Genomic DNA, 57671 nt, shown 5'->3' with positions numbered 1-57671 from the left:
TTGAAGATGCTAAAGTGACTGAGATTTTAACGCGTTTAGGTTTCGAAATTGCCTTTGTAAATGATGTTTGGACCGTAGTGGTACCAGCATATCGTTTTGATATTAAAGTTGAAGTCGACTTAATTGAAGAAGTTGCGCGTATTTTTGGTTACAACAATATTCCAAATGTGTCGCCTAAAGCAACGTTGGCGATGCGCGAACAAAAAGAAAAGTTCATTCCGTTGAAACGTTTACGCAACGTTATGGTTAATCGTGGATATCAAGAAGCAATAACTTATAGTTTTGTTGACCCAAAAGTTCAAGCGCTTATTCACCCTGAACAAGCGGTGATGACTTTACCGCATCCAATTTCTTCTGAAATGTCGGTGATGCGTTTAAGTATGTGGACAGGCTTATTGCAATCGGTTATTTACAACCAGAACCGCCAGCAATCTCGCATCCGTTTATTTGAAACAGGTTTACGTTTTGTTCCAGATGAAGCCGCAGAAAACGGTGTTCGCCAAGAACAAATGTTTGCAGGTGTTGTGACCGGCCAGCGTAATGAAGAACATTGGGATATGGAAAAGTCTGCAAGTGATTTTTTTGATATTAAATCAGACGTAGAAGCCTTAATGGCTCTTACTGGCGATGCTTCGTTATATCAGTTTTCAAAAGATGAAATAGTCGCACTTCATCCTGGCCAAACCGCCGCAATCCATAAGAATGGTGTGCTGGTGGGACATGTTGGTACCTTACATCCTGAATTAGAAAGAAAATTAGGACTAAACGGTCGTACATTTATTTTTGAGCTATTATTGTCTGAAATTTCAACACAACAAATCCCTGAAGCTGGTGATATATCTCGCTTTCCTGCCAATAGACGTGACATAGCAGTGATCGTTGAAGAGCAAATTAATGCAAATAATGTCTTACAACTTATTGAAAAGGTTGGCGGAAATTATTTAGTTGATCTAAACTTGTTTGACGTATACCGAGGAAATGGTATTGAAGAAGGGTTTAAGAGCTTAGCGATAGCGATGACTTTACAGGATTGTGATAAAACCCTCGAAGAAAAAGACATTAATGAAGTCGTTGAACGTGTCGTAGACACATTAGAAACTGAGCTAAATGCATCACTGAGGAATTAGGTAATGGCGCTTACTAAAGCAGAAGTAGCAGAACATTTATTCGAGAAAGTTGGGCTGAGCAAACGCGACGCAAAAGATATGGTTGAGGTGTTTTTTGAAGAAATACGCGAAACGTTAGAAAGTGGCGAACAAGTTAAGCTTTCTGGTTTTGGTAACTTCGATCTTCGTGTTAAAAGCGAACGCCCAGGTCGTAACCCTAAAACGGGTGAAGATATTCCAATTTCTGCTCGTAAAGTTGTTACTTTCCGTCCTGGACAAAAATTAAAGAGTCGCGTTGAAAACGGTAACGGCTAATTAATAACGTATAAAGTTAGAGCATGCTTTTCTATGTATTCAATAATAGATGAGATGATGTTTATAGAAGGTTGCTACGGCAACCTTTTTTTATGCTTGCGAGAGAGCTGGGATAGATAAAATAGAGCCAAGCAAGGGTGGCAAGGGTAGTCTTTATTGATATCGTTTAGTTACGGTATCAATGTGTCTCTATGCGTGATCTAGAGTAGCGCTTAACTATCTTGCTTTAGTGTGAACTTTTTTGATGATTTAGTGACATCTTTTTACCTAGTAACTTAAGCAAAGAAACAATTATTTCCTTCGCTATTAAACCAACAATAGCGATGACCGCTCCAGTACTTAGTGCATTTATCTCAAGTGGGATAGTCAGTGAAAAATCAGTTAAGGTATCTTTAATAATGACTTTATCGCCATAAACAATAAAGTTATAAATCCGTTCAATATAAACGTCGCTAGTTATCACACTAAGTTGTGACTGCAAATACTCAACCCGTATGACCAATTGGTTAATAATTTCGGCTGTATTGACTATTGATGGCTCAGAATTAGCTTGATACTTCGTTATCATCGCTGATAAATTACCTTGGTAGTGCAGATCTGCAATGTTTTGAAATTCTACTAGGTGCAGTTTTGCTTCAGATAAGTGTCCGGACAGGCGATGTTTATATTGAATGATAAATGCCGGTAATTGCACACCTACTATAAATGTTACAGTGAAGAAACAGCGGTCAATAATATTATTAATCACTCTAAACATAGCTAACTTATCGCTTAAATATATATTCACAAAAAATAACATTAGCATATATTTGTTTATATTTTAAAATTTTTATGGTTTAAAAATTGCATATTTATAAAATAGATTATGCATTTGATATGAATGCAATAAAGAGTCAAATTTTTGATGGTGGTATCAATAGTGAAAATTAATATAGATAACAACGAACAAGAAAATTTAATATTGCAACACTCTCATTTGGGAAGAAATATAATGGTTAAAAATTTAAGTAAGCTGCGGAAAACTTTTGCCGTTGGCGGTATCTTTATTGCTTCAAGTCTTTTTTCATACAGTGTTAATGCTTTAGAAGTAGCAGGTAACATTCACAAAGGTCAAGACGCTAACAGCCAAGGTTATAGTTTTTCTTTAGCAGACAGCTTTACTAAAGGTGGAAATTTCTATTGGACTGCTTCTTATAATAACTTAGAAAAAGTAAAATATGATTTACCTTTCACCATAACCGACGAACGTTTTTTTAAAGTTAATACCATTGATGGGCTTGTTAGTTATCGTCATAAGATACAAAGTTATAATGCTTTTTTCAAAAAATTAACGATTGAATATCAACTGGGCGCTTCACTAGCGCTCACTGAAAATAAACTTACCTATACCGACCCAAACAGTTCAGATACAGTGGAAATATACCCTTCGCAAGAAAATGATATAAACATGGTACTAGGCGTTGTTGCCTATTATAAGTTTAATAAAAATACTGCATTAAACCTAGGTGTTAAACATCAACCTAATTTTTCTGAATTTGGTGCTATAACATCTGTTTATGTTGGTCTAAGTTATCGTTTTGGACGAGGCTTAGATTATTAAGTTGGATAGAAAAAGTTGTCTAGCCTAGCATTTAAGGTCTTTGTTGATGAAATTTGCTAAAGTTTAAAGAAGAAATTAATAATGATCACCATTAAATAGGTGGTCTTGTTAATTTCAAGACGTAATAACTTACACCTGTAAGTTTAAAATATATTGCTATTGGTGGGGATGTTTATGCCATTAAGAATTCATTCAGTCGTTTTTCCTCTCGTATTAACACTTATGAGCAGTTTTCCTGTTTATGCGGTTGTACCACAATGCCCTCCGCCAACTCCTTTACTCGATGCTGATGGTGATGGTTACGACGATACTATGGTTATTGGCGGCGCTTATGATTTATTTCCAACTGACCCAACCGAGTGGTATGACACAGACTTAGACGGTATTGGTAATAATGCTGATCCTGATGATGACGGTGATGGTGTACCCGACGGTTTTGATTTTAACCGTGATGGTGACCCTGTACTGAACGCATACGATCCTTTTATCGAAAATTCTTTTGAATGGCTTGATACCGACGGTGATTGCTCTGGCAATACGGTTGATCTTGATGATGATGGTGATGGCGTTGTTGATGTTGTTGATATATATCCCCTTAATCCACTTGAATGGGACGATACCGACAGTGATACTATAGGCAACAATACCGATACTGATGATGATGGTGACGGTATCATTGACCGCTATGATGCTTTTCCGCTTGATGCCTCTGAACAACTTGATACTGATTCTGACGGTATAGGTAATAACACTGATACCGATGACGATGGCGATACTATTCTAGACGTTGATGATGCTTTTCCACTTGATAGCTCAGAGCAAAGAGATCTTGATAATGACGGTATAGGTGATAATGCTGATAACGATAGTGATGGTGACAGTTACGCAAATGGTATTGATGTATGGCCCAATGATGCGTCAAGATGGTTTGATACCGATGGTGATGGTATCGATAATAATATTGATACCGATGATGACACCCACGATGGTACCGGTGTTGGTGATGGTTTCCTTGATATAAATGATGATTTTCCGCTAAATGCGAGTGAATGGTTAGATACTGACAGTGACGGTGTTGGCGATAATGGTGATACAGATATTGATGGCGATGGCCATTTAAATGTAAACGATGCTTTTCCGCTTGATAGCACTGAATTTATTGATACTGATGGTGACGGTACAGGCAATAATGCCGATACAGACGACGATGGTGATGGTGTTTTAGACAGCAGTGACCCTTTTCCGCTTAATGTTAATGAGTCAGTAGATACAGATTTTGATGGTATAGGTAATAACTCTGATGCCGACGATGATAATGACGGCGTTTTAGATGACATTAACGGCAATGGTATTATCGATGGTTTAGATGATGTCTTTCCATTAGACCCTAGTGAATATATTGATACTGACGGTGATGGAACAGGTAATGTTGCTGATACCGATGATGATGGCGACAATGTAGCTGATGGCGTCGATAGATTTCCATTAGATGCAAGTGAGTGGCTTGATACTGATGGAGACGGCGTTGGTAATAATACTGATACAGATGATGATAACGATGGAATATTAGATGTAAATGAAACACCGGCAAACTCACTGTTACCCTTAGCAACCACAGATACCGATGGTGATGGCGTTGCTGATAATACCGATCTTGATGATGACACGCACGATTTTACCGGTGTCGGTGATGGTATTCCTGATGCGATAGATCTTTTTCCTTTCGATGCAACTGAATGGAATGATTTAGATGGCGATTTTATCGGCGATAATAGCGATCCAGATATTGATGGCGATGGTATTGCCAATGCGGTTGATCCCGGACCAACCGATCCGTTAGCAAGAACAGATACGGATGGTGACGGTTTAGCTAATGAAACTAATGATAATGATGACGACAATGATGGTGTTGCAGATAACATCGATTTATTTCCGTTAAATTCGGCTGAAAGCATAGATACTGACGGCGATGGTATTGGTAACAACGCTGATCCAGATGATGATGGTGACGGTTTTGCTGATAATGCTGATGCCTTTCCATTAGATGTAAGCGAATATTTAGATACCGACGGTGATGGCACAGGTAATAATGTTGATATCAATGATGATGGTGATAGTGAACCAGATGCTAACGACCCTTTTCCTTTAGATCCTAACGAGTGGCAAGATACCGACGGAGATCTTGTTGGTAACAATAGCGACAGTGACGATGACAACGATGGTTTAGTTGATAGCCTAGATGCTTTTCCATTAGATGTTAATGAAAGGCTTGATACCGATAATGACGGCATAGGTAATAATGCAGATACCGATGACGATAATGACAGTTATCTTGATAGTAATGATTTATATCCATTAGATGCAACTGAATGGCAAGACTCGGATGGAGATGGCCTAGGCGATAACGCTGATGCCGATGATGACAACGATAGTATTCTTGATACTGATGATGCTTTTCCGTTTGATCCAGGAGAAATATTTGACACTGATGGCGATGGTATTGGTGATGTACTTGATACTGACGACGATAATGATGGTGTGCTAGATAACGTTGATTTATTTCCCTTTGACCCGAATGAATCACGTGACAGTGATAATGACGGTATTGGAAATAATAGCGATAGTGACGATGATAATGACGGTGTGCTTGATATCGACGATGCTTTCCCACTCGATCCGATAGAAAGTGTTGATACCGATGGTGATGGTATTGGCAATGTTAACGATATCGATGATGATAACGACGGTGTCTTTGATTATCTCGACCAGTTACCGCTAAACCCGACAGAGTCACTAGATTTTGATTTTGATGGTTTAGGTAATAATGCCGATCCTGATGACGATAATGACGGCATGAGTGATGTCTTTGAGCTTCAATATGGTTTTAACCCATTTAACGATGCTGATGCACTAATTGATACAGATTCAGACGGCACGGTAAATGTTGATGAAGAGCGTAACAACACCAATCCATTAATTGACGATTATGCGCCATTGATAACGGTCCCACAAGCAGTTCACCTTGATGCTGATCATACCTTTACTGCGCTAACACAAACACAATTGGTACAGTTAACCGACGTTTATGTTGAAGATGGTCGTGATGGCGCTAACTGTTGTGCATTAACACCGGTGGGTTTTGAGCGCGGACAAAAATATATTACCTCAGGGTTGTACAATATTATATGGCGAGCGGTTGACGAGGCTGGTAATGTTTCAACCACCCCACAAGTGCTTAATGTTTATCCGTTAGTGAACTTTAGTGCGACGCAAACAATAGGTGAGGGTGCTACGGCTCGGGTTGAAGTTGTCTTGTCAGGCAAAGCGCCGGCTTATCCCATTGAATTACCTTTTGCTATTTCTGGTAATGTAGATGCCCTTGATTATAAGATAACAGACAATAAAATTGTTATTACCGAGGGCACGTCAGGCTTTATTGATATTTTGATTAATAAAGACTTTCAAGCAGAAAGTGATGAACAGCTTGTGCTGAGTTTTGGCAATGAAATAAATACCGGTGTCAATAATAGCCACACCATAGTTATTACTGAAAATAATATAGTACCGACAACACAATTGCGTATGACTCAGCAAAATATAGCGGTTTCTAGTATCAGTAAAGACCAAGGTGAAGTGACCATAGAGCTACAGATAAATGATGATAATCCAAATGATTCACACATTATTCATTGGTTACTGCCTGAGTATATCAATGCCGAAATAAGTGCCAGTCAATTAAAGGTCTATTTGCAACCTGACAACTTTGTTTTACCTGAAGAAATAAGAGGATTAATTACGGTAGAAGTGAGTGTTACTGATAATGGCAGTGGCGAATTGTCACAAACTCATCGCCTTAGTATTCCGGTTAATAGCATTTTAGCTCGACTTGATGGTAGTGATACAGACAGTGATGGTATCGCAGATAATATTGAAGGTTATGCTGATGACGATAACGATGGTGTTCCGGCATTTTTAGATAACAATGATATTGCTTATTTGCAGCCATTACATGTTAATGCCGGTAAAACTAAGTTAATGGAAACTGAGCCAGGCTTAAGATTACGCTTAGGTAAATATGCGTTACAGCAGTTTTCAGATGGCGTGCAAATGACACAACAAGAGATGGATGCAACCGGTTTAGTCGCAACGGACACTTATAACCATCGTAGTGATTACTTTGACTTTGAAATTCATCAGGTGACTCCGTTTGGTGCCTCTGCTGCTGTGGTTATTCCGTTAAATGATGGTATTCCACAAAATGCGCTTTACCGGAAATTTAATCGTGACAGTGGTTGGCAAAACTTTGTTGAAAACAGCAAAAATACCTTAGCGTCTAGTCCAGCAGATAACGATGTATGTCCACCGCCACAGAGTGCTTTATACCAGACAGGTTTAACTGAAGGGCATCAATGTGTACGCTTATTGATTGAAGATGGCGGTGCAAACGATGCGGATGGTTTGGTTAACGGTATTATCGACGACCCAGGTGGTGTTGCCGTTGTGCCTAATGCTGAAGTTGCCAAGAAAACCGATCCTGAGCAATCAAGTAGTGGCAGTATTTACTGGTTATTATTACTGGTATTAGTGAGCTTACGATTGAAAAAGTTAAGTAAGTAAGTCATAACGCGACTTTGACAAACAAGTGAACATTTATGTTTGTTCGCCCGCTATTTTCCTATAAAATAGCGGGCAAATTTCCTCTTTCAATAATAAGTAGTTTTATGTTTGAACTTAAATACCATACGCCAAAAGAATGGGCGCAAGTTGCTCTTGCTGATTTCAATGCCTTTTTACTTGATCATGCAACGGCAGAAAAAAAAGCGTCAGGTATGGCGATGTCAATGATTTCTCATTATCCCGATAGAAAAAATATGGTTAAAGCTATGGCTGACTTAGCGATAGAAGAGCTCATTCATTTTAAACAAGTGTTAAAATTAATTAATGCGCGTGGCATTCAGCTCGGCGCTGACACCAAAGACCCTTATATTACCCAAATTCGTAAAGCCTTTCGTAATGGTGCAGAAGTGTTTTTTATGGACCGATTAATCGTTGCTGGTGTGATTGAGGCGCGAGGATACGAACGTTTTTCGCTTATTGCCCAAGCATTGCCTGAAGGGAAAGACAAAGTCTTATATGACGCGATTGCAAAGTCAGAAGAAAAGCATAAAAATTTGTTTATCGAACTTGCTTATGAATATTTTGATAAAGACGAAGTCAATATACGTTTAGAAGAAGTACTGACATTAGAAGCTGAGATTTGTGCAAAACTTCCCTTTAGAGCGGCTCTGCATTAATTATTTAACGATAAATGGTTAACGGGTAAGCTGATGTCAAAAGTGTTTAACCAATATTTTAGTCGCTATGCTGAAAGTGAAGTTGCGGTACTAACTCAATATGAATCAGGGTTACCTGATGAGTTTACTGTTGACCATGTTGTGGTTATTCCTGCTTATCAAGAAAAAATCGCTTTTATTGAGCGCTTTTTAGCTTCACCACTTTCAAAATCTCCAGTACTTATGGTGCTGGTCATTAACGAACCTATTACCGAATCGATCGCCGAGTCTGTTACTGAATCTTTACGCGAAGATAATTCAGTGGCTAATTATAACGAGATAAATCAACAAAAAGCACTTTATCAATATGCACTTTCTTGTGGTGATAACTGCTGGCAATACGATAACCTAACCCTAATTAAGGTAGCACAAAGTCAAACATGGCTGCTAGTGGTTGACCGTTTTACCCGTGCTATCGATAAAGAGCAAGGCGTAGGGCTGGCACGTAAAATAGGCACTGATCTCAGTGCTTATTTAATTTCAGTAAACCGGATCAGACAAACGTGGATCTGTTCTAGTGATGCCGATGCTTACTTACCCGATGATTATTTTAACGCTTTACATACACGTGATAAAAATACCGTAGTTTGCTGTTTTAACTTTAAGCATAGCAGTGAAGATAAAAGTATTCATCAGGCTAATTTTCTTTATGAAAGCGCTTTACGCTATTATGTTGCGGGCTTACATTATGCCGATTCACCTTATGCCTTTTTTACTATTGGGAGTATTTTAGCGTTTAAAGCGGAAGTATATGTTCAGGCTCGTGGTTTTCCAAAGCGCAGTGCAGGAGAAGATTTTTATTTAATAAATAAATTAGCTAAGTTAGGTGCTGTTGAATTTATTGAAGAGGTAACAGTAAACCTTGATGCCAGAACGTCTCAACGTGTGCCGTTTGGTACTGGACCTGCAGTGCAAAAAATTCTTGATTTACAAGCAAGTCACCTCGATTATTGTTATTACCATCCTCAAGTATTTACATTGCTAAAAGCTGTATTGTCTGCTTTTGCAAATTTATGGCACTATCGCGGCGATTTAATCGCATGGTTAGAACCGTTATCTGAGCCGATAGTTACCGCATTAAATCAAATAGGTTTTGAAGCTTTTGTTGAAAAACAAATAAATAATAGTGAAAAGCAGTTTAATAAACAGCTAGTCGTTTGGTTTGATGCTTTTAAGACCCTGAAATTTATTCATAATATTCGTGAAAATCACTATCAAGATATCCCTTTAGCGCAGGCTTTATTAACCGCGCCATTTAGGCTTAAATAAAGAGCTGAAATTAATCAACCGTATATAGGTTACCCATTTCATTCGCTTATTTGAGTAGCGTATAAATGCTTCTAATAATAATGACAATAAAATAACGGCTTAGCGGCTTAATTACTTTTCAATTCAAAGAAAAATAGGGTATGTTTAAGTTAATAATAATTAATAAAATTTTAGCTCTGATATATGTATAACACTTATATAGCAAGACAAGCGATACTTGATAGAAACCATGTCACGATTGGTTATGAGCTGCTCTTTAGAGATAGCGCAGATAACAAATTTCCTGACATTGATTCAGATGTTGCTAGCTCAAAATTAATTATTCAAAATCACCTACAAGGTGACATTCGCTCTATCAGTATGGGAAAACTTGCTTTTATTAATTTTACTGAAAAATGTCTGATTAATAAATATCCGCTGATGTTTGATAAAAAATCTATTGTTATCGAACTTGTTGGCCATAAAGTACCAACGGAACGCTTGTTTAAAATTGTTAAGTTTTATTTTGATAAAGGTTATAAAGTTGCGTTAACTGAATATGATCTTGATGCAAAGTGGGATGTTTTATTTCCATATATATCAATTATTAAAATTGATACCGATAAAGTTAATCCGAAACGTCTGCATAAAGTTATCGAGCGTTTAAAAGATCACAACATTAAACTTGCCGCAGAAAAAGTTGAAACTAACTTTCAATTACAAGCTTTAGCAGAAGTAGGATTTGATTACTATCAAGGGTACTTTTATCACGAACCTGAGATAGTCGAGGGGCAAACACTTGCGCCAATCAAAACACAAATGCTGCATTTGATCAGTGAAACATTTCATTCACCATTAGATTTTGACAACATTGCCACGATTATCAGTCATGATGTTAACTTAACTGTTGGCTTGTTAAAAATGGTTAATAACGTAGCAACATCAACTCGTATTGAAATTACTTCATTAAAACAAGCCGCGGCCTATTTAGGTGAAGATAAACTTAAACAGTTTGTGACTATCCTCGCTTTATCTAAATTGACCACCGACAAGACCGATGAAATCTCTAAGCAGGCGCTCATTACTGCAAAATTAATGACGGCATTAGCCAAAGAAGGTGCCTTTAAAGAGATCAGTGATTTTGCTTTTATTACCGGCTTATTAAGTGCTATTGAAATTATTTTGCGTATGCCGATTAACGAAATCGTTAAAACAATGCCACTCGCCATTCCAATTGAAAACGCGCTAGTTGACCACTCAGGTTTACTCGGCGAATTACTTGATTTTACGGTTAAGTACATCAGGGGTAATGGTGAGAATATAAAGCAATTAATTGAAATGTATTCACTTGACGAAACGTATATTCAGCAAGAGTTTGTTGCCGCTTGTCAATGGTGTAAAGAACTCGGTATTTAAGTTATTTCAGCTCAGCGATTTGATAGATACCTTAAAAGCTTATGCCTGTTGCTTAAGCTTTTTTTTAGGCAGTTACTGCGCTGTTAAGGCGAGAATATTTTCTTGGGCTGAAACTAAGCTTTCACTGACTTTTTCTTTATGTTGAACGGCAACATCCAGAGGAACTGTGAGTAATTGATTATTACGTTCGCCAATCATAACGTTACTCTTTCCTGCTATTAGCGCTTGTACTGCAGCAACCCCCATTTTTGTTGCTAAAATTCGGTCTTTAGCTACCGGTGAACCACCTCGTTGAATATAGCCAAGTATACATGCAGTACAGTCAATGTTTGCGGTCTGTTTTAATTGCTTAGCGAGCTGCACAGCGCCACCGGGCCATAAGTTCTCAGCAATAACTATAATATAACTGGCATGCCTATTGTGCTGTGCTTGTTTGATTTCTTTAGCTAAATGACTGAGTTTTTCTTGCTCGTCGGCTTGAGAAAAATTCTCAAAAGATAATATTTGCTCAGCTGCACTGGCGATACCGACATTAAAAGTGATGTGTCCACTTCGCCTGCCCATGACTTCAACAATAAAAATGCGCTCAAAAGCTTCTGCCGTGTCACGTATTTTATCTATCGCTTCAATACCTGTATTGACTGCAGTAGAAAAGCCTATGGTGAAATCTGTACCATCAATATCATTATCTATGGTCCCTGGAATACCTATAATAGCTCCTGACCAATATTTACTTAACGCCAGTAAGCCGTTAAAAGAGCCATCGCCGCCAATAACGATTAAGGCGTCTATTTGTTCTTTTCTAAGGGTTGCCGCGGCTGATTTTAAACCTTGCTCAGTGAGCATGGCAGGGCAGCGAGCACTTTTTAAAATAGTTCCTCCTCGGTGGATAATGCCATTAACACTTGCAGGTGTTAGCAATGTCGAACTCGTTTCAATTAAACCGTTATAACCAGAAAAAAAACCAATCGTGGGCAATGCATAGTGATGCGCAGCAAGTACGACCGCACGTATCGCCGCATTCATGCCGGGAGCATCGCCACCACTGGTTAATACCGCAATATTTTTTATCGTCATAATAGTTTTTAACCTTATCTAGTAAAATCTATTCTAAGGAAGTTTTTTGCATCCGTCATTATTTACCTTGATTATCTTTTGCACATAAAAAAAGGTAGCTATTGAGCTACCTTTTTGGATCTAAACTTTTTTGCTTGCCAGCTTAAGGTAACTGCTTGAAGCTTTACCTTAATGGGTCATAGCAATTGATTAGCTGAGATGTTTTTTTGTTACTGTTAACACTTTCATCGTATTCGTTGCGCCAACCGTTTCCATCATATCACCGTGGGTGAATATCACTATGTCGTCAACTTTTAAGTCTGCTTTAGTTAAGACTTTATTGAGTACCGCATTAGATAATTCTTCATCAGGAAAATGTGTAGAGTCAAATTCAACAGGATAAACACCACGATAAATAGCAGTTTTATTTAATGTTTTCTGATGACGAGATAAAGAATAAATAGGCAAACCTGAAGTAATACGCGACATGATTTTGCTGGTATGTCCAGATTCAGTCAATGATATAATAGCTTTAACACCCACTAGGTGATTAGCTGCATACATGGCTGACATTGCGATTGTTTCTGAAATCTCAGAAAAAGTGAGTTCATTACGGTGGTTTGAAATGTTTACTGAACGATGCTCTTCAGCGCCAATACATACTGATGCCATCGCTTTTACTGTTTCTACCGGGTATTTACCTGCAGCAGTTTCAGCACTGAGCATGACTGCATCAGTACCATCAAGCACGGCATTTGCAACATCCATAACTTCAGCACGGGTCGGCATAGGGTTTTCAATCATGGTCTCCATCATCTGTGTTGCGGTAATAACAACACGGTTTAACTGACGACTACGAGCGATTATATGTTTTTGCTTACCTACTAATGCAGCATCGCCAATTTCAACACCTAAATCACCACGAGCAACCATGACAACGTCAGAGGCTAGAATAATTTCATCAAGCACTTTGTCATCATTTACTGCTTCTGCACGTTCAATTTTAGACACTAAGCGTGCATCACAACCAGCTTCTTGTGCTAATAAACGTGCTTCACGCATATCTGCAGCATCACGAGGAAAAGATACCGCTAAGAAGTCGACATTAATTTTTGCGGCTAATTTAATATCTTCTTTATCTTTAGCTGTTAATGCTGGTGCTGTTAAGCCACCGCCTTGACGATTAATACCTTTATTGTTTGATAAAGGTCCACCCACCGTTACTTCGGTGAAAACTGATTGCCCTTGTGTACTTAAAACTTTTAATTGCACACGACCATCGTCAAGTAAAAGAATATCGCCAGGGACGACATCTTGTGGTAATTTTTTGTAATCGATACCCACTTTCTCTTGGCAGCCTTCACCTTTTGGCAATTCTGCGTCAAGTTCGAATTTATCACCAATGGCTAATTTAATTGGACCATTTTTAAAAGTTGATACGCGTATTTTAGGGCCTTGTAAATCACCTAAGATACCAACATATATACCCAATTCTTTAGCTATTTCGCGAACATTGTTGGCACGGTCAATATGATCTTGTGGAATACCATGAGAGAAGTTTAAACGAACCACATTTACACCAGCGGCTAATACTTCTTTTAATACGGCTCTGTCGTCAGTGGCTGGCCCTAAGGTCGCTACAATTTTAGTTCTTCTAGGCATCTTAATCCTTATTATAATATTGTTTGATTTTGACGATAAACAAATCAGTGTTAGTCGCCATCGATAATGCTGTTTAGTCTTTGCGCTCGAAACGAGAGCTACGTAAACTGTCTTTAACTTTCTTTAAGTTTTCTCTAAATTTTGTACCACGTCTCAGGGTAAAGCCTGTTGCTAATACATCAATCAGTGCAAGTTGAGCGATACGTGATGACATAGGCATATATAAATCGGTGTCTTCAGCAACATCAACAGATAAAACGATATTACATTCTTTTGCCAGAGGACTACCCGCCGTTGTTATTCCGATAACAATGGCATCATTTTCTTTTGCTAAACTGGCGACTTCAACCAATGACTTGGTTCGCCCCGTATGAGAAATTACAACAACAACATCACCTTGGCGACTATTTATAGCACTCATACGTTGCATTAATATGTCATCGAAATAAACTACTGGCACATTAAAGCGAAAGAATTTATTTAAAGCATCATGAGCAACAACTGCGGAAGCGCCCAAGCCAAAAAATGATATTTTGTTCGCTTGTGTTAACACATCAACAGATCGGTTGATCACATTTGCATCTAAACTTTTACGGGCTAATTCAAGATTAGCCATGGTTGATTCAAAAATTTTATCTGTATATTCATCAGCCGTATCGTTTTCATCAACATGCCTATTAACATAAGGGGTACCGTTGGCTAAACTTTGGGCTAAATGAAGTTTAAAATCGGGATAACCTTTAGTATCTAAACGACGACAAAACCTATTAACAGTAGGCTCACTGATATTTGCTTGTTTAGCTAAGGCAGCGATACTGGCATGAATAACGGTACCCGGAGAAGACAATATTACCTCTGCCACCTTACGTTCAGATTTACTGAAAGTATCTAATTCGTCGGCGATCTTTTCTAATATATTCATGTCGGTCAATCCTACTTTTTACAATAATTGTAATTAATTTTCTGTCTAAATGACGAGAATAATGAAAATTTATTTCATAATTACAGCTAATATAAAACATATTGGCAATTTTTAGCAAACCTTTAATTAATGTTTCATACGAATAACCACTAACCAACAATGAACTTTGAGTAAAATTGCCGCGTAAAGCTTTTATTTATTCATAATACCTAAAATGTAATTTAATTACAAAAAGTTCTTTACTGATGCCAATATACCCGTTAAATTATGGATAAATGTAGTTTAGTTACAATATGTGCTAGGTTTATTGATGAGGTAATTTTAGTTATTATCAGTGTTCAATAAAGAAAGCCAAAAAAAGAGATATTGTTTATGAAAAGTTCTGATCTTCAGTCTGCCAGTGAAATTGTTATTTTTGGTGCACTTGGTGACTTGTCTCGTCGCAAATTATTACCCGCTTTATATCAATTAGACCAAGCCGGCTTATTAAATGTAGAAAGTCGAATTTTAGGTGTCGCCAGACAAGACCATTCGGTAGAAGAATTTACGGCTTTTGTTATTGAGAATCTTACTGAGTTTGTCAAAGAAGGCTTAAACGAAGAAGTACTTGCTCGTTTTATTAGCCGTATGGTTTATCAACAGTTAGATTTTAAAGACACTGTCTCTTATAGTAACTTAGCTGCAACGTTAAAAGGTGGCCATGATACACGTGTTTATTATTTTTCAACGCCTCCTGCTATTTATGGTGATATTACCGACGGTTTAAAGTCAGCTAAACTTATTACTGACGCTGACCGTGTTGTGATGGAAAAACCGATTGGCAACTGCCTTGCATCATCAAAAGTTATTAACGATCAAGTTTCTCGTTATTTCAATGAAAACCAAATTTATCGTATCGATCACTATTTAGGAAAAGAAACCGTACTGAATCTATTAGTACTGCGTTTTGCCAATTCACTTTTTACCAATAACTGGGACCGTAATAGTATTGACCATGTACAGATAACGGTTGCTGAAAGTGTAGGAATTGAAGGGAGATGGGGTTTTTATGACGACGCAGGGCAAATGCGCGACATGATACAAAACCATTTATTACAAATTTTATCACTCTTAGCGATGGAGCCTCCTGCTGATTTAAGTGCAGAAAGTATTCGTGTTGAAAAGTTAAAGGCAGTTAAAGCTCTCGCGCCCATTAATCGCTTGAATGTGAAAGAAAAAACAGTTCGCGGTCAGTACGCCGATGGTTACTTAAACGGTTTACCAGTGCCGGGTTACTTAAATGAAGAAGATGCCAATCAAAAAAGTGATACTGAAACTTTTGTTGCTATAAAAGCGGAAATTGATAATTGGCGTTGGGCTGGCGTGCCTTTTTACCTTCGTACGGGTAAAAGAATGCCTGCTAAGCACAGTGAGATAGTGGTGCAATTTAAACCTCAAGCGCATAATATCTTTAAAGATAGCCATGCTGATCTACCGGCAAATAAATTAACGATTCGTTTACAGCCTGACGAAGGCGTTGAATTACAGATGATGAATAAAATTCCAGGTATTGCTTCACAAATGCATATCCAAGAAAATAAGCTAGATTTGAGTTTTTCAGAAACTTATGAAAATCAGCGTGTTGTCGATGCATACGAACGATTGATGCTAGAAGTTATCAACGGTAATCAATCGTTATTTGTTAGTCGTGATGAAGTCGAAGCGGCTTGGACTTGGGCTGATAGTATTATCGAAGCCTGGAAGACAAGTAATGAAGCACCTAAAGCTTATCCTGCTGGAACTTGGGGACCCGTTGCCTCTCTTTCTATGATCGCTCGTGATGATCGCCAGTGGGTTGAATAAATAAATTTTAGAGATAACGTGAATTTCAGGAAATAACTATGTACCAATTAAACGATTTCGCTCAGCGAACAGATTTAGATAATGCCTTAGCCAATAATGTCGCTGAACTTTTATCAAACGCTTTGAGTCAGAAAGGTAAAGCAAGCTTGGCTGTTTCTGGCGGGTCTACACCCAAAGGTTTTTTTACGGCTTTATCGACTAAAGATATTGATTGGCAAAACGTAACCGTCACGTTAGCGGACGAACGTTGGGTTGAGTTTGAATCTGAGGCAAGTAATACACGTTTGGTACATGAAAACCTGTTAAAAAATAAAGCAGCCGCTGCACAATTTTTTCACCTTAAAAAAGAGGGTGAATGTGATCAATCAACTCTAATGCAATTAAATACTGATGCTAAAAGCCAGTTATTGCCTTTAGATGTGCTTATTCTTGGCATGGGTGAAGACGGTCATACGGCTTCTTTATTCCCTTGTAGCGAGCAAATATCATCAGCACTTGCGCTTGATAATACAGATGCCCTAATGAAGGTTGTCCCCAAAACAGCTCCTAACGACCGTATAACTTTTACTTATGCTCATTTAGCGCAGAGTAAAAATATTATTTTGCATGTTTGTGGTGCCGGGAAAAAGGTCGTTTTAGAAAAAGCACTTTCAAGTAACAATCAAACAGAAATGCCAATAAGGGCATTTTTACAAAACCCAGATATCAATACACAAGTGTATTGGGCGGAGTAACATATGACTATTAAAATGAATGAAAAAATCGTCGCTATTACCAATGAAATTATTGAGCGTAGTAAAGGCAGTAGAGCTAAATATTTAGCTAAGATAGAAGCTGAAAGCTCGCAAACAGTACATCGTGCCGGTTTGTCGTGTGGTAACTTAGCTCATGGTTTTGCTGCTTGTGGTAAAGAAGACAAGGCTTCATTACGTGGCATACATCACTCAGACATCGCTATTGTTTCAGCTTATAATGATATGTTATCTGCTCATCAGCCCTATGAAACTTATCCTGCAATTATTAAAGCAGCAGTGAGAGATGCGGGTGGTGTTGCACAATTTGCAGCCGGTGTACCTGCTATGTGTGACGGTGTTACTCAAGGCCAACCGGGTATGGATTTAAGCCTAATGAGCCGAGATGTTATTGCAATGTCTGCAGCGGTTGGCTTATCGCATAATATGTTTGATGGCGCATTAATGATGGGCATCTGTGATAAAATCGTACCGGGCTTGTTGATTGCCAGTATGACTTTTGGACATTTACCCACGGTATTTATTCCTGCGGGCCCTATGCCTTCAGGTTTACCAAACAAAGAAAAAGCACGTGTTCGCCAGCAATATGCTAAAGGTGAAGCTAACGAAGAAGAGCTTCTTGAAGCTGAATCTGCCTCTTATCACTCTGCGGGTACTTGTACTTTCTTTGGCACAGCCAACTCAAATCAATTGGTTGTTGAGGTCATGGGACTTCATTTACCTGGCGCTTCATTTATCGCACCGAATACGCAGCTTCGTGAAGAATTAACAAAAGCAGCGGCACGTCAAGCAACTCGTTTAACGCAACAGTCGGGCAACTATATGCCGATTGGCAGAATGGTTGATGAGCGTTCAATTGTTAATGCAATTGTTGCCTTACTTGCTACGGGCGGTTCAACGAACTTAACCATGCATATTATTGCGTTTGCTAAAGCAGCGGGTATTATCATTAACTTCCAAGACTTTAATGATTTGTCTGAAGCGGTGCCACTATTAACACGTATCTACCCGAACGGCGAAGCAGATATAAATCAATTTCAAGAAGCCGGTGGTATGGCACTACTCTTTAGAGAATTGATTGAAGGCGGTTTAGTTTTTGAAGATGTTGAAACTATCTGTGGCCGCGGTTTAACGCGCTACACTAAAAAACCTGTACTCGAAAGCGGTGAACTTAAGTGGGTTGACTGTGTTGAAAAATCTCTCGACGATAGTATTATTGCAACCGTTGCAAGCCCGTTCAAAGCTACTGGCGGTTTACGCGTTCTTAAGGGTAACCTAGGTGTCTCTGTCATTAAAACATCTTCATTGCGTGAAGGTAGTTTTGTTATTAAAGCACCTGCCGTCGTTTTTGAAGATCAACATGAATTACAAGCGGCATTTGATGCGGGTGAATTAGAAAAAGATTTTGTTGCTGTTGTTAGATTTCAGGGACCTAAAGCGCGCGGTATGCCTGAATTACATAAACTAACACCACCACTTGGCGTTCTTCAAGACAAAGGTTTTAAGGTCGCTATGGTAACTGATGGCCGTATGTCTGGCGCCTCAGGTAAAGTACCTGCTGCTATTCATTTATGCCCAGAAGCCCTAGATGGCGGTTTGATCGCGAAAGTGAAAACCGGTGATATGATTTTAGTTGACGGCGAAACTGGAGAATTAACCTTATTGGTTGACGAAGCAGAGCTTGCCCAACGTGACAACGCTATTTTTCAAGTCAATGGTCATCATCAAGGCATGGGCCGAGAGCTTTTTGGTTTTATGCGTCGTAATTTAAGTACCGCTGAAACCGGTGCTTGTTCATTATTTGATGAAACTGATATTGATGGTAAAGCTTCGTGAGTGAGTCAATACTTAACCTAGTCGCTGACATTGGCGGTACTAATATCAGGTTTGGCCTCGTTAATGACGATGGTCAAACCTCAGATATTAAAACTTATCAGTGCGACCAATATGATAGCTTAGCCGATGTTATTAGCGTTTATTTAGCGTTACATAACGCTGCAGGTAAAACAATCAATGCGTGTTTAGCCATTGCTTGTCCGGTTGAAACAGATCAAATTACCATGACTAACTTGCCATGGACATTTTCTCAATCATCCTTGAAAAAAGCATTGAATATTAGTCAGTTATTTTTAATAAATGACTATACCGCAATAGCCCATGCAGTACCTTTGCTAACACAAGCACAGAAAGTGCAAATTGGTGAAGGGGTCGCAATTGCTGACAAGCCTATTTCTATTTGTGGTCCTGGTACCGGACTAGGTGTTGCTAATTTAGTACCGACTACCGACGGTTGGTGTTGCTTAGGGGGAGAAGGAGGGCATGTCGACTTTGCTCCTGTCGATGCTGATGAAATTAAAATATTAAGTTATTTACTTGAAACTAAACAACATAGAATATCCTATGAGCAATTACTTTGTGGCAGAGGCTTAGAGCAAATTTATCAAGCCTTTTTGTCAATTGATAACTTACCCAAGAGTAATTTATCAGCTGAACAAATCTCCGCTAAAGCGATAGATGGCTCATGTCCAATATGTGAAAAAGCCTTACATCAATTTTGTAATACTTTAGGCAGCTTTGCCGGTAACTTAGCCTTAACGTTAGGTTGTTTTGGTGGTGTATATATTGCCGGTGGCATTGTGCCTCGTTTTATAGATTTCATCAAAAACAGCAATTTTAGGCAGCGTTTTGATACAAAAGGCCGACTATCTAGTTTTATTAATAATATTCCGACGTATGTGATCACCGAAAATCAACCCGGTTTGATAGGGGCGTCTGCCTATATTCGTCAACAATTATCTTCAATGAAAGGACACATCTAAATCATGACCATAACAAATAATTGGCAGTTATCGCCAAAAGAAATTTTCGCTATGGGGCCTATTGTGCCTGTTCTTGTTATTAAAGATGTTGAAGATGCCTTACCTATTGCTAAAGCCTTACTCGCTGCAGGCATAAAAGTATTAGAAGTAACTTTGCGCACACCAGCGGCACTTGATGTGATTAAAATTATCGCGCAAGAGTTACCTGAAGCTTGTGTTGGCGCAGGTACAGTAACAAATCGTGAAATGCTACAACGCTGTCAAGAAGCAGGGGCTAAGTTTGCAATAAGTCCTGGCTTAACAAAAGATTTATTAAAAGCGGGTAATGAAGGTAATATTGCTCTTATACCAGGAATTTCATCAATTTCAGAAATGATGGACGGAATTGACTTTGGCTATGATCATTTGAAGTTTTTCCCCGCAGAAGCTTCTGGTGGTGTCAAAGCGATCCAATCTATGGGCGGACCATTCCCTGACATTCGCTTTTGTCCAACAGGTGGTATCAATTTAAGTAATGTTAAGGACTACTTAGCCTTATCAAACGTTGCTTGTTGTGGTGGCTCTTGGTTGGTTACCGACGAAATAATTAAAAATAAAGATTGGGCTAAAATTACTGAATTAGCTAAACAAGCACTTGCTCATGTAAAATAGCGCGTAAAGTGAATACCAAAAAGGCTGAAGCGCTATCGATAGTGCTCCAGCCTTTTTTATATATAAGACTTCTTGTCCGCCTGACATCAATCCTCATATATCCTTTTATAAGCAAGTAAAGGCAGTCGATAGCTAAATAACATCTTTATAGGGGGGCTTACAAGTGAGAGCCGTAAATCGACTAGTTAAGGTTGTTCAAGTAAGGGGCTTTGACTAACATTTATCTCAATAAAAAAGCCAAATAAAGATATTTGGCTTTTTTTGATATAACTTTTATTCTAAAGATGATTAATTTTTATAAGCGCTGACGTAAGCCACTAAATCAAGTACCTTGTTTGAATAACCAATTTCATTGTCGTACCAAGAAACAATTTTTACAAACTTATCGGTTAGTGCTATACCCGCACCCGCATCAAAGACTGACGTACACGTTTCGCCAATGAAATCATTAGAAACTACTTGATCTTCGGTATAGCCTAATATGCCTTGCAAATCACCATGAGCTGCTGATTTCATCGCATCGCAAATTTCTTGATAGGTTGCGCTACTTTTTAAATTAACAGTCAGATCTACAACAGATACATTTGGTGTTGGTACACGAAAGGCCATACCAGTGAGTTTGCCATTTAATTCAGGGATAACTTTACCAACCGCTTTTGCAGCACCCGTAGATGAAGGGATTATATTTTGTCCTGCACCACGGCCACCACGCCAATCTTTAGCTGAAGGGCTATCAACAGTTTTTTGTGTTGCTGTAGTTGCATGAACCGTCGTCATTAAACCACTTTCAATTCCCCAATTATCATTAAGAACCTTAGCAATAGGTGCTAGGCAATTAGTAGTACATGAGGCGTTTGATACAATATCTTCGCCTTTATACTCATTGAGGTTTACACCACAGACAAACATTGGGGTGTCATCTTTTGAAGGGGCAGAAAGTACAACTTTTTTAGCTCCGGCGATCAAATGCTTTCGTGCTGTCTCATCAGTTAGAAATAAACCGGTTGATTCAACAACAACATCAACATCTATTTCATCCCATTTAAGTTCTTCGGGGTTACGGATAGCGCTAACGCGAATAACTTTATCATTAACAATCAACTGACCATCTTTAACTTCTACCGTACCGTTAAAACGACCATGCGTTGAGTCATACTTAAGCATGTAAGCCATGTAGTCAATGTCGATTAAATCATTAATACCGACAATTTCAATGTCGCTTCTCTGCGCAGCAGCTCTAAATACAAAACGACCGATACGGCCAAAACCATTGATGCCAACTTTAATAGTCATGTTAAAATTCCAAATGAAAATAATGTAGTAAAATTACATCATTTTGAGATTTATACAAGCGATACTTGTCGTATTTGGCCTTTAATTGATAAAAAAGACGTTTTATTACGAATTGGGTCGACTTTAATTGCTAGTGGCTTAGTTTTGTTCATGGTAGAATAAATGCCATTGTATTTCTCAGTATTTATGGACTTTCTACTATGACACAAGACAATAGTTTGTGTGACATCGGCTTTATTGGCCTTGGTGTAATGGGTAAAAATTTGGTGCTAAACTTAGCCGACAACGGTTACAGTATTGCTGCTTTTGATTTAGATAATGAAAAAGTGCTTGGCGTTATTGCCCAAGACAAATTGGAAAATGGTGAAAATAAGCAACGTGTTCACGGTTGCTCATCATATACAGAATTATTATCGCGATTAAAAACTCCCCATCTTATTGTACTTTCTGTACCTGCTGGTGCTCCTGTTGATCAAGTCTCTGAGAGTTTGATTGGCGCTGGTATTCAACCCGACGATATTATTATTGATACGGGTAATAGTCTGTGGGTTGATACCGTTGCTCGGGAGAAAAAGTATAAGAGTAATTTTATTTTATTTTCTTCCGCTGTCTCTGGCGGAGAAGTCGGCGCTAGATTTGGTCCTGCTTTAATGCCCAGTGGCTCTCCTTATGCATGGACTCGCATCAAACCTATCTGGGAAGCAATATCAGCTAAGGTTGACGCCGAAACAGGCAAACCTTTAGAGCGGACTAAGCCAGGAGAAACCATTAAAAAAGGCGAACCTTGTGCCGCCTATATTGGCCCAGCCGGTGCGGGTCATTATGTAAAAATGGTTCACAATGGTATTGAATATGCGGATATGCAGATTATCTGTGAGGCCTATCATACTTTACGTGCGGGTTTAAATTTATCAACAGATGAGATTGCTGATATTTTTGAACAATGGAACCAAGGTCCTCTAGACAGTTATTTAATGGAAATATCTGTCGAGGTACTTCGCCATAAGGTGACCGAAGATAACATCCCGCTAGTGGATTTGATTCTCGATAAAGCGGGGCAGAAAGGTACAGGTTTGTGGACTGCGATGAGCAGTTTAGAATTAGGTACACCCGCTCCCACTATTGCCCAAGCGGTATACGCACGTTCCATTTCTTCATTTAAAGATTTAAGAGTGCAGAGTTCAAGTCTGCTTAACGGCCCTGAAGCTAAGACCTTAAATGCACAAGAAAAAACAGCGTTTATTGCTCGTTTACATGATGCGATTTACTGTGCGAAAATTTGTGCTTACGCCCAAGGTTTTCAATTAATGAAGCAAGCGGAGCAAGAGCATGATTGGGAGCTAGATTTTGCCAGTATTGCAAAAATATGGCGAGCGGGTTGTATTATTCGTGCAGCATTTTTACAATCTATTACCGATGCTTTTAAACGTAATGCGAAGTTAGAAAATTTAATGCTAGATGCATTCTTTGTGGAGCAATTAAATGCTCATCAATTAAATTGGCGTAAAACTGTTGCAGAAACCGCTTTAATGGGAATTTCAACCAGTGCAATAAGTTCATCGTTGACCTATTATGATGCGATGCGTACCGCGGTTCTTCCTGCAAATTTATTACAGGCACAAAGAGATTTTTTTGGTGCACATACTTTTGAACGGGTTGATCAAGCGCCAGGAAAGAAATTTCATGTTGAATGGTCACACCCTGAGCGCGAAATGATCGAATTTGGTCATTCAAAATAAAAAGGTGAAAATATATGTCTAAAGACCCTTATCAAGATAAGTTAACACCCGAGGCTTTTCGAGTATGTCGCTTGGCTGCCACAGAGCAACCGTTCAGTGGCGAGTATAACGATCATTGGCTAGCCGGTGTTTATCATTGTGCCTGTTGTGAAAAGGAGCTCTTTTCTTCAACAGATAAATTTCAATCGGGTTGCGGTTGGCCAAGCTTTTCTGCCGCTATTAGCCCAAATGTCGCCTACATTGAAGATGACAGCCTTGGAATGATGCGTACAGAAATCACTTGCAGTACGTGTGACTCTCATCTGGGTCATGTATTTGATGACGGCCCACAACCCACCGGTAAACGCTATTGTGTTAATTCATTAAGTTTACAGTTTAGCGCATTTTAAAAAGACAAGGTTTAATCTCTTGATTAAACCTAAACCTTTGGTGACTCAAAGGTTCCTGCTTCAATTTTATCTAAGGTTATATTGGCAATTTTATCTAATAATGTTTTATTTAATTTATAACCTACAACATAATTATTTAAAGACTTTTCAGTCACTTCTTTATTTTCTGGCGAATGTAAACGTAAAATTCTTAACCAAAGATAAGCTTTTTTAACATCTTGCTTTTCTATAAATATCGTTGCTATTGACTGAAAGATTTCTGCATTTATTTTCTGATCTGGCTGGTATAATTGCAAAGCTCGATAAAGTAACGTTAAGGTCTTTTTAGGATCTGTTTTTGTATAATGCGTCGCTAAGTTATATTGCGACCTTGAATTTTCAAGGGCTTTTGTCCCTTCTTGTGCTAAAAATTTATTTAAAGATTCTTCGTTGATATATCTCGACCAGTGATAGTAGAGCAGGTGAGGGTGATCTGAGGTTATTGTTTCTTTTGATATCTCTTTGATACGATTCTGTGCTTGAATTGCGTTATCAACTCTCATCGTTTGTTTATGTTTTAATTTAATATGCTCAATTTTTGAGGCATGAACCATACATTGTGCGTAATCTTCGTAAGCAATGAGTTGGTGATATTTATGTAGATCTGAACTAGCCAATTTTTCCTCTAAATTAGAAAAACCCACCATAATACGTTCTCGTTTACACCATGAGTCTTCTTGAAATTCATTACAGATTTCAGAATTACTTTCACAAAGTTCAGCAAAGTTTGGCTTGCTATCACAAGCGGTTAATAAAAAAATTAGTGAGAAGTAGGCTATTATTGTCTTCATTTTTGTCCCATATTTGAGCGTGATATTATCTGTAACTAGTGGCGAAAGTTTTCAGGTTCGATTACAATAGTGCCGCAATTAATTATTATTGTTATTAGTGCTAATATTAATAATAACTCATCGTTCAATTGACTGAAATAAAAAGGTTTACGCAATGACTTCTCATCTTGAGGAACAATACCAAGCTAGCTGGCAAGAACGCCAAACATTTGCTGAAAATATGCAACCTATTATAGGGCAACTTTTCAGAAACAAAGGTCTCGAAGTATCTATTTATGGTCGTCCATTAGTTAATGCTTCTGCAATTGATATCATTAAAGCACATAAATCTGTTGCGCTACATGAAGACAGTAAATTACGTTTACGTGAAAGCTTTCCTTTTATTGATGCATTAAGACACATGGATTTAGCACCAGCACGTATTGATGTCGGTAAATTGGCCTACCGTTATTTATTTCTTGGTAAAGCTAATGGTCTGTCAATTGAGCAGTTTTTAGAAAAAGAATTAGTATCAATTAATAAAAATACTGACCCAAAAAAGTCTAAAGATGTTGTTCTTTATGGTTTTGGTCGTATCGGTCGCTTATTAGCGCGTCTGTTAATTGAACGCGCAGGACCCTGCTCAACATTAAATCTACGTGCTATTGTTATTCGCCCAAGTGGTAAAGGTGATTTAGCAAAACGTGCCAGCCTATTACGTCGTGATTCAGTGCATGGTGCTTTTAACGGTAGTATTACTATCGATGAAGAAAATAGTGTCATTAAAGCTAATGGCGCATTTATTCAAGTTATTTACGCAAAAAATCCTAGCGAAATCGACTATACCCAATATGGTATTAATGACGCTTTAGTTGTTGATAACACCGGTGTATGGAGTGACGAAGAAGGTCTAGGGCAACATTTGCAATCAAAAGGTGTTGCTAAGGTATTGTTAACAGCACCCGCTAAAGGTGATATTAAAAATATCGTTTATGGCGTGAATCAAGATATGATTTTAGCGGATGACAAAATTGTTTCTGCAGCGAGTTGTACCACTAACGCTATTACACCAGTGTTAAAAGCCATTAACGATGAGTTCGGTATTAAGAATGGCCACGTTGAAACGGTTCATTCATATACGAACGATCAAAATTTAATTGATAACTACCATCCAGCTCCTCGCCGCGGTCGTAGTGCACCATTAAATATGGTTATTAGCACAACGGGTGCTGCTAAAGCGGTTGCTAAAGCATTACCTGAATTGAAAGGTTTGTTAACGGGTAACGCGATTCGTGTACCAACACCAAACGTTTCAATGGCTATCATGAATTTGAATTTGAAAAAATCAACGGATAAAGAAGCGTTAAACGATTACTTACGTAATATTTCGTTAAATTCTAAGTTACAAAATCAAGTAGATTATACGGCTTCAACTGAAATCGTCTCTACTGACTTGGTTGGCTCTCGATACGCTGGAGTTGTTGACTCTCAAGCAACGATTGTTGATGGCGATCGCGCTGTATTGTATGTATGGTATGACAATGAATTTGGTTACAGCTGCCAGGTAGTTAGAGTAATGCTAGAAATGTCAGGTATTCAGGTACCAACATTACCCGTTAATTAGTCTATAAGTTGATAACATTGTTGGTGTGAGTTGATGCCAACAATTTATAGCGAAAAAAAAGCCGCACTTTATTTATATAGTGCGGCTTTTTAGTTTACACGGGAAAATTATTTTCCAGCATTAGCTATTATAGCTCTCGCCATTTCATCAGCTACTTTACCTGTTGGTAAGTTTTTCTCGTTCGCTGTTACAAAAACATTCATTAATGTGTGATAAATATTTTCGACCAAACTTGTCGCCTTATCAGCACAATAAGGTTCAGGATAAATTTCAAGGGCAACATTTATAATTCCCCCAGCGTTAATGACGTAGTCAGGCGCATACAAAATACCCTTGTCTAAAAGGACTTGGTCATGGCGACTTTCTGCAAGTTGGTTATTAGCACAGCCGGCAATGATCACCGCTTTAAGTTCTGCAATGCTATCGTCATTAATCGACGCGCCTAACGCACAAGGTGAAAATACTTCAACATCTTGTTTGTAAATATCGTCTAAGCTAACAACTGTCGCATCTAACTCGGCAACGGCTTTATCTAAAATTTCTTGGTTAATATCAGTGACGATTAATTTCGCACCCGCAGCATGAAGTCGCTCACAAAGTGAATAACCAACACTACCAAGCCCTTGAACAGCCACTTTAATACCGGTTAAATCATCAGATCCTAATTTAAACTTAACCGCTGCTTTAATACCTAAAAATGTACCTAGCGCAGTGAAGGGGCCTGGATTACCACTTTTTCCTTCAAGACCCGAAACATAGTCGGTAACTTGATTAACAATAGCCATATCACCAGTAGTAATATTTACATCTTCAGCGGTGTAATAACGGCCACCTAGATTATTAACGGCTTTGCCATAAGCTTTGAATAAATCGTCTGACTTTAAGTGTCTAGGGTTACCAATAATAACCCCTTTACCACCGCCAAGTTTTAACCCAGCCATAGCATTTTTGTAGGTCATGCCTTTTGATAAACGTAAAACATCTTTTAATGCTGCTTCATCATTTACATAATCCCAAAAACGACAGCCACCTGCTGCCGGTCCAAGTGCAGTACTGTGTACTGCTATGATAGCTTTTAAGCCTGTTGCATCATCGCTGCAATAAACAACTTGTTCATGATTGTCGAAATCTACTAAATCAAAAATTGCCACTTCTAAATCTCCACGTAAAAAGTTTTGTTAATATTCTTTTTACTTCTGTAATAAGAGTTGTATTGTTTCGATGCGCACAATACCACTTAGCCTAATGTTGCGCTAGCCGTCAGATCAAAATATAACGGTCACTATGTTAGGGTAAATGTATAGAATAAAGCACAAAATTTAATAATAGTGGCAAAAGGATAAGAAGAGTGGCTTATTTGGAGAGTAGGAATTAATAAACTAGTGATTAAAAGCGAAGCGAGTAGATTTTTTTATATTCTCAACAGCACAGGTCATACGCTGTCTTGGCATACCTGCTTCCATAAATACTGCGCCAGCACTGATAAAGTTAAATTTTCTAAAATATTCAACATCATCAAGTGGGCTATAAATAAATACTTCATCAAGTTTGAGATCTTTAGCAATAGCCAGTAAACCTTTGACAACATCTCTGTCGATGTTTCTTTTTCTAAAAGACATCAATACAGCGATGCGAGAAATCTCCCCCGTAGATAATATACGGCCCGTTGCAACGGGCTCTTGAGTAATATCATCACAAACTAAGACATGAAATGCATAGTGATCTTTTCGGTCAAACTCTATTTTTCGTGGAATACGCCATTCACAAATAAAAACTTTTTCGCGGACATCTCTTAATAGTGATGCCGCTTGTTCCCAATTTACTCTACTGACACTGAACGACATTATAACTATTCCACGTGTTGTTATTCAATATACCAAAAGCCCATATTTAGAACATTAGTCAATAATTGTTCATTTTTCAAATTTGTTAGTAAACTTTTTACTGTTTGAGTGGTCAAAGTTTGCTGTTTTGTTAGGTATGTCGCTAATGTGATTGTTTCTTTATCAATTAAAAAGCTTTCACCATTAATATATAAAAAGCTTGTTTCGTTGGGCGCTTGTTCTTGATGTTGAAAAGGAACAATTAAGCTTTTTATCCCGGAAACAGGCACTAAGGTATTTTCTGCTTCAGCCAGAATATCGGAAAGTTGTTCGCTGTCGATAGGCGTGACCGGCATTAATATTTCTAAGGCATGGTGGTTCTGTGTAAGATATTTGCCGATAAAAGGAGTAAATAACTTATCGTCATCAAGTTGTGCTTTCATGAACGCCTTTAACTTTTCGATATCCATTTGTTCAAGTTGTTCGGGATGACTGGTTAGTGAACGTTCATTATCAGGAAAACGTGCTTCTCCAAGGTTTTCATCTATTAATTTATCAGCAAAACCAGACCATAATTCCTGATTATTCGGTGCCTGAAAACCAATAGAAAAATTCATCGAGTTCTCTAATGACACGCCATTGTGTGGATGATTTGGTGGAATATAAAGTAAATCACCTGCTTCGGTTATTTCGTCGATAACAGCAACAAAACTAGAGACTTGTTTTAAATCAGGGTGAGGTAATAGCTGTTTTAGTGAACTATCAGGCGCACCAACTTGCCAGCGACGCTTTCCTTCACCTTGCACAATAAAGACATCGTACTGGTCTAAATGAGCACCAACACCGCCATTGGGTGTTGAAAAGCTAACCATTACATCATCAATACGCCATTGTGGAATAAAATTAACAGCTGCTAGCAATGATTGGGTATCGCGAGACCAATTATTTACCGCCTGCACCAGTAGCGTCCAGTTCTGTTCGCCAAACTTATCGAATGAATCAAAAGGACCTTGCTCTACTTGCCAGTCACCATTATTACAGGCAATAATACGCGATTCAATTTCGCTTTCCATCGCGAGGCCAGCAAGTTCGTTGGCATCAATTGGGTCGGTGAAGTCTTTGAACGCACCTTTTATTAATAACGGTTTTTTTTGCCAATATTCTTTTAAAAACTGCTCAGGCGTTAATTCGCCCCAATGGATTTTTTGCATTACGTGTTACTCTCTATTTTACTACTGTTAATTGGCGTGCATAAATGCACTAATACCTCAATAAATCAGGGCGTTGCTAAAAAGCCAAGACATATAGGTTTCCGTTCATCTTGAACATATACGTTCATTGGCATCCATGCCATCACGTCATACTATTGCGTTCATCCTGAACATATACGTTCATTGGCATCCATGCCATCACGTTATACCGTTCATCCTGAACATAAAAAGGAACCGCGAGGTTCCTTTTTATTAGCATACGTTTAGATAAAACTAGTCTAATTCGTTAATAAACTCTACTGCGCGACCTATGTAACTCGCGGGTGTCATTTCACATAACTGTGCTTTAGCCGCATCAGGTAATTCAAGCGTCATAATGAAAGCGCGCATTGAGTCGCCATTAACGCGTTTACCGCGAGTTAGCTCTTTTAATTTTTCGTATGGCTTTTCGATACCATAACGACGCATTACTGTTTGTACGGGTTCAGCTAAAACTTCCCAGTTGCTGTCTAATTCAGCAGCTAGATTTGCTTCATTTACTTGTAACTTACTAATACCTTTTAATGTAGCGCCGTAAGCTATCATCGCATGAGCAAAACCAACACCTAAGTTACGTAAAACCGTTGAATCAGTTAAGTCACGTTGCCAGCGAGAAATAGGTAATTTTTGCGCCAAGTGGGTAAATAATGCATTAGCAATGCCTAAGTTACCTTCAGAATTTTCAAAGTCAATTGGGTTAACTTTATGTGGCATTGTTGACGAACCAATTTCACCGGCAATGGTTTTTTGCTTAAAGTGACCCATCGCGATGTAACCCCAAATATCACGATCAAAATCGATTAAGATGGTGTTAAAGCGGGCAATGGCATCAAATAATTCGGCAATGTAATCATGTGGTTCAATTTGAGTCGTAAAGGGATTAAACGATAAACCTAATGAAGTAACAAATTCATTAGCAAATTCATGCCAATTAACTTCAGGGTAAGCTGATAGGTGTGCATTGTAATTGCCAACAGCACCATTAATCTTACCTAATAATTCAACATCAGCAATTTGGGCACGTTGACGTTTAAGACGAATATAAACGTTGGCCATTTCTTTACCCAAAGTACTTGGAGAAGCAGGTTGACCGTGAGTACGACACATCATTGGAATGGTTTTGTATTCAATTGCTAGTGCTTTAATTGCCGCTAATATTTTATCCATTTCTGGTAATAAAACGTCGGTACGACAGTCATTTAACATTAAACCGTGCGAAAGGTTGTTAATATCTTCAGATGTACAAGCAAAATGAATAAACTCAGTGACTGCGTTTAATTCAGCATGATCAGCAATTTTTTCTTTTAAGAAATACTCAACCGCTTTTACATCATGATTAGTGGTCGCTTCAATGTCTTTAATACGCTGTGCGTCTACTTCACTGAAGTTATCGACAATCGCATTTAATGTTGCCGTAGCGTCATTACTAAAAGCCGGAACTTCTGCAATTTCTGTCGTTGCTGCAAGTTTTTGTAACCAACGAACTTCAACGGTAACACGGTATTTTATTAAACCAAATTCACTGAATATAGGGCGTAATGACTTAACTTTGCTGCCATAACGACCATCTACTGGAGATATTGCACTTAACGCTGAAAGTTCCATAGGGTTTTCCTAATATTTAAAGTAAGGTTAAAAACTAATTTTGAATTTGTTTAACAAGCTTTGAGCAGCTGCTCGGCACATTCAACCAATTTTGAACGTGAAAATAAAATACTTCGGCGTTGTCCACCGACCTGTCGCCATAAAACACTTGAGCGAATACCGGCTAATAACAAGGCACGTATCTTATGTTGATTGACTGATTGCTTTAATATAGCGGGTTCGCCTGCTACCTGGATAGGTGTTCCGAGCGGGCTGATCAAATCGCTATAAATTGACGCTAAGCTCGAAACGAGTGTTTCACTGGTAATGCCATAATGTACTAATTGACGTTGGCTTTGGCTAATTCGTTCACCGAGCGCATTCATTTTATCGCTATATTTACTTAAACGACGCTCTAAACCCAGTAAGCTCACCACATAACGGGTGATTTCAGGATCTTTGTTAGTTGATTTATTGCCTAAATGGTTAACTAGTGTTGTTAATCCTATTTTTAAATGACTCATTTCACCACCGTAAACTTCCATGGTGTTTTTAGGCGATGTGATCATGACACTATTAAGTAATAAAGCGAGTTCGTCTTCGTCTATTTGCCCACTACGAGATGTTTTTTGTACCCAATAAGCGACTTGACAAACCGCGGCAAGTGTTAGGGTTTGTTCATTTATACTGTTCATAACTATTAACTGCTCAACTAATTTTCGTTATAACTTAACGGATAAGTGTGTTGATGATACCGCCGCCAAGACAAATATTATCTTGATAAAAAACTACAGATTGTCCCGGCGTTACTGAACTTTGTGCTTCATCAAACATGACTAAATATTCACCATCGCTCATCGGAGATAGATGACAAGGGACATCATCTTGGCGATAGCGGGTTTTAACGGTACATTTTATTGGCGTATCAAGAGGTTTACGATTCACTAAATGCAATTGATTACCGATTAAACCTTTAGAAAATAGACGAGGGTGGTTATGACCTTGACCAACAATTAAAACATTGCGCAATAAATCTTTTTCAACAACGTACCAAGGCTCTTCTCCGGCATTAGCTAAACCGCCTATGCGAAGGCCTTTGCGCTGACCTAGCGTGTGGTACATTAAACCGTCGTGCTCACCAATGACATCGCCTTCAGCGGATTCAATTTTTCCTGGCTGCGCGGGTAAATATTGACCTAAAAAATCTTTGAATTTACGCTCACCAATAAAACAAATACCCGTGCTGTCTTTTTTATTATGAGTGATTAAGTCAGCCTGTTCGGCAATGGCGCGTACTGCAGGCTTTTCGATATTACCCACAGGGAATAATGTCCGTCCCACTTGCTCATCGCTTAGCGTATATAAAAAGTAACTTTGATCTTTATTACTGTCTAACCCGCGTAACATAGCCCACTGACCATCAATAAACTCACGCTGAACATAGTGTCCGGTGGCAATATAGTCGGCATCTAAGTCTTCACAAGCAAACTCTAAGAAGGCCTTAAATTTGATTTCTTTGTTACACATAATATCAGGGTTCGGCGTGCGACCTGCTTTATATTCAGCTAAGAAATACTCAAAAACATTATCCCAGTATTCTGTTGCGAAATTAATGGTGTGTAACTTTATGCCGAGTTTGTCACAAACAAGTTGTGCATCTTCGAGGTCTTGTGCCGCTGCACAGTATTCATCGGTATCGTCTTCTTCCCAATTTTTCATGAACAGGCCTTCAACTTGATAACCTTGTTCAATCAATAAGTGTGCAGAAACAGAGGAGTCAACACCGCCAGACATACCAACAATTACTTTGGTGTCGTGTGGTGCTTTACTTATAGGCGCGGTGTTTTGGTTTTCAGCGCTCGATGATACTTGTGATGACATTAAAACTACAAATCTAGAGAAAAAGGCGAAAAATTATAGCATGTCAGGATTTAGGGGCATAGATTAAAGATTGGATTTTAATGAAGATAATGATATTTTTTTTCCATTTTTCAAAACAGCTAAGTAATCCTCAATACATTCCAAGACCAGCGTGCTGCGTAATTGTGCAGATTTTGCTTTTATTTCATCAAATGACAGCCAATGGGTGGCAATAATCTCATCATCTTGAGGGATACTTTGTAGAAATTCATCAAGTTCGATAACAAAACAAAATCGAAGGTAATAAAGATTAATATCCGGGCGATAAAAATAATAAATACCTGAAACGTAATTCGGCGAAAGTGTTAAGCCTGTTTCTTCAAGAACTTCTCGTTCAATGGCACTAATTAAGTTCTCATTCGCCTCTAAATGTCCAGCAGGTTGGTTAAAGACTTTTTTACCTTTTTCAATTTCTTCAACCAATAAAAACTTATTTTGATGAACAATAATAGCTGCCACGGTAGCATTGGGCTTAAATTGATCTTCGCCATGGTCATTACCGGCAGTGTTAACTGCTAGTGTCATATTCTTATTCACTTTTAAGTTGTTGGTAATGGCCATTTTCGATACCGTCAAGGCTGTATTGACCAATGCTGTAACGGATAAGTCGTAGCGTTGGAAAATTAATAGCCGCGGTCATTCTGCGGACCTGCCGGTTCTTTCCTTCGGTAATCGCGATACTGAGCCATGTCGTGGGAATATTCGCTCGCTCGCGTATCGGCGGATTACGTGGCCAAAGGTCTGGTTCATTGATCACTTTTACTTTCGCTGGTAACGTTTGGCCATCTTTTAGTTCTACACCCTTTCGAAGTTTTTGTAAATCAGCTTCCTGTGGTACACCCTCGACTTGTGCCCAATAGGTTTTTTCAGTTTTTTCGGTTGGGTTAGCCAGTTTGTGCTGCAATTTCCCGTCATTGGTCAGCAACAATAAGCCTTCACTGTCGCGGTCTAAACGCCCAGCCGCATAAACGTCTTTAACCGGAATAAAATCTTTTAAGGTTTTACGCTGCTGATCGTCAGTAAATTGTGACAGTACATCAAAGGGTTTATTGAAAAGTACTAACACTCGATCTGCTGGGGCAGGGCGAGGCTTAACATCTTTTAATGCGCGACTCTTTGATAATCGACGATTAGTTGAGTTTGACGCTTTTGTACGGTTAGTGAGGTTAGTCAAAGCTTATCCTTTTGAAATAATTTGATAGGGCGGTAAAGAATCAAGTAATTGCTTACCATAGCGCTTGGTCACTAAACGTTTATCCATTAAAGTAATGATACCGGTATCTTTCTCATTTCGCAGTAATCGTCCTGTCGCTTGAATCAGTTTTTTGGATGTTTCTGGTACTGAAATCGACATAAAAGGATTGCCGCCTTTAGCGGTAATGTATTCAGCTTGTGCTTCTTCAACGGGTGATGTTGGCACAGAGAAGGGTAATTTGGTAATAATCAAATTCGTTAAATATTTACCGGGTAAATCTAAACCCTCAGAAAAACTTTGTGTGCCAAAAATTATACTGGTTTTATCTTCATCACAGCGTTTTCTATGGGCCTCAATAATATGCTGACGTGACTGCTCACCCTGAACTAGAATCTCCATTTTGTGCTGCTCTCGTAAGGATTTAGCTACTTGTTCCATTTGCCAATACGAAGAAAATAGCACTAAGCAGGCTTTTTCTTGCTTAATTAACGCCGGTAACTCATTAATTAATTCATCGGTGAACTGAGGGCTACTTGGCTCATTTTTCATTTTAGCGATAACAAGTTGCGCATTGTTTTGATAATCAAACGGTGAGTCGACTTTTTGATATTGGGTGCCATCATTCGTTTGTAAACCGACCTGGCGTCGAAAATGCTCAAACGAATTCAATGCTAAAATAGTGGCTGAACATAATACCGCCCCTTCACATTTTGACCAGAGAATATCTTCAAGGGTAAAGCCCACTTCAATAGGGGAAGCCGACACTAAAAAGTCACTACGTTTCCCTGTCAGTTTTTCGAACCACCTTGCCATTGGAGCGCCTTTCTCACTGTCTGTTTTGGCATACATTTTCCATAGTGAGTTGAAATTTTCTAACCGTTGGATCATAAAACCAGCTTCTGCAAGTAAGGGCTCGGCAACAAACATTTTACACTCCCCGTCTTTCACTGACTCCATCAATAAGTTATATAGCTTGTTGCAATGTCCTAAACATTTTTTACTGAGCTCTGCTAAATCTTTAGCTGAGTTTTTTAAGTTCGGTGGAACGATTCCGTTTTCAAAACGATATAATGCCGCCTCGTCATCACGAGAAAAGCGGCTATTTTCTTTAGCTTTTTCATTGAAATATAACGCTTGATTGTTTTCGATAAAGCTCGCAACTTTTTGCATTTCCATTAATAAATCTTGGCAATCGTCCCCTAACTTTAACGAGGGTGTAATGGCCGAAGTCGACTTTATTAATTTTGCCATTTTATCGCCGGTTTCTTTTAACTTAGTTAGCCAATCAATAGCACCTTTAATGGCAACATTCGCACTTGAATGATCACGGGTTACTTTAGGCAGATGATGTGCTTCGTCAATAATGTAAAAAGTGTCTTCTGGCGAGGGTAAAATAACACCTCCACCAAGCTCTAAATCAGCCAGTAATAAACTATGGTTAATGACCAACACATCGGCAGACTCCATGGTTTCTCGAGCTTTATGAAAAGGGCAATGGGTGTGATCGGCTAAATGTTTTAAACAACTGTGTTTGTCACATTGAATTTGTTGCCATAAATGATGAGGGATAGGGTCAGCCCAAGAATCTAGATCGCCTTGCCATTTATTATCCGTCAACGCTTTATGTAAATGATGTAATAGCTTTATATCCATGGCATTAGGTTTTTGCGCAAAGGTGAAACCGGCCTGAGGTGAATCGTCTTGACTGACAGCAAGCGCTAATTTTTGCCGACAAACATAGCGCTGGCGACCTTTGACTAAGGTGAAATTAAAATCTAAGCCTGAATGTTTCTTTAAGAAGGGTAAATCTTTATCCACTAATTGTTCTTGTAGCGCAACTGTTGCAGTAGAAATACAGACCTTTTTTTGACGTGACATCGCTAACGGAATAGCGCCTAATGAATAAGCCAATGATTTACCCGTACCGGTGCCGGCTTCTATGATAATAATTTTTCGCGCTTTATCGTATTCTCCCGCAAGAGTTTTAGCTATTTCGGCAATCAAAAAAGTTTGCTGTTTTCTTGGATGAAAGTTTTCTAAATTTTCACCAATGGTTTTATACGATGTGCGAATTGCTACTTTAATTTTATCGCTTAGCATGCTGTTAGCCATTTAGGGTTCATTAGGTTATATACTCATTCCAGTTAAATAGGCTGAATCCTGTATCTTCAAATAGGATGAGTATATACTGCTGTATATATTAACAGTTTATCGTTATCCGCAACGAATTAAAATAATTAATGTCATTAACTGTAGAAAAATTAACGCCTAGCTTGAATTATGGCTTTTTATTAACCCGTCAAGCCTATGATACCAAACAAGGTATCGAATTGTCTTTATGGGTTAAAACCCTTCAAGGTGCTGTTAATGTTATTGTGCAAAATCAACAGGCATTATTTTTTGTTGAACAAACGCAGCAACTACGCGCGCAAAGTCTCCTGTCGGAGCAGCGAATAGTAACGGCTAAAGTTACCCCGCTTGCGCTTAAAACCTTTAATCAGCAACTCGTCAGTGGCTTTTATTTTTCAACGATGCGTGAATTCTATCGCGCACGGGATGTTTTAAAACAAGCCAAAATAAAATGCTATGAAGACGATTTTCGCCCTGATGAACGCTTTTTAATGGAGCGCTTTATTACCGCTGGTATTGAATTTATCCCTCGGTTAACAGCTTCATCGGTAACCGAATCTGCCAAACAGTTTTCACAGACTAACTTTGCTACCTTTTATAGTGACAAATGCCGAGCAACGGATAAGACTCAGTTACTTGATGATATTGCTTTAACTATGGTATCACTTGATATTGAGTGTTCAATGGTAGGGGAGCTTTATTCTATTGGTTTACATTCTCATAAAATGTCTGATGGTAAGCCGATAAAATGTGTTTTGATGATCGGTGATCAAAACAAGTTTTTAGCAAAAATAACGCAGTCAAAGTTATCCGACGCTGAGGCGACAGAAATCGCAGAGCACATCGTTTGGCTTGACAATGAACAAGCGCTGCTCGCTGAGCTGATCGCTTGGATAAAAATCCACGACCCCGACATTTTTATTGGTTGGAACGTGATAAACTTTGATTTTAATTTGCTACAAAAACGGTGTGATATTTATAACATCCCTTTTAATATCGGCCGCAATGATAAGTCACCTCGCTGGCGAACACGTTCGGCAGGTGGTAGTCAAAATGAACAAAAATTTATTGATGTCGCTGGCAGAGTGGTCCTTGATGGTATTGATTTACTAAAAAACGCGACTTATAACTTTCCAAGTTTTTCCCTTGATTTTGTTGCCAATGCCTTATTAGGTAAAGGGAAAAAGGTCGATGATGTTGACAATAGAATGCAAGAGATTAACGACAACTTTGCCAATGACAAGCTAGCTTTAGCCGCTTATAACCTTGAAGATTGCCATTTAGTTACGCTGATCTTTGAACAATCCTTGTTACTCGAATTCACGCGTTTGCGCGCCAAACTAACTGGTTTATCTATAGACCGTATTGGCGGCTCTGTGGCAGCGTTTACCAATTTATATTTACCTAAATTACACCGTAGTGGTTATATTGCGCCCAATATGGGCGATGGCTTGCAAGGGCTAATTTCTCCTGGTGGTTATGTGATGGACTCTATTCCGGGTTTATATAAAAACGTCTTAGTACTTGATTTTAAAAGTCTTTACCCCTCTATTATTCGAAGTTTTAATATTGATCCTATGGGCCTAATTGAAGGTTTACAATCACCAGAGACTAGTATCAAAGGTTTTGATGGTGCTTATTTCTCTAGAGATAAGCATTTTTTACCTGAAATTATTAATGAGTTGTGGTTAGAGCGTGATATCGCTAAAAAAGATAAAAATGCGGCATTGTCACAAGCAATAAAAATTATTATGAATTCGTTTTATGGAGTATTAGGTTCAACGGGATGTCGATTTTTTGATCCTCGTTTATCCGGTTCAATCACTAAACGAAGCCATGAATTATTAATCACCACTAAAATGTGGCTAGAAGATGATGGTTATCAAGTCATTTATGGCGATACCGATTCTATTTTTGTCAGTGTTGACGATGATTTTAACCACCAGCAATGTCAAAAGCTGGGTAAAACCTTACAAGATAAAATTAATCTTAGGTGGCAAGCAACGCTTAAAAAAGAATTTGCGATAGAAAGCCAACTTGAAATTGAGTTTGAAACACATTTTAGCCAATTTTTGATGCCAACCATCAGAGGGCAAGATGTTGGTACTAAGAAGCGTTATGCTGGCATGGTAGAAAAGAATGGCTCATCAGAATTGATTTTTAAAGGCTTAGAAAGCGTCCGCACCGATTGGACTGAACTGGCTAAAACTTTTCAACGAGAGTTGTATTTAAAAATATTTAATGGCGAACCTTTTGCTGACTATGTACGCAATATTGTTACTCAAACATCAGCAGGGCAATTAGATCATTTACTGGTGTATCGTAAACGCATTCGTAGGCAGTTAGATCATTACGTTAAAAACGTGCCTCCACATGTGAAAGCAGCACGTTTAGCCGATGATATAAACAAGATAAATAAGCAACCGCTAAAATATCAGCAACGTGGTTGGATAGAGTACTTGATCACGACTTCTGGACCGCAAGCAAAAGGTTATGTTAACGCGCCACTCGATTACCAGTTTTATATCGATCGGCAATTAGCGACCGTTGCTGATGCTATTTTACCTTTTGTCGGGAGTAGTTTCGAAAAATTAACCAGTGATCAAATGAACTTGTTTCAATAGCCTCTGCTGTTTTAATTAATATAAATAAATCGTGCATCATGCTTGGAAAGATCATAAGGTGACTTTATTGAGTTAGCTATTTAGATGGCTAAATGAATTTTATGTTTTAGGATGAAAGATCATGATCAACGATACCAAAATAGTCAATGCGGGACGAAAATCAAAATGGACACGTGGCGTTGTTAATCCCCCAGTAGAGCGTGCATCAACCGTTGTTTTTAATACAGTTAAAGAAATGAATCACGCAACAGCAAATCGTGGTAATCAAGTACTTTTCTATGGCAGAAGAGGCACCTCAACGGCTTTTGCTTTCGCCGATGCTATGACTGATCTCGAAGGCGGCGCTGGTTGTGCCATTTATCCATCGGGTACTGCGGCGATCACTAATGCTATTCTTTCGTTTGTTAAAACCGGTGACCATATCCTTATGGTTGATACGGCTTATGAACCCACTCGTGATTTTTGCGATAAAATATTGGTCAATATTGGCGTTGAAACGACTTATTACGATCCAACTATTGGCCGAGATATAGATGGACTTATTAAAGAAAATACCCGACTTATTTTCTTAGAGTCTCCTGGCTCTATTACCATGGAAGTTCAAGATGTTCCCGTTATAGCTGAAGTTGCTCACCAGCATGGCTGTATGGTTATGCTCGATAATACTTGGGCTGCAGGGGTTAATTTTCAACCTTTTGATTATGGTGTCGATATTTCGATTCAAGCAGCGACTAAATATATTGTTGGTCATTCTGACGTCATGTTGGGTACGGCAATAGCAACACAAGAGTATTGGCCACAACTGCGTGAAAACAGTTATCTGATGGGGCAATGTACTTCACCCGATGATCTATATTTGGCAATGCGTGGCATTCGTACCTTAGGTGTGCGTTTAAAACAACATCAAATTAGTGCGCTAAAAGTGGCTAATTGGTTAGCAACACGCGAAGAAGTTGATGTTATTCTTCATCCTGCATTCGAATCGTGTCCGGGCCATGAATATTTTAAGCGTGACTTTACTGGTGCTAACGGTTTGTTTTCATTTGTGTTAACCCGCGGTGATAAGCAATCACTTAATGCCTTACTTGATGGTATGGAACATTTTAAAATGGGCTATTCGTGGGGCGGTTTTGAAAGTTTAATTTTGGGTAATACCAATGTTGGCCGTTTGCGAACAGCGACAAAGTGGAATTATGAATATCCATTAATTCGCCTGCATATAGGTTTAGAGGATGTTGATGACTTAATTGCCGACCTTGCTCGAGGCTTTGATAGATTGAACACTGCCTTAGAAAATAAATCTTAGACAGTATTTTATTAAAAAATAAAGCTTAGGCTTTACGCGTTAAAAGTTTGGAATTTACATGCTGCTATGCACAACACAAAGGTTAACCATTAGGCACCTGAATGAGCAGGACCATGAATTTGTTCTGCAATTATTGAATGATGATGCTTTTATTAAAAACATTGGTGATAAAGGGGTTAGAGAGACTAAAGATGCAATTGCCTACTTAGTTAATGGTCCACTAGCAAGCTATAGCGAACAGGGTTTTGGGCTAAATTTAGTCGCTTTGAAAAGTGATAACACACCGATTGGACTCTGTGGTTTGTTAAAGCGGCCTGAATTGGAATTCCCTGACTTAGGTTATGCCTTGTTACCTGAATATTGTTCGCAAGGCTTTGCTCGAGAAGCCTCATTAGCCGTATTAAAAGTTGCTTATGACAATAATTATGCGGCAAATGTTGTCGCGATCACCGCACTAGAAAATACTCCCTCTAACGTATTATTAAAAAAGCTTGGTTTTGTATTTGAACAGACTATTGAGTTTTATGGGTCAACCAATAATCTTTATAAAGTCAGACTGGCTTCAATTTTTGAACAGTAACCAACTTTAAAGACAGTAACGTTTAACACTAGGATATGGACTTAAGTGCAAATATCCTAGTGTTGCCAATTTCCTCTCAAACCGTTTATATTAGGGTAAAGGACAAACCTCTAGCTCTTTTTGTTGATAATAATCAGCGGTTAGCCCGAGTAATTGTGGCACTGTTGCCGCAATTACAATAGAAGAGAAAGTGCCCACTAAAATCCCTGAAAATAGCGCAATAGAAAACCCCGCTAAAGACTCCCCGGCAAAACCCCATACAGCCATAATAGTCACTAAGGTTGTTCCTGAGGTGATCATCGTTCGCACTAAAGTTGATTTAATAGCTTGATTGATCACTTCATCTATTGTGGTGTCATGGGTAGATTTCATTATTTCTCTGATTTTGTCACCGACAATAATAGAGTCATTTAACGAGTACCCTACAATAGCTAATAAACTCGCTAATATTGTTAAATCAAAGGGGATACCAAACCATGCAAAAAGCCCCAGTACAATAAGCACATCATGAAAAAGCGCAATAACAGCCCCCGCGGCTAAACGCCATTCAAATCTAAAAGACAAATACATTAAGATAACAATGATTGCGGTTAATAGTGCTAAGCCACCTTGGTTAATTAAGTCTTCTCCGACTTGGCTGCCAATGTAAATAGCATCTTGAGGGCTAATGTTTAGTTGATTTTTGTCAGCAAAATCAGATAGCCATGCCTTATCTTGTAAACTGACGTTATTATCTGCTTGTTGAACACTCCAATGAGTCCCTTGCTCTGCAGAGGTCAGTTTAAAGCTTTCTGGAAGATAGTTACTGAGTAAGTTATTCATATCCTGTTGACTGAGTGATTTCTCGGTTGAAAATTCAGTTAAGTAACCACCGGTAAAATCTAAACCGAGTGCTAAACCTTTATTTGATAGTCCTACTAGCGCTATAACAACAAAAATCATAGCTATAAAACAACCCACTAGGCGAAAAACACTTAATTTAGACGTGCTATTTATTTTAAAATTTTTCATACATTAACACCTAATAATTGAGCTTTATTTTTTCGAATGACAAGGTTTGTTAAACTTTTAGAAACAAAAACGCCGGTGAACATACTGGTTAAAATACCTAAACACAAAATAAGGGCAAAACCTTTTACTGGGCCGTTGCCTATGGTGTATAAAATAATACCAGTGATCATGGTGGTTACATTGGCATCAAGAATTGTTGAAAATGCACTTTTATAGCCTTGCTCAACAGCTGATAGTACTTTATGTCCACGCTTTAACTCTTCTTTTATCCGCTCAAAGATAAGTACATTGGTATCTACAGCCATACCAACCGTCAATACTAAACCAGCAATACCCGGAAGTGTTAGTACTGCCCCAGGGAGTAACGACATCAACCCTAGTAAGCTTATTAAGTTTAATGTTAACGCTACATTAGCGATAAGCCCCAAAGTTCTATACCAAAAAACCATGAATAACAAAGTAAACCCCATGCCTATACTCAGTGCTTTTATACCATTTTTGATATTATTTTCGCCGAGTGTCGCTTCAATGGTGCGCTGTTTTACTATAGTTACTGGCGCTGTTAGCGAGCCTGCTCGTAATAATAATGACAGTTCTTGTGCCGCATGTTGGCTGGGCATGTTGGTAATACTAAACTGTGAACCTAAGTGTTGTTGAATGGTGGCAACATTAATTATTTTACTTTTTTTAACCATTTGATCATCAGCATCTCGATAAAACTCAGAAAACACCGTCACCATAGCATTACCAATATTTTGCTTAGAAAATTGCGACATCTTCTTACCACCTAAGCCATCTAAGGTGAGGTTGACTAAAGGCATGCTCATTTGATCTTGTCCTGCTCGAGCATTTTCGATATTACTACCTGAAAAAACTACCTGACTGTTTAAGGTAAACGTTCTGCCATGTTCGTCCGCCATGCGTAATATACCTGCTGCATTTGAGTTTTCGGCAAGCTGATAAAAATCAAGTGATGCCGTGGCACCTATAATACGTTTTGCTTCCTCGGGATCATGAACACCAGGCAATTCAATACGAATATGGTTTTTACCTTGTTGAAGTGTAACCGCTTCGGTTATACCCAGCTCAGCTATTCTTCCACGCATCGTTTTTAATGTTTGCTGCATAGTTTCTTGGCGAAATTGAGCTGTTTTTTGCGAGGAGTATGAAAAGATCACTTGGTCATTTTGATTTTTTTGTTGAGATAAATCAGGGTAGGCTGCTTTTATTTTAGTGAAAAGTATAGCCATTTTACTTTTGTCAGCGTTAGAAAAATTCACCGAAAGGTTTTGATTGTCCGCATCTCTAGTAAGATCAATCTTATGTTGAACAACACTAACGCCTCGAATACGTTCTTCCATAGCTAGGGTTTTTATTGCTAATGCGATGTTTTTAAGACGGTCAAATAAAGCTTGTTTTGTATCGACATCAAGTACAAATAATACTCCACCACTTAAATCTAAGCCTAATTTTATTGGCTTAGCGTCGAATGATTGCAACCATGAGGGTACGCCACTTATCACCGAGGTCTCAACACGATAATGATTAAACTCATTAGATAAACGTGTGTTAACTGACGCTATGTCGGCTGTATTACTGAGTGTTATTGACGTTGTCTTATCAATAGTATGAATTTTATCAACGGTTAAGTTGTTCTTATTCAATAAACCTTTAAGCTCACTAGTCGTTAGTTTTTGCACGTTCGCATTAATAGGTGAGAGGACAATTGTGACTTTATCTTTATATATGTTGGGTAGGGCATTTACTAATAAAAAAACTAAGGTGAAAATAATTAATAGGTTTTGCCATGTAAAGCAACGATATGGCTTTTTTCTAGGTGAATTCATCATAAAATCTCGAAATTTTGCTACCTTTACTCTCTAAATTTTAGAAAAGCGCATGCAACAAGGGTCACTGTTAAAGCAGTGACGGGAAAAAGGAAAAATAAGTTAATAATGGTTAGATGATGAATCTATGAATGATAAGTCAGGCGAGCTGTGTATAGCGTATTGCCATCTTTCCAACCAGCAAGTCGATTAGAGTTTGAACGATGACTGAGTTGTTCATACCAATTAAGTTTAGCAGGAGGGTTTGCAAGATTTTTAAATAAACTTGCAGAGAGTTTTAGCGTAAAAAACTCAGTAACGAGAAGATAGTTTGGCGTGGTTTGTATTTCATTAATAAATAAAGAGGCGGAAATTAGATTTAAGCGCGGTAAGTTAACCACATCATCGGGGGCAATATTATCTATTAATACCGAAAAGTTTGATGTCGGGTGCGAGTGACTTTTTCCAATGGTCGATATACTAGAAAAAGTTAAATCGCTATTAGCTGAATTTTCAATAGGTAAAGCATTAGCCGTGGCAGCTAAGACAAATAAAAACAGGGTTATCGAAAAAGTACGCCACATAAGAAAAGTAAATTAATTATTAATATGGTGTATGTGTGGCAAAATATTTGTTTTTCAAGTGTAGAGGTAAAATAAATTGACTAAAGTCGCGTTGATTATTGTCGAAAAATCACCATTGTTGCCAACATTATCGATATATTGTTTTTAAGGCATTTTCTATTGGTATTGTCCGATTAACACTGCTAAGTTGTTGATGGGTTACCCATCTAGGAGTCTAGCCAGCGAGTTAGACATACACAATGAAAATAAATTCTAAGCGGTGCAATAACTGTACTTTTTAGCATTGAAGTAAAGAGAAATGACTATGTTCTACCAAACCGACGACGTTCGCATCAGTAAAATAAAAGAATTATTACCTCCAATCGCACTTATTGAGCGATTTCCAGCTTCTCAAGAAGCATCTAAGTCGGTATTTTCTGCACGTAAAGCCATTAGTAACATTTTTAATAATAAAGATGATCGCTTGCTCGTTGTCATTGGTCCTTGTTCAATACATGACACAGATGCAGCATTAGAATATGGCCAGCGACTAGTTAAACTGCGTAAAAAGTATGAAGACACGCTTGAAATTGTTATGCGAGTTTATTTCGAAAAGCCAAGAACAACGGTGGGTTGGAAGGGCTTAATTAATGACCCTTACATGGATAACACCTTTAAGCTTAATGACGGTCTTCGTATTGGCCGTAAATTATTACTCGACCTCAATGATATGGGGATGCCGACAGCGGGTGAGTTTTTAGACATGATAACACCACAGTATATGGCTGATTTTATGTGTTGGGGAGCAATCGGAGCTCGTACTACTGAAAGCCAAGTTCATCGAGAACTCGCCTCAGGCTTATCTTGTCCAGTCGGATTTAAAAATGGTACAGATGGCACCATTAAAGTGGCAATAGATGCAATTGGCGCAGCAAGTGCTTCTCATCATTTTTTGTCGGTCACTAAATATGGTCATTCTGCTATTGTTCAAACAACGGGTAATAAAGATTGTCATATTATTTTACGAGGCGGTAAATCGACAAATTTTGACGCAGACAGTGTAAAAATTGTGACTGAGCAATTAGAGAAGTCTTCGCTTAATACCAAGATCATGATTGACTTTAGTCATGCTAACAGTAGTAAAAAGTTTAAAAATCAAATGCTCGTTTGCGATGATGTTTGTCAGCAAATTAGTGGCGGGAATGACAATATTTTCGGTGTCATGGTTGAAAGTCACTTAGTAGAAGGTCGCCAAGACTTGATTGACGGAGAAGTGGCGACATATGGTCAAAGTATTACCGATGCTTGTATTGGCTGGTCTGATACAGAAGTCTTGTTGGCACAACTGAGTGAGTCAGTCGTTACTCGTAGAGCTTAAGTTTATTTTCCCCCTTCTTTAGGTGTATCAGTAAAGCCAATCAATTTTGATTGGCTTTTTTATTTGTAAACTCAATGTCGAGCGCTGATGTTATTGCCACTGTTTGAAACAAAATAACACTCGCATTTTGTTAGCTGTGCCTTTATGGTATTGAAAAATAATCACTAGCAGGCGTTAATTTGTTGAACATCCATAGACTATCTATTCTCACGCAATTTGAATTGAAGCGTATTTTTAATACTAAAAATGGCTTAATCGCCTTAACGGCATTTTGTGCTGTTTGGTTCATACTTTTGACTTATGTGATCAGCTCAGCCACTGAACTGGTTTTTTCCGATGGATTTAAGGTGGCAGCAAGTACTTTATTTGGTTCATTGGGAGTAAGTGCTTTGTTGAAATGGCCCGTTGCTGAATTTTCTATTTATTGGCTAGTCGCGGTTTATTCATTTCCAATATTCACTTTTTTAGTCAGTAGTGATCAAACTTGTTCCGACCGTGCTCGCGGAACGCTTCGTTTTATTACTTTAAGAGCCTCACGCAGTGAAATACTGCTAGGACGATTTTTAGGTCAATTCCTTACACTTGTTAGTCTTATATTACTAACGTTAGTGGCATGTGTTATTTTAGCCACAGTTCGTGATAATGCTTTGTTTTTACCGGCATTAAAACAAGCTGCAGTTTTGTTTATTGAATTAGCAATTATAATTTTACCTTTCATTGCTCTGATGTCATTTTTTAATAGTATTTTATCCTCAGCAAAAATGAGTATTGTTGCTGGTATTTTGTTTTATACCATAGGAGCACTATTGATAGGTTTTATTCAATTTCAATTAGACAGTGGACTTTTTCTTAACTTTATTTTTCCGGGTACACAAATTAGCAGTGTAGTTTCATTAGATGGACTCGATTTTTACCATTATTTAATTCCTATATTACAAACAATTGTCTTGTTATTTGTTGCGGATAAACTACTAAAGAGGGCATCAATATGAGTTTACTCAATAGCCAATCTGCGCCATTAATTCAAGTTGATAATCTTTCAAAATCATTTGGCGATCATCTAGCTTTAGACAACGTATCATTCAGTATAGAAAAAGGGCAACCCATTGCTTTAGTTGGACCCAATGGTGCTGGTAAAACAACTTTATTTAGCCTTTTATGTGGTTATCTGTTGCCCAGTAGCGGCACTATCACTATTGCAGGATTAAGGGCTGGAGACGCCAACCTATTCGGCAGATTAGCGGCTTTACCACAAGATGCTCAGTTTGACCCACGTTTTTCTATTGCACATCAATTAACCTTTTATGCCCAACTGCAAGGTCTAACTCGCAAGAATGCTCAAAAAGAAGCACAAAGAACGTTAGAGCTTGTTGGCTTAGCTGACACGCTAAAAGCCAAGCCTGATGAGTTATCACATGGCATGCGTAAACGTGTTGCTATTGCCCAAACGTTAATTGGCTCGCCAGAAATAGTTATGTTGGATGAAGCGACAGCGGGACTTGACCCGATAAATGCACGAGAAGTTCGTCAGCTCGTTGCTTCATTATCATCAGAAATGACCTTTATTTTAAGTTCTCATGATTTGAGTGAACTAGAGCGGTTATGTAGCCAAGTCTTATATATAGAGAAGGGACAATTAAAACAACATCAAAACTTGCAAAGCGAAGATCAGCAAGGTTTCTTAACGATTAGAATGAGGAAGGCGTACGATAACTTCTTACCTTTAATGGCTGGCGTTGCCGATGTACAGCATATTGAACAGACGCAAAACAATGAGTTTTTAATCACTACCGGTATCATTTCTCCTGAAAGCGAACCGTTAGATTTACAAATATTAAAGCTTTGTCATCAACACAAATGGCAATATTCACAATTAACTAACGGTAAAACTTTAGAAAATAGATTATTCTAGATTTTATCAGCAGGAATGAACTCACCATCAAGGTCGACACGCTTTTGTGTTCGGCCATTGTTTTGTGAAGCCAACCAGTCAAGGTAATCATCAATGGGCATTGGTTTTGCGTAATAGTAGCCTTGGCCAATATCGCAGCCAAAACTACGTAATGTGTCCTCATCTTCTTGGCTATTAATACCTTCAGCAACAACTTCTAAACCTAAACCCTTTGCCATTTTAACCGTAGCTTCAGCAATGGTTTTACGTTTGTGATCATCATTAACATTCTCAACAAATAGTCGGTCAACTTTGAGCTCTTGAAAAGGAAGATGGCTAATTTGCGCCATGGATGAATATCCTGTGCCAAAGTCATCAATACTAATAGTAAAACCTAAATCGCCTAATTTTTGGATTAACTCAAGAGATTGCTTGTTATGGCTAATTGACGCCGATTCAGTTAACTCTAAAATTATTTTGTCAGCGGCTATGCCACTTTCTTCAATAATACTTAGAGCATTAGTAAAAAAGTGTTCATGAGCAATATCTTTACCACTAATATTAATTGAGACCATATGATTATTATTGACTAAAATTTGTTGATGCTGTGCTAAAGCGCGCTTAATAACCCATAACGTTAGTTGATTAATAAGACCTAAATCTTCGGCTAAAGGAATAAAAATGTCAGGTGAGATGAAACCTTCACGAGGATGTTCCCAACGAATTAGACACTCGCTACTGCATACACGTAAGGTTTTAAGATCGATTTGTGGCTGATGGTATATAGCTAATGTGTCATTCTCTATTGCTTCTTTTAAATCGGTGGCAAGTTTGAGCAAGTAACTGGTGTGATCTGATTTTTCGCTTTGATAATAAGCCCAACGTCCATAGACAAGTTGCGCATCGTTTACCGCTAACTGGGCATGATTAATCAATAAGTAGTTAGCACTGCCATGTTCTGGGTGGTTAGCGACACCAATTACTGCTGACAAGGGTAACTTAAGGTCATCTATTTGAAATGTCTCAGAGGTAAGCTGTTGTATTGATTTGATCAAAACAGGCAAGTCTTGCTGATTTTTCTCGTTATTAACGATTATAGCCAGGCAGTTATTTTCTAAAAAACAAATTTTTTCGTGGTTAGAAGATAATTTTACGATAGCATCATTATGAATGAACAATGAGCTTAAGCGACGACTTAGGCGTTTAAATAAAGCCGCGTTAGCTTTATCATCAATATAAAGTGATATTTGTTCGATATGTTCTGGTTTAATTATCATGACACAAAAATCGTTTTTACCCGAAATTTTCATTTCGTTCATCGCGTTTTCAAGCATCGACTTACGGGGTAATTTAGTAAAATCATGGTAACAAATGTCATAAATTCTATCTTGATCGTTTCTGCGCATTCGCTCCGCGAGTGCAAAAGCCATAAAAGTAATTTCAATCATCACAGCAAATAAAAATGCATTACGTGTAATGAATGTTGAATCAACATAATTTAATAACACGAGTGGTTGAATTGCTGCCCCAGCTAGGAAAGGTACCCATGAAATAAAATAAAATCGTGCCCAGGCAAAGTCTTTAGATAATCTTCTAAAAATGATAAATAATGAAAATAGATAAAAGAATGGCTGAATTGAAAAAAATAGTTTGGTTTGTGCAATTTGGTCTAAGGTCAGTGAATAGAAAGCGACTACTATTAATAGCCCAGCTGATATCATTCCAATTTTATAGAGGGTGCTTTTTGTTTGGTCATAACGTAAAAAGTATAACGAGAAAAGAAGTAGGAAGAATATCAAATAATAATTGATGAATAATAAATACTGATGAATAAAATATTGAACATCTTTAGAAAAAATGAGATACCCATAACCAGTTAATCCAGCTAAAACGGTAAAAGAAGATAATAAATAGCCAATATATACCAAGTACACCTTATCTTTTATCGCAAAATATAAAACAAGGTTATATATTGCCATTAAAAGAATAATGCCAATAAATATTCCATAAACAATTTGCGAATAATCGATACGCTTATTAAAGTTGTCTTTGTTGTAGAGGGTCAAAGGTACATTTGGTGGGCCATCACTTTTTACATGCACAATAACTTGCATCGTGCTTTTTGGAAGCAGATCAAAAGCTACATGAGGAAATACATCTAATAAGGTGTCTTGTTCAAATGTTGCCTTTTGCTGAGCGATTTGAGTCGCGCTTTCTAACATAGCATTGACTTTATAAACATCAAAGAAGGCTAGCATGCTGTTATCGGCATGCAATACAACACTTTGAGTGTTTGGTGTGTTGTTATTAATATTAATTTTAACCCAATAGGATTGAAGACCTAGTGCGTAAGGAATATCATTAGCTAACGAGGGAGTGAATCGCGCTTCGGCCTCTTTGCTTTTAATGAGAGTCTTGATATTTAAACTATTGTCATGGTCAATAGCGTAGCTAAAATCACTTGTTACTAAAGGAGAATTTTCACTAAAAGAAAGTTCATCGATATGACTGATAAACTGCCATACACTGTTAAGAATAAAAACTAAAACCAGCGAAATCATTAAGATAAAGACTAATTTGGTACTGTTATAAATACTTGAGGGTAACTTGATCATAAGGATAATTTTAAGAATAGCGGGATAAGTTTAATAAGGTTAATTTAGCAGAATATCGCAAATAAAGGCAGGAATTAATAAAATAAAAAAGCCTACTGTCTAAAAGTAGGCTTTAACATAAATAACGTAAGGTATTATTATATGAGTCTTAGATAAGTCTTAGATAAAACAAGACTAAAATGAAGTAGTGTCAGTAAATAAGCCTACTTTTAAATCTTTAGCAGTATAGATAACCTTGCCATCAACTAATACTTCACCATCAGCAATACCCATAAACAATTTGCGCTTGATAACACGCTTTAAAGTGATTTTATAAGTCACTTTTTTGTTGGTCGGTAAAATTTGACCTGTAAATTTAACTTCACCTACACCCAACGCTCTACCGCGACCTGGACCACCTGACCAACCAAGGAAGAAACCAACGAGTTGCCACATAGCATCTAAGCCTAAACAACCAGGCATAACAGGGTCGCCTTTAAAGTGACAATCAAAAAACCAAAGGTCTGGGCTAATATCAAGTTCAGCAATAATCTCACCTTTACCATATTCACCACCATCTTCAGTGATAGAAATAATTCGGTCCATCATCAACATATTGTCTGAAGGTAATTGACTATTTCCTTCGCCAAACATTTCGCCAGTTCCTGCTTTTACTAAGTCTTCTTTAGAGTATGAATTTTGATCTAACATGAGGTCACTTTATTTTCAGTAATTAAATTATTCGCTACTTTAGCGAACACCTGTACACTAAACAACTCCGAGCAGTGCTTTATTTGAGTTTTATTAATATAAAGTTAGATTATTATCATTTTTTTATATATTATTTGGTTACGCATAACCTTGTTTTTATTTTAGATAATTTGGTAACTCACTGATGAAAGAGAATAAAAAAGCATTTAGTAACGCAGAGAAACAAAAACGCTATCGCGAACGACAAAAAGAGAATGGCAAAAAAGAAATGCGTGGCTATTTGTCTCCAGAAGCACAAAATTGTTACGAACTCATAGCCGAGCAGACGAAATGGACGGACAGCGTCATTTTAAGTAATGCGGTTAGATTGACTTATGCTGCTTATAAAAATGGTCAAATTGGTTTGTTAAATAATTGGTTAAAGAAGCATGATCTCTAGTTAAAATTTAGCCTAACAGTAGGTTAATAAAGCAGTGCTATAACTATGCTGCACTTTTTCAATGTAAGATGGTTGAATTCAATTGTACTGCTTGCTAATACCCTATATGCTCTAATCATATAAGGAATATTTCTTACAGTATTCTCCAAGATAATAAAAATTGTAAATTAAGGTGAACCTCCGTTGATAAATGTTTTATTGGTCGATGATCATGAGTTAGTTCGTACAGGAATACGTAGAATTCTAGACGACGTAAAAGGACTTAAAGTCATAGGCGAGGCCGAAACAGGAGAAGAAGCCGTACAATTTTGTCGTAAAAGTCAACCCGATGTTGTGTTAATGGACATGAACATGCCGGGGATAGGTGGTTTAGAAGCGACTAAAAAAATAATTCGTTATTCACCTGACATAAAAGTTATCGTGTTAACTGTGTATTCAGAAGACCCTATTCCTACCAAGGTCATGCAAATTGGCGCTGCAGGTTATTTAACTAAAGGTGCTGGTGCTGATGAAATGGTTAACGCTATTCGAGCAGTAAACAGTGGTCAACGTTACATAACGCCAGATATTGCTCAACAAATGGCATTAAGTCAGTTTAAATCGAATGAAGAAAATCCATTCAATACCTTGTCTGAACGTGAACTTCAAATTATGTTGATGATCACCCGTGGCGAAAAAGTCCCCCATATTTCAGAACAACTCATTTTAAGTACTAAAACGATTAATAGTTACCGATACAGAATGTTTGAAAAGTTAAACGTTGGTAATGATGTAGAACTTACTCATCTCGCTATTCGTCATGGTATGATCAAAACAGAAACATTATAAACCTTGTCAATTTCTCAATCTCTTTTTGATCACCATGCTTTTCTTTCTTCCGTTTCTGAGCAAGCGGGTGTTTATCGGATGTACGATAAACACCAAACGGTTATCTATGTAGGAAAAGCTAAACAGCTTAGAAAACGCCTTGCCAGTTACTTTCGTAAAGATGTCGGCAGCACCAAAACCAAAGTATTAGTCAGCCATATTATGGCGATTGACGTTACTGTTACTCATACTGAGGGCGAAGCGTTAATTCTTGAAAACAACTACATTAAAAAATATCTCCCTAAATATAATATTTTATTACGAGATGATAAGTCTTACCCCTATTTACTAATAACAGACCATAAACATCCTAAGCTAGGCGTTCACCGAGGCGGTAAAAAAGTTAAAGGTGAATACTTTGGTCCATATCCAACTGTTGGTGCTGTTTGGGAAAGCCTTCGTTTAATGCAAAAGTTATTTCCGGTTCGTCAATGCGAAGATAGTTATTATCGTGCGCGCAGTCGTCCTTGTTTGCAGTATCAATTAAATCGTTGTTCTGCACCCTGTGTCGATAAAATATCAGCGGTTGATTACCAGCAACAAGTTGACTTAGCTAAACTATTTTTACGAGGAAAAAGCTCAACGGTTATTGATAGTTTAGTGGTTGAAATGGAACAAGCTAGCCACACATTAGACTTTGAGGCTGCGGCTAAGTACCGAGATCAAATCGCTACGTTACGACAAGTTCAAAAGCAACAGTTTGTCAGTGGTATTGTCGCTGAACTTGATGTTATCGGTATCTATATTGAGAAATCACAGGTTTGTGTACACGTTTTATTTATACGTGATCAAAAGATACTGGGTAGCAAAAGCTATTTCCCTAGTATTCCTGCCGAAACGGAACAAGCAGACGTTTACCAAGCTTTTATAAGCCAGCATTACTTAGGGCAAGACTTGAAAAGTGCTGCGATACCTAAAGAAATAGTGATCAGTGAAAGTTTTGAACACATTGAAGAGCTTACTAAGCTTTTGAGTGAGCAAGCCGAGCGCAATGTTAAAATATCAACGAGTGTTCGCAGCGAACGTGCCCAATATTTAAAGTTGGCCTGTACCAATGCGCAAAATGCATTAGTCACTAAGAATAGTCATAAAGCGTCAATGCAAGCGCGTTTTTCGGCATTAAATGAAGTTTTTGAACTTGATAATGGCATTAACCGAATTGAGTGTTTTGATATTAGTCATACCATGGGGCAACAAACCGTTGCATCTAATGTGGTGTTCAATCAAGAAGGGCCTTTAAAAAGTGATTATCGTCGTTATAATGTTTATGGCATTACACCGGGTGATGATTATGCGGCGATGGCGTTTGCGCTTAACAAACGTTATGGCAAGGTGAACACCATGGAAAATATGCCTGACATTGTTTTTATTGATGGCGGTAAAGGACAATTATCAAAAGCAGAAGCATTTTTTGCTCAATGGCAAACAGATACCGCTTTAGAAAAAATCCCACTATTAGTTGGTGTCGCTAAAGGAGAAGGGCGTAAGCCTGGACTTGAAACGCTAATCTTAGCAGGTAGTCATCAGCTAATTTCATTACCATCAACCTCACCAGCTTTACACTTAGTACAGCATATTCGTGATGAATCACATCGTTTTGCCATTACAGGACATCGAGCCAAGCGTCAAAAAGCCAGCAAAAAATCGACACTTGAATCTATTGAAGGAATTGGCGCGAAAAAACGTCAAGCCTTATTAAAATATTTAGGTGGGCTCCAAGAAGTTATGCAAGCCGATAGGTCAATACTTGAAAAGGTGCCTGGTATTAGTGCTGTTTTAGCCGATACAATATATAACGCCTTACATGATAAATAAGTTAAACGTCTTCCTGTAATAAACCCACCTTTGTTGTCTACACTTATTATTGCTATTTTTTGATAAAAATTTACGTCTCTGCCTGTAATGTGTAGAATGCGGTAACGCTTGTTGCTTTAGTAGTAAAATAAATTTATGTGGACCATTCCAAATCAAATCACCATGTTTCGGATAGTATTAATACCTGTTTTTTTAGTGGTATTTTATTTACCAGTCTCATGGAATCATTTCGGCGCATTTGCCGTATTCTGGCTTGCTGCTATTAGTGATGCTCTTGATGGCTATCTAGCACGTAAATTAAACCAATCTTCAGCATTTGGCGCCTTTATCGACCCAGTAGCTGATAAATTAATGGTTGTTGCTGCTTTAGTGCTACTTATTCAAGATTATCAACTGTGGTGGATTTCAATTTCAGCAATATTAATGATTGCTCGTGAAATTTTTATTAGTGCCTTGCGTGAATTTATGTCTTCACGCGGTAAACGCGATGAAATTGCTGTTTCTCAAATGGGGAAATATAAAACAGCTGCGCAAATGCTAGGTATTATGGGATTAATTTGGCAACCTGATTATGATATTCCGTTAATTCTGTTTAATTTTCCACATGAAATATTAATGTTTATCGCTTACAGCTTTTATGCGATAGCCACAGTGCTTACTTTTTGGTCAATGCTGGCATATTTTAAAGTAGCTTGGCCAGAGTTAGCAAAACAAAATAGCTAGAAAATGATATATTTAGTTAAAAAAACGTCAAATTAGCCGCTTTTTGAGCAGTCAAAACAAAATTGAAATTAAACTGTTGACTCCAAATAATTTCAATGTAGAATGCGTCCCAAGTTGACAGGGAGTCAGCAGATGAAGCGGCTGTAGCTCAGCTGGTAGAGCATCACGTTGCCAACGTGAATGTCACGAGTTCGAGTCTCGTTAGCCGCTCCAAGTTTGATTTATAATGATTATTTTAAATCGTTATCTATTCAAAGGATTCGGCGGGTTGGCAGAATGGCTATGCAGCGGATTGCAAATCCGTGGACCTCGGTTCGACTCCGGGACCCGCCTCCATTACTTATTTATAAGTGTTGGATGTATGAAGGACTTAGTTTAAATACTAAGAAGTAGGGAACCAATCACTACTATAAAAAATAATTATCCGATGCCCGGGTGGTGGAATTGGTAGACACAAGGGATTTAAAATCCCTCGCTCATAGAGTGTGACGGTTCAAGTCCGTCTCCGGGTACCACTTTGTTTTTAACAGAGTAAAGTGGGTAGTTAAGATGGTGTATGTTGGCGCATGCAGATAAAATTTAAACCTTGTTTGTAATAGCAAGTTATGAAGCGGCTGTAGCTCAGCTGGTAGAGCATCACGTTGCCAACGTGAATGTCACGAGTTCGAGTCTCGTTAGCCGCTCCAAATTTTATTAAAGAAAAGAAAACCTTAAGTAATGATATTATATTACTTAATCTACGAAGCGGCTGTAGCTCAGCTGGTAGAGCATCACGTTGCCAACGTGAATGTCACGAGTTCGAGTCTCGTTAGCCGCTCCAATATTTAGCGTCAAGCTAGATAGTAAAAATCTCTTAGTAATTAAGAGTTAGTAGGGAGCCAATCTCTACTTTAAAAAGAATTATCCGATGCCCGGGTGGTGGAATTGGTAGACACAAGGGATTTAAAATCCCTCGCTCATAGAGTGTGACGGTTCAAGTCCGTCTCCGGGTACCACCTTTTTCTGAACTTCCTAGTTAGTTAAAATCCCCCCATTATTGCAAGTCATCATCTACATCGTTTATATTTTTTCTCTTGAATTATATTGCGCTAATAACTCTGTTGTTATAAACGATAGATACTGTAACTATTATCTGTTTAATCTAAACTCAAAATATTCTTGAATAAAATATCGTCACTTTATTTGAAAGTAGTGCACCTGTAATTATTGTCAGTTTGATATAAGGCTAATTTTTTTGGCGTATTTGACGTAAATTACTGAATAACATAGTATCATCGAATCCATAATCATTAACCCAACAGAGCCATTGTCTTATAGGAGTACCATTAACTATATTACAACTGTTCACAGAGAAATTATGTCTAACCGACCCCCAAAGCAATTAAATATTATTATCGCCATGTATCTTGGCTATGCCGCCATGATGATTTGTCGTCAAATGGTCACTATTCTTAGTCCTGCCTTGCTTGCCGATGAAACCTTAGCCTTAACAAAAACTAATCTGGGTGATTTTGCTGCTTATGGTACTTTAGGTGCATTGGTTGGCAAGCTCATTTGGGGGCCCCTTGCTGATATTATAGGTGGGCGCTTTACTTTTTTGATTGGCATTTTTCTAACGGCGCTCTTTGTTATTGCTTTTGGACTCTCTCCTAATGTAATGGCTTTTACTGTTTTTTCATTCCTATTGTACTGTACAAAATCTTCAGGTTGGCCAGCGATGACCAAACTGGTTGGCGAATGGTATCACCCTCATCATTACGGGCGAGTTTGGAGTATTATTTCTACCAGCTCTAGATTTAGTGTTGTGTTAGCGACTTTATTCTTTGGTTGGTTATTAAGCTTTATGGATTGGCGTTCAGTCGCTTTCATGGCTGCGGCTTTTGGACTGGTTGTTTTTATTGGTTGTTATTTTTTTCTACAAGAAAAACCAGAAAACCCCAACTTTTTTAGAGAAATTGAAAGTGATCATACTGATACCAGTGCCGAAGGTATAGCGCTAGCCAAAGCAGCAAAGCAGGCAGTTGATAACAAATATAACCACCCACTTCAAGATACGAGTATGGGTGCAGGTATGTTGGCATTTATTAAAAGTCCGAGAGTTTGGCTCGTGGTGCTAATGCTAATGATGCTTACTTGTATGATGGCCTTTTTAGACTTTGTTGCCGTTTATCTTATGGAAACCTATCAATTATCTCCTTCACAAGCAGCAATGGCTTCTACTATTTTCCCCGTAGGTTCTTTGGCTGGATTGTTAGCTTCGATAGCATTTTACGACCGATTTTCAAAGAAAGGTATTCGCACCGTATTAACGATAGCGATGACTCTGAGTTTATTGAGTATCCTGACCCTGAAGTATTTATCTTGGTTTGATTTGAGTGTTGAAGTGAATTACATTGTCGCTTTGAGCGCAATTTTCTTATTCGCCTTTTCAATTTCTCCCGCTTATTACCTACCTATGTCAATATTCTCTATCGAATATGGTGGACCCCACAGTGCAAAATTAGTGAGTTTTATTGATGCTTTTGGTTTTGCGGCCAGTGCAACATTTGCTTTTATTGGCGGCAGGTTAGCTGATAGTGCGGGTGGTTGGTCTAGCTTTATGAATATGCTTATATTGATTTCAGCTGTGGGTATTATATCTGTCTGGGCATTTATGCATGCGGAATATAAAGCGGCAAAGTCAGGGGAAAGTGTCGTCAAGTAAGGTATTTAATGCGATAAACTCTTTAACCCTTTAAGAGTTTATCGCCACAAGCTTAAATAAACCCCGTGAGTCGTTCTAAACGTTACTTCTTCAAAATACCATCTTTTCACCGAAGTTTGCTGTTTATTTTAGCTATATTCAGTAATCTTTCCGATATTGTA

The 57671-nt window shown here is 38.2% G+C and carries 46 protein-coding genes and 6 tRNA genes (1 of these 52 only partly in view); 32 read left to right on the top strand and 20 right to left on the bottom strand.

Features of this window, described 5'->3' with window-relative positions; genetic code table 11:
• Positions 1–1127, top strand: the 3' end of a protein-coding gene (gene pheT, locus H4J57_RS14495) for a phenylalanine--tRNA ligase subunit beta (protein WP_182243438.1). The gene continues 1285 nt to the left of window position 1, outside the view; the window shows 1127 of its 2412 coding nt (coding positions 1286–2412); the start codon falls outside the window, past its left edge; the stop codon is at positions 1125–1127.
• Between the two features lie 3 nt (positions 1128–1130).
• A complete protein-coding gene (locus H4J57_RS14490) occupies positions 1131–1421 on the top strand; it encodes an integration host factor subunit alpha (protein ID WP_070373739.1) in 291 nt (96 codons plus the stop codon).
• 226 nt (positions 1422–1647) lie between these two features.
• On the opposite strand, the gene H4J57_RS14485 is transcribed toward H4J57_RS14490, so the two are convergent.
• Positions 1648–2208 (bottom strand): DUF2937 family protein, encoded by a 561-nt coding sequence (locus tag H4J57_RS14485; RefSeq protein ID WP_182221999.1) that lies wholly within the window; start codon positions 2206–2208, stop codon positions 1648–1650.
• Positions 2209–2412: 204 nt separating this feature from the next.
• On the opposite strand from H4J57_RS14485, the gene H4J57_RS14480 reads away from it, so the two are divergent.
• From H4J57_RS14480 to H4J57_RS14455, 5 genes are all read left to right on the top strand, one after another.
• Positions 2413–3021, top strand: a complete 609-nt coding sequence (locus H4J57_RS14480; RefSeq protein ID WP_182243436.1) for a hypothetical protein — start codon at positions 2413–2415, stop codon at positions 3019–3021.
• A gap of 174 nt (positions 3022–3195) precedes the next feature.
• Positions 3196–7638: a thrombospondin type 3 repeat-containing protein gene (locus H4J57_RS20135; RefSeq protein WP_259366866.1), complete on the top strand. Its 4443-nt coding sequence runs from the start codon at positions 3196–3198 to the stop codon at positions 7636–7638.
• Between the two features lie 104 nt (positions 7639–7742).
• Entirely contained in the window at positions 7743–8315 is a 573-nt protein-coding gene (locus H4J57_RS14465; RefSeq protein WP_070376952.1) for a tRNA-(ms[2]io[6]A)-hydroxylase, read from the top strand.
• A gap of 33 nt (positions 8316–8348) precedes the next feature.
• Positions 8349–9623 carry a hypothetical protein gene (locus tag H4J57_RS14460; RefSeq protein ID WP_182243434.1) on the top strand — a complete coding sequence of 425 codons (1275 nt, stop codon included), beginning with the start codon at positions 8349–8351 and terminating at the stop codon, positions 9621–9623.
• A gap of 183 nt (positions 9624–9806) precedes the next feature.
• Positions 9807–11018 carry an EAL and HDOD domain-containing protein gene (locus H4J57_RS14455; protein ID WP_182243432.1) on the top strand — a complete coding sequence of 404 codons (1212 nt, stop codon included), beginning with the start codon at positions 9807–9809 and terminating at the stop codon, positions 11016–11018.
• A gap of 72 nt (positions 11019–11090) precedes the next feature.
• Here the strand turns inward: H4J57_RS14455 and H4J57_RS14450 are convergent, their stop codons facing one another.
• The 3 genes from H4J57_RS14450 to H4J57_RS14440 form a co-directional block, all read right to left on the bottom strand.
• Positions 11091–12095 carry an ATP-dependent 6-phosphofructokinase gene (locus H4J57_RS14450; RefSeq protein WP_182243430.1) on the bottom strand — a complete coding sequence of 335 codons (1005 nt, stop codon included), beginning with the start codon at positions 12093–12095 and terminating at the stop codon, positions 11091–11093.
• Positions 12096–12284: 189 nt separating this feature from the next.
• Positions 12285–13736, bottom strand: a complete 1452-nt coding sequence (pyk, locus tag H4J57_RS14445) for a pyruvate kinase (RefSeq protein ID WP_070373732.1) — start codon at positions 13734–13736, stop codon at positions 12285–12287.
• 73 nt (positions 13737–13809) lie between these two features.
• Complete coding sequence (locus tag H4J57_RS14440) at positions 13810–14658, bottom strand: MurR/RpiR family transcriptional regulator (RefSeq protein ID WP_070373731.1); 849 nt, start codon at positions 14656–14658, stop codon at positions 13810–13812.
• A gap of 372 nt (positions 14659–15030) precedes the next feature.
• Here H4J57_RS14440 and zwf point away from each other — a divergent pair, with 372 nt between their 5' ends.
• From zwf to H4J57_RS14415, 5 genes are read left to right on the top strand one after another with little or no spacing between them, the layout of a single operon-like run.
• Positions 15031–16500, top strand: coding sequence for a glucose-6-phosphate dehydrogenase (zwf, locus tag H4J57_RS14435; RefSeq protein ID WP_182217616.1), 1470 nt, complete (start codon positions 15031–15033; stop codon positions 16498–16500).
• 38 nt (positions 16501–16538) lie between these two features.
• Positions 16539–17234, top strand: coding sequence for a 6-phosphogluconolactonase (gene pgl / locus H4J57_RS14430; RefSeq protein ID WP_182243428.1), 696 nt, complete (start codon positions 16539–16541; stop codon positions 17232–17234).
• A gap of 15 nt (positions 17235–17249) precedes the next feature.
• Positions 17250–19088, top strand: coding sequence for a phosphogluconate dehydratase (edd, locus tag H4J57_RS14425; protein WP_070376951.1), 1839 nt, complete (start codon positions 17250–17252; stop codon positions 19086–19088).
• Positions 19085–20071 (top strand): glucokinase, encoded by a 987-nt coding sequence (locus H4J57_RS14420; protein ID WP_182243426.1) that lies wholly within the window; start codon positions 19085–19087, stop codon positions 20069–20071. The genes edd and H4J57_RS14420 overlap by 4 nt, the downstream gene beginning before the upstream one ends.
• A gap of 3 nt (positions 20072–20074) precedes the next feature.
• Positions 20075–20722 carry a bifunctional 4-hydroxy-2-oxoglutarate aldolase/2-dehydro-3-deoxy-phosphogluconate aldolase gene (locus H4J57_RS14415; protein ID WP_182217619.1) on the top strand — a complete coding sequence of 216 codons (648 nt, stop codon included), beginning with the start codon at positions 20075–20077 and terminating at the stop codon, positions 20720–20722.
• A 288-nt stretch (positions 20723–21010) separates the two neighbouring features.
• Here the strand turns inward: H4J57_RS14415 and gap are convergent, their stop codons facing one another.
• On the bottom strand, positions 21011–22015 hold the full coding sequence (gene gap, locus H4J57_RS14410; RefSeq protein ID WP_070373727.1) for a type I glyceraldehyde-3-phosphate dehydrogenase: 1005 nt from the start codon (positions 22013–22015) through the stop codon (positions 21011–21013).
• Between the two features lie 200 nt (positions 22016–22215).
• Between gap and gndA the strand changes: the two genes are divergently transcribed.
• Together gndA and msrB are read left to right on the top strand one after the other, a co-directional pair.
• Positions 22216–23754 (top strand): NADP-dependent phosphogluconate dehydrogenase, encoded by a 1539-nt coding sequence (gene gndA / locus H4J57_RS14405; RefSeq protein ID WP_182222007.1) that lies wholly within the window; start codon positions 22216–22218, stop codon positions 23752–23754.
• Positions 23755–23768: 14 nt separating this feature from the next.
• Positions 23769–24143, top strand: a complete 375-nt coding sequence (gene msrB / locus H4J57_RS14400) for a peptide-methionine (R)-S-oxide reductase MsrB (protein ID WP_182243424.1) — start codon at positions 23769–23771, stop codon at positions 24141–24143.
• A gap of 29 nt (positions 24144–24172) precedes the next feature.
• Here msrB and H4J57_RS14395 read toward each other — a convergent pair whose 3' ends face one another.
• A complete protein-coding gene (locus H4J57_RS14395) occupies positions 24173–24973 on the bottom strand; it encodes a DUF2989 domain-containing protein (RefSeq protein ID WP_083277851.1) in 801 nt (266 codons plus the stop codon).
• A gap of 154 nt (positions 24974–25127) precedes the next feature.
• Here H4J57_RS14395 and H4J57_RS14390 point away from each other — a divergent pair, with 154 nt between their 5' ends.
• On the top strand, positions 25128–26576 hold the full coding sequence (locus H4J57_RS14390) for a glyceraldehyde-3-phosphate dehydrogenase (RefSeq protein ID WP_182243422.1): 1449 nt from the start codon (positions 25128–25130) through the stop codon (positions 26574–26576).
• Between the two features lie 107 nt (positions 26577–26683).
• Here the strand turns inward: H4J57_RS14390 and H4J57_RS14385 are convergent, their stop codons facing one another.
• From H4J57_RS14385 to dinG, 9 genes are all read right to left on the bottom strand, one after another.
• Positions 26684–27727, bottom strand: a complete 1044-nt coding sequence (locus H4J57_RS14385; RefSeq protein ID WP_182217626.1) for an amino acid dehydrogenase — start codon at positions 27725–27727, stop codon at positions 26684–26686.
• A gap of 228 nt (positions 27728–27955) precedes the next feature.
• A complete protein-coding gene (locus tag H4J57_RS14380) occupies positions 27956–28420 on the bottom strand; it encodes a GNAT family N-acetyltransferase (protein ID WP_070373722.1) in 465 nt (154 codons plus the stop codon).
• Between the two features lie 20 nt (positions 28421–28440).
• Positions 28441–29610, bottom strand: coding sequence for a cupin domain-containing protein (locus tag H4J57_RS14375; RefSeq protein WP_182243421.1), 1170 nt, complete (start codon positions 29608–29610; stop codon positions 28441–28443).
• A 273-nt stretch (positions 29611–29883) separates the two neighbouring features.
• Positions 29884–31254, bottom strand: a complete 1371-nt coding sequence (gene purB / locus H4J57_RS14370) for an adenylosuccinate lyase (protein ID WP_070373720.1) — start codon at positions 31252–31254, stop codon at positions 29884–29886.
• Between the two features lie 50 nt (positions 31255–31304).
• Entirely contained in the window at positions 31305–31928 is a 624-nt protein-coding gene (gene hflD / locus H4J57_RS14365; RefSeq protein WP_070373719.1) for a high frequency lysogenization protein HflD, read from the bottom strand.
• 34 nt (positions 31929–31962) lie between these two features.
• Positions 31963–33114, bottom strand: coding sequence for a tRNA 2-thiouridine(34) synthase MnmA (mnmA, locus tag H4J57_RS14360; protein WP_070373718.1), 1152 nt, complete (start codon positions 33112–33114; stop codon positions 31963–31965).
• A 63-nt stretch (positions 33115–33177) separates the two neighbouring features.
• The gene (locus H4J57_RS14355) at positions 33178–33678 is read right to left on the bottom strand and encodes an NUDIX hydrolase (protein WP_070376948.1); all 501 of its coding nucleotides are present in this window, start codon (positions 33676–33678) and stop codon (positions 33178–33180) included.
• A 4-nt stretch (positions 33679–33682) separates the two neighbouring features.
• Positions 33683–34327 carry a pseudouridine synthase gene (locus H4J57_RS14350; protein ID WP_182243420.1) on the bottom strand — a complete coding sequence of 215 codons (645 nt, stop codon included), beginning with the start codon at positions 34325–34327 and terminating at the stop codon, positions 33683–33685.
• A 3-nt stretch (positions 34328–34330) separates the two neighbouring features.
• Positions 34331–36448 carry an ATP-dependent DNA helicase DinG gene (gene dinG, locus H4J57_RS14345; protein WP_182243448.1) on the bottom strand — a complete coding sequence of 706 codons (2118 nt, stop codon included), beginning with the start codon at positions 36446–36448 and terminating at the stop codon, positions 34331–34333.
• Between the two features lie 140 nt (positions 36449–36588).
• On the opposite strand from dinG, the gene H4J57_RS14340 reads away from it, so the two are divergent.
• From H4J57_RS14340 to H4J57_RS14330, 3 genes are all read left to right on the top strand, one after another.
• Positions 36589–39102 (top strand): DNA polymerase II, encoded by a 2514-nt coding sequence (locus H4J57_RS14340; RefSeq protein WP_182243419.1) that lies wholly within the window; start codon positions 36589–36591, stop codon positions 39100–39102.
• A 121-nt stretch (positions 39103–39223) separates the two neighbouring features.
• On the top strand, positions 39224–40408 hold the full coding sequence (locus tag H4J57_RS14335; protein WP_182243418.1) for a cystathionine beta-lyase: 1185 nt from the start codon (positions 39224–39226) through the stop codon (positions 40406–40408).
• Positions 40409–40466: 58 nt separating this feature from the next.
• Positions 40467–40988 carry a GNAT family N-acetyltransferase gene (locus H4J57_RS14330; RefSeq protein WP_182222015.1) on the top strand — a complete coding sequence of 174 codons (522 nt, stop codon included), beginning with the start codon at positions 40467–40469 and terminating at the stop codon, positions 40986–40988.
• Positions 40989–41078: 90 nt separating this feature from the next.
• On the opposite strand, the gene secF is transcribed toward H4J57_RS14330, so the two are convergent.
• The 3 genes from secF to H4J57_RS14315 all read right to left on the bottom strand — a co-directional run bounded on the left by secF (position 41079) and on the right by H4J57_RS14315 (position 44409).
• Positions 41079–41999: a protein translocase subunit SecF gene (secF, locus tag H4J57_RS14325; RefSeq protein ID WP_182243417.1), complete on the bottom strand. Its 921-nt coding sequence runs from the start codon at positions 41997–41999 to the stop codon at positions 41079–41081.
• On the bottom strand, positions 41996–43846 hold the full coding sequence (gene secD / locus H4J57_RS14320) for a protein translocase subunit SecD (RefSeq protein WP_409049409.1): 1851 nt from the start codon (positions 43844–43846) through the stop codon (positions 41996–41998). Before secD ends, secF begins: the two co-directional genes overlap by 4 nt.
• A 125-nt stretch (positions 43847–43971) precedes the next feature.
• Positions 43972–44409 carry a hypothetical protein gene (locus H4J57_RS14315; protein ID WP_182218305.1) on the bottom strand — a complete coding sequence of 146 codons (438 nt, stop codon included), beginning with the start codon at positions 44407–44409 and terminating at the stop codon, positions 43972–43974.
• A 304-nt stretch (positions 44410–44713) separates the two neighbouring features.
• Between H4J57_RS14315 and aroG the strand changes: the two genes are divergently transcribed.
• From aroG to H4J57_RS14300, 3 genes are all read left to right on the top strand, one after another.
• Complete coding sequence (gene aroG, locus H4J57_RS14310) at positions 44714–45766, top strand: 3-deoxy-7-phosphoheptulonate synthase AroG (RefSeq protein ID WP_182243447.1); 1053 nt, start codon at positions 44714–44716, stop codon at positions 45764–45766.
• A gap of 179 nt (positions 45767–45945) precedes the next feature.
• Positions 45946–46758 (top strand): hypothetical protein, encoded by an 813-nt coding sequence (locus H4J57_RS14305; RefSeq protein ID WP_182222018.1) that lies wholly within the window; start codon positions 45946–45948, stop codon positions 46756–46758.
• A complete protein-coding gene (locus tag H4J57_RS14300; protein ID WP_182243414.1) occupies positions 46755–47678 on the top strand; it encodes an ABC transporter ATP-binding protein in 924 nt (307 codons plus the stop codon). Before H4J57_RS14305 ends, H4J57_RS14300 begins: the two co-directional genes overlap by 4 nt.
• On the opposite strand, the gene H4J57_RS14295 is transcribed toward H4J57_RS14300, so the two are convergent.
• Together H4J57_RS14295 and fabA are read right to left on the bottom strand one after the other, a co-directional pair.
• A complete protein-coding gene (locus H4J57_RS14295) occupies positions 47675–50272 on the bottom strand; it encodes a bifunctional diguanylate cyclase/phosphodiesterase (RefSeq protein WP_182243413.1) in 2598 nt (865 codons plus the stop codon). The two genes, H4J57_RS14300 and H4J57_RS14295, sit on opposite strands and share 4 nt — an antisense overlap.
• Before the next feature lie 174 nt (positions 50273–50446).
• Entirely contained in the window at positions 50447–50962 is a 516-nt protein-coding gene (gene fabA, locus H4J57_RS14290; RefSeq protein WP_070373707.1) for a bifunctional 3-hydroxydecanoyl-ACP dehydratase/trans-2-decenoyl-ACP isomerase, read from the bottom strand.
• A gap of 184 nt (positions 50963–51146) precedes the next feature.
• Here fabA and H4J57_RS14285 point away from each other — a divergent pair, with 184 nt between their 5' ends.
• The 11 genes from H4J57_RS14285 (at position 51147) to H4J57_RS14235 (ending at position 57510) form a co-directional block, all read left to right on the top strand.
• Positions 51147–51401 (top strand): hypothetical protein, encoded by a 255-nt coding sequence (locus H4J57_RS14285; RefSeq protein WP_070373706.1) that lies wholly within the window; start codon positions 51147–51149, stop codon positions 51399–51401.
• Positions 51402–51584: 183 nt separating this feature from the next.
• Positions 51585–52229 (top strand): UvrY/SirA/GacA family response regulator transcription factor, encoded by a 645-nt coding sequence (uvrY, locus tag H4J57_RS14280; RefSeq protein ID WP_070373705.1) that lies wholly within the window; start codon positions 51585–51587, stop codon positions 52227–52229.
• A 3-nt stretch (positions 52230–52232) separates the two neighbouring features.
• Positions 52233–54083: an excinuclease ABC subunit UvrC gene (uvrC, locus tag H4J57_RS14275; RefSeq protein ID WP_182243412.1), complete on the top strand. Its 1851-nt coding sequence runs from the start codon at positions 52233–52235 to the stop codon at positions 54081–54083.
• A gap of 135 nt (positions 54084–54218) precedes the next feature.
• Entirely contained in the window at positions 54219–54806 is a 588-nt protein-coding gene (pgsA, locus tag H4J57_RS14270) for a CDP-diacylglycerol--glycerol-3-phosphate 3-phosphatidyltransferase (RefSeq protein WP_070373704.1), read from the top strand.
• A 137-nt stretch (positions 54807–54943) separates the two neighbouring features.
• A tRNA-Gly gene (locus tag H4J57_RS14265) sits at positions 54944–55019 on the top strand.
• Positions 55020–55068: 49 nt separating this feature from the next.
• Positions 55069–55142: transfer RNA gene (locus tag H4J57_RS14260), tRNA-Cys, on the top strand.
• Between the two features lie 93 nt (positions 55143–55235).
• Positions 55236–55321: transfer RNA gene (locus tag H4J57_RS14255), tRNA-Leu, on the top strand.
• A gap of 95 nt (positions 55322–55416) precedes the next feature.
• Positions 55417–55492: transfer RNA gene (locus tag H4J57_RS14250), tRNA-Gly, on the top strand.
• A 58-nt stretch (positions 55493–55550) separates the two neighbouring features.
• A tRNA-Gly gene (locus tag H4J57_RS14245) sits at positions 55551–55626 on the top strand.
• A gap of 89 nt (positions 55627–55715) precedes the next feature.
• A tRNA-Leu gene (locus tag H4J57_RS14240) sits at positions 55716–55801 on the top strand.
• A 362-nt stretch (positions 55802–56163) separates the two neighbouring features.
• On the top strand, positions 56164–57510 hold the full coding sequence (locus H4J57_RS14235; RefSeq protein ID WP_182243411.1) for an MFS transporter: 1347 nt from the start codon (positions 56164–56166) through the stop codon (positions 57508–57510).
• Positions 57511–57671 lie beyond the last annotated feature (161 nt).

It is taken from the genome of Colwellia sp. BRX8-7 (assembly GCF_014077275.1).
GTDB lineage: Bacteria > Pseudomonadota > Gammaproteobacteria > Enterobacterales > Alteromonadaceae > Colwellia_A.
The sequence above is the reverse complement of the archived record's forward strand: the minus strand, read 5'-3'. Positions and strand labels throughout refer to the sequence as shown.

Excerpts from the sequence above, each read along its gene's own strand:
- H4J57_RS14490 (WP_070373739.1), top strand. The coding sequence starts at position 1,131 with ATGGCGCTTACTAAAGCAGAAGTAGCAGAACATTTATTCGAGAAAGTT.
- H4J57_RS14480 (WP_182243436.1), top strand. The coding sequence starts at position 2,413 with ATGGTTAAAAATTTAAGTAAGCTGCGGAAAACTTTTGCCGTTGGCGGT.
- H4J57_RS20135 (WP_259366866.1), top strand. The coding sequence starts at position 3,196 with ATGCCATTAAGAATTCATTCAGTCGTTTTTCCTCTCGTATTAACACTT.
- H4J57_RS14465 (WP_070376952.1), top strand. The coding sequence starts at position 7,743 with ATGTTTGAACTTAAATACCATACGCCAAAAGAATGGGCGCAAGTTGCT.
- H4J57_RS14460 (WP_182243434.1), top strand. The coding sequence starts at position 8,349 with ATGTCAAAAGTGTTTAACCAATATTTTAGTCGCTATGCTGAAAGTGAA.
- H4J57_RS14455 (WP_182243432.1), top strand. The coding sequence starts at position 9,807 with ATGTATAACACTTATATAGCAAGACAAGCGATACTTGATAGAAACCAT.
- H4J57_RS14450 (WP_182243430.1), bottom strand. The coding sequence starts at position 12,095 with ATGACGATAAAAAATATTGCGGTATTAACCAGTGGTGGCGATGCTCCC.
- pyk (WP_070373732.1), bottom strand. The coding sequence starts at position 13,736 with ATGCCTAGAAGAACTAAAATTGTAGCGACCTTAGGGCCAGCCACTGAC.
- H4J57_RS14440 (WP_070373731.1), bottom strand. The coding sequence starts at position 14,658 with ATGAATATATTAGAAAAGATCGCCGACGAATTAGATACTTTCAGTAAA.
- zwf (WP_182217616.1), top strand. The coding sequence starts at position 15,031 with ATGAAAAGTTCTGATCTTCAGTCTGCCAGTGAAATTGTTATTTTTGGT.
- pgl (WP_182243428.1), top strand. The coding sequence starts at position 16,539 with ATGTACCAATTAAACGATTTCGCTCAGCGAACAGATTTAGATAATGCC.
- edd (WP_070376951.1), top strand. The coding sequence starts at position 17,250 with ATGAATGAAAAAATCGTCGCTATTACCAATGAAATTATTGAGCGTAGT.
- H4J57_RS14415 (WP_182217619.1), top strand. The coding sequence starts at position 20,075 with ATGACCATAACAAATAATTGGCAGTTATCGCCAAAAGAAATTTTCGCT.
- gap (WP_070373727.1), bottom strand. The coding sequence starts at position 22,015 with ATGACTATTAAAGTTGGCATCAATGGTTTTGGCCGTATCGGTCGTTTT.
- gndA (WP_182222007.1), top strand. The coding sequence starts at position 22,216 with ATGACACAAGACAATAGTTTGTGTGACATCGGCTTTATTGGCCTTGGT.
- msrB (WP_182243424.1), top strand. The coding sequence starts at position 23,769 with ATGTCTAAAGACCCTTATCAAGATAAGTTAACACCCGAGGCTTTTCGA.
- H4J57_RS14395 (WP_083277851.1), bottom strand. The coding sequence starts at position 24,973 with ATGAAGACAATAATAGCCTACTTCTCACTAATTTTTTTATTAACCGCT.
- H4J57_RS14390 (WP_182243422.1), top strand. The coding sequence starts at position 25,128 with ATGACTTCTCATCTTGAGGAACAATACCAAGCTAGCTGGCAAGAACGC.
- H4J57_RS14380 (WP_070373722.1), bottom strand. The coding sequence starts at position 28,420 with ATGTCGTTCAGTGTCAGTAGAGTAAATTGGGAACAAGCGGCATCACTA.
- H4J57_RS14375 (WP_182243421.1), bottom strand. The coding sequence starts at position 29,610 with ATGCAAAAAATCCATTGGGGCGAATTAACGCCTGAGCAGTTTTTAAAA.
- purB (WP_070373720.1), bottom strand. The coding sequence starts at position 31,254 with ATGGAACTTTCAGCGTTAAGTGCAATATCTCCAGTAGATGGTCGTTAT.
- hflD (WP_070373719.1), bottom strand. The coding sequence starts at position 31,928 with ATGAACAGTATAAATGAACAAACCCTAACACTTGCCGCGGTTTGTCAA.
- mnmA (WP_070373718.1), bottom strand. The coding sequence starts at position 33,114 with ATGTCATCACAAGTATCATCGAGCGCTGAAAACCAAAACACCGCGCCT.
- H4J57_RS14355 (WP_070376948.1), bottom strand. The coding sequence starts at position 33,678 with ATGACACTAGCAGTTAACACTGCCGGTAATGACCATGGCGAAGATCAA.
- dinG (WP_182243448.1), bottom strand. The coding sequence starts at position 36,448 with ATGCTAAGCGATAAAATTAAAGTAGCAATTCGCACATCGTATAAAACC.
- H4J57_RS14340 (WP_182243419.1), top strand. The coding sequence starts at position 36,589 with ATGTCATTAACTGTAGAAAAATTAACGCCTAGCTTGAATTATGGCTTT.
- H4J57_RS14335 (WP_182243418.1), top strand. The coding sequence starts at position 39,224 with ATGATCAACGATACCAAAATAGTCAATGCGGGACGAAAATCAAAATGG.
- H4J57_RS14330 (WP_182222015.1), top strand. The coding sequence starts at position 40,467 with ATGCTGCTATGCACAACACAAAGGTTAACCATTAGGCACCTGAATGAG.
- secF (WP_182243417.1), bottom strand. The coding sequence starts at position 41,999 with ATGAAAAATTTTAAAATAAATAGCACGTCTAAATTAAGTGTTTTTCGC.
- secD (WP_409049409.1), bottom strand. The coding sequence starts at position 43,846 with ATGAATTCACCTAGAAAAAAGCCATATCGTTGCTTTACATGGCAAAAC.
- H4J57_RS14315 (WP_182218305.1), bottom strand. The coding sequence starts at position 44,409 with ATGTGGCGTACTTTTTCGATAACCCTGTTTTTATTTGTCTTAGCTGCC.
- aroG (WP_182243447.1), top strand. The coding sequence starts at position 44,714 with ATGTTCTACCAAACCGACGACGTTCGCATCAGTAAAATAAAAGAATTA.
- H4J57_RS14300 (WP_182243414.1), top strand. The coding sequence starts at position 46,755 with ATGAGTTTACTCAATAGCCAATCTGCGCCATTAATTCAAGTTGATAAT.
- H4J57_RS14295 (WP_182243413.1), bottom strand. The coding sequence starts at position 50,272 with ATGATCAAGTTACCCTCAAGTATTTATAACAGTACCAAATTAGTCTTT.
- fabA (WP_070373707.1), bottom strand. The coding sequence starts at position 50,962 with ATGTTAGATCAAAATTCATACTCTAAAGAAGACTTAGTAAAAGCAGGA.
- H4J57_RS14285 (WP_070373706.1), top strand. The coding sequence starts at position 51,147 with ATGAAAGAGAATAAAAAAGCATTTAGTAACGCAGAGAAACAAAAACGC.
- pgsA (WP_070373704.1), top strand. The coding sequence starts at position 54,219 with ATGTGGACCATTCCAAATCAAATCACCATGTTTCGGATAGTATTAATA.
- H4J57_RS14235 (WP_182243411.1), top strand. The coding sequence starts at position 56,164 with ATGTCTAACCGACCCCCAAAGCAATTAAATATTATTATCGCCATGTAT.